The sequence below is a fragment of the Burkholderia sp. IDO3 genome (genome assembly GCF_003366075.1).
GTDB lineage: Bacteria > Pseudomonadota > Gammaproteobacteria > Burkholderiales > Burkholderiaceae > Burkholderia > Burkholderia anthina.
Map to the genome: position 1 here is coordinate 745,182 of NZ_CP028964.1, position 56,846 is coordinate 802,027.

Annotated in this window: 53 protein-coding genes and 3 pseudogenes (2 of these 56 cut by a window edge); 23 read left to right on the forward strand and 33 right to left on the reverse strand. The window is 65.6% G+C overall.

Features of this window, described 5'->3' with window-relative positions:
• The 11 genes from DCN14_RS35065 to DCN14_RS38220 form a co-directional block, all read right to left on the reverse strand.
• A protein-coding gene (locus tag DCN14_RS35065) for an FAD-binding oxidoreductase (RefSeq protein WP_096504610.1) crosses the window boundary here: on the reverse strand, window positions 1-798 show its 5' portion. It extends 528 nt beyond the left edge of the window; only the first 798 of its 1,326 coding nucleotides appear in the window; the start codon lies at window positions 796-798; its stop codon lies off the left edge, out of view.
• Between the two features lie 2 nt (window positions 799-800).
• On the reverse strand, window positions 801-1,535 hold the full coding sequence (locus DCN14_RS35070; RefSeq protein WP_096504612.1) for a cupin domain-containing protein: 735 nt from the start codon (window positions 1,533-1,535) through the stop codon (window positions 801-803).
• Between the two features lie 92 nt (window positions 1,536-1,627).
• A complete protein-coding gene (locus tag DCN14_RS35075) occupies window positions 1,628-2,047 on the reverse strand; it encodes an AraC family transcriptional regulator (protein ID WP_096504826.1) in 420 nt (139 codons plus the stop codon).
• A 143-nt stretch (window positions 2,048-2,190) separates the two neighbouring features.
• Window positions 2,191-3,525 carry an FAD-binding oxidoreductase gene (locus tag DCN14_RS35080; protein ID WP_172441899.1) on the reverse strand — a complete coding sequence of 445 codons (1,335 nt, stop codon included), beginning with the start codon at window positions 3,523-3,525 and terminating at the stop codon, window positions 2,191-2,193.
• Window positions 3,526-3,665: 140 nt separating this feature from the next.
• Entirely contained in the window at window positions 3,666-5,531 is a 1,866-nt protein-coding gene (locus DCN14_RS35085; protein ID WP_096504614.1) for an ABC transporter ATP-binding protein, read from the reverse strand.
• A complete protein-coding gene (locus tag DCN14_RS35090) occupies window positions 5,531-6,490 on the reverse strand; it encodes an ABC transporter permease (RefSeq protein WP_096504616.1) in 960 nt (319 codons plus the stop codon). The genes DCN14_RS35085 and DCN14_RS35090 overlap by 1 nt, the downstream gene beginning before the upstream one ends.
• Before the next feature lie 30 nt (window positions 6,491-6,520).
• Window positions 6,521-7,474, reverse strand: a complete 954-nt coding sequence (locus DCN14_RS35095) for an ABC transporter permease (RefSeq protein WP_096504618.1) — start codon at window positions 7,472-7,474, stop codon at window positions 6,521-6,523.
• 79 nt (window positions 7,475-7,553) lie between these two features.
• Window positions 7,554-9,137, reverse strand: coding sequence for an ABC transporter substrate-binding protein (locus DCN14_RS35100; RefSeq protein WP_096504620.1), 1,584 nt, complete (start codon window positions 9,135-9,137; stop codon window positions 7,554-7,556).
• A gap of 110 nt (window positions 9,138-9,247) precedes the next feature.
• The gene (locus DCN14_RS35105) at window positions 9,248-9,754 is read right to left on the reverse strand and encodes a hypothetical protein (RefSeq protein ID WP_096504622.1); all 507 of its coding nucleotides are present in this window, start codon (window positions 9,752-9,754) and stop codon (window positions 9,248-9,250) included.
• Between the two features lie 124 nt (window positions 9,755-9,878).
• Complete coding sequence (locus DCN14_RS35110) at window positions 9,879-10,547, reverse strand: haloacid dehalogenase type II (RefSeq protein WP_096504624.1); 669 nt, start codon at window positions 10,545-10,547, stop codon at window positions 9,879-9,881.
• Complete coding sequence (locus tag DCN14_RS38220; RefSeq protein ID WP_162826283.1) at window positions 10,544-10,990, reverse strand: hypothetical protein; 447 nt, start codon at window positions 10,988-10,990, stop codon at window positions 10,544-10,546. Before DCN14_RS38220 ends, DCN14_RS35110 begins: the two co-directional genes overlap by 4 nt.
• Before the next feature lie 22 nt (window positions 10,991-11,012).
• On the opposite strand from DCN14_RS38220, the gene DCN14_RS35120 reads away from it, so the two are divergent.
• The 6 genes from DCN14_RS35120 (at window position 11,013) to DCN14_RS35150 (ending at window position 17,659) form a co-directional block, all read left to right on the forward strand.
• Entirely contained in the window at window positions 11,013-11,873 is an 861-nt protein-coding gene (locus DCN14_RS35120) for a GNAT family N-acetyltransferase (protein ID WP_096504628.1), read from the forward strand.
• A gap of 12 nt (window positions 11,874-11,885) precedes the next feature.
• A complete protein-coding gene (locus tag DCN14_RS35125) occupies window positions 11,886-12,812 on the forward strand; it encodes a glyoxylate/hydroxypyruvate reductase A (RefSeq protein ID WP_096504630.1) in 927 nt (308 codons plus the stop codon).
• Window positions 12,813-12,980: 168 nt separating this feature from the next.
• The gene (locus DCN14_RS35135) at window positions 12,981-14,381 is read left to right on the forward strand and encodes an aspartate aminotransferase family protein (protein ID WP_096504634.1); all 1,401 of its coding nucleotides are present in this window, start codon (window positions 12,981-12,983) and stop codon (window positions 14,379-14,381) included.
• An 87-nt stretch (window positions 14,382-14,468) separates the two neighbouring features.
• Window positions 14,469-14,960, forward strand: a complete 492-nt coding sequence (locus DCN14_RS35140) for a winged helix-turn-helix transcriptional regulator (protein WP_006749694.1) — start codon at window positions 14,469-14,471, stop codon at window positions 14,958-14,960.
• Window positions 14,961-15,017: 57 nt separating this feature from the next.
• Window positions 15,018-16,490: an NAD-dependent succinate-semialdehyde dehydrogenase gene (locus tag DCN14_RS35145; RefSeq protein WP_096504636.1), complete on the forward strand. Its 1,473-nt coding sequence runs from the start codon at window positions 15,018-15,020 to the stop codon at window positions 16,488-16,490.
• Window positions 16,491-16,570: 80 nt separating this feature from the next.
• Window positions 16,571-17,659 carry an aldose epimerase family protein gene (locus tag DCN14_RS35150; RefSeq protein ID WP_096504638.1) on the forward strand — a complete coding sequence of 363 codons (1,089 nt, stop codon included), beginning with the start codon at window positions 16,571-16,573 and terminating at the stop codon, window positions 17,657-17,659.
• A gap of 196 nt (window positions 17,660-17,855) precedes the next feature.
• Here DCN14_RS35150 and DCN14_RS35155 read toward each other — a convergent pair whose 3' ends face one another.
• Genes DCN14_RS35155 through DCN14_RS35165 form a run of 3 tightly spaced genes read right to left on the reverse strand, consistent with a single transcriptional unit; the run spans window position 17,856 to window position 21,112 of the window.
• Window positions 17,856-19,040, reverse strand: coding sequence for a porin (locus DCN14_RS35155; protein ID WP_096504640.1), 1,185 nt, complete (start codon window positions 19,038-19,040; stop codon window positions 17,856-17,858).
• Between the two features lie 54 nt (window positions 19,041-19,094).
• Window positions 19,095-19,889: an ABC transporter substrate-binding protein gene (locus DCN14_RS35160; RefSeq protein ID WP_096504642.1), complete on the reverse strand. Its 795-nt coding sequence runs from the start codon at window positions 19,887-19,889 to the stop codon at window positions 19,095-19,097.
• 53 nt (window positions 19,890-19,942) lie between these two features.
• Window positions 19,943-21,112, reverse strand: coding sequence for a M20 aminoacylase family protein (locus DCN14_RS35165; RefSeq protein WP_096504644.1), 1,170 nt, complete (start codon window positions 21,110-21,112; stop codon window positions 19,943-19,945).
• Window positions 21,113-21,258: 146 nt separating this feature from the next.
• Between DCN14_RS35165 and DCN14_RS35170 the strand changes: the two genes are divergently transcribed.
• The 3 genes from DCN14_RS35170 (at window position 21,259) to DCN14_RS35180 (ending at window position 23,880) form a co-directional block, all read left to right on the forward strand.
• Window positions 21,259-22,221, forward strand: coding sequence for a LysR substrate-binding domain-containing protein (locus DCN14_RS35170; RefSeq protein ID WP_096504830.1), 963 nt, complete (start codon window positions 21,259-21,261; stop codon window positions 22,219-22,221).
• A gap of 217 nt (window positions 22,222-22,438) precedes the next feature.
• Window positions 22,439-22,714: a formaldehyde-responsive transcriptional repressor FrmR gene (gene frmR, locus DCN14_RS35175; protein WP_096504646.1), complete on the forward strand. Its 276-nt coding sequence runs from the start codon at window positions 22,439-22,441 to the stop codon at window positions 22,712-22,714.
• 56 nt (window positions 22,715-22,770) lie between these two features.
• Complete coding sequence (locus DCN14_RS35180) at window positions 22,771-23,880, forward strand: S-(hydroxymethyl)glutathione dehydrogenase/class III alcohol dehydrogenase (protein WP_096504648.1); 1,110 nt, start codon at window positions 22,771-22,773, stop codon at window positions 23,878-23,880.
• Between the two features lie 213 nt (window positions 23,881-24,093).
• Here the strand turns inward: DCN14_RS35180 and DCN14_RS35185 are convergent, their stop codons facing one another.
• The 4 genes from DCN14_RS35185 to fepB all read right to left on the reverse strand — a co-directional run bounded on the left by DCN14_RS35185 (window position 24,094) and on the right by fepB (window position 28,438).
• Entirely contained in the window at window positions 24,094-25,287 is a 1,194-nt protein-coding gene (locus tag DCN14_RS35185) for an NnrS family protein (protein WP_096504650.1), read from the reverse strand.
• 276 nt (window positions 25,288-25,563) lie between these two features.
• Entirely contained in the window at window positions 25,564-26,604 is a 1,041-nt protein-coding gene (locus DCN14_RS35190) for an iron chelate uptake ABC transporter family permease subunit (RefSeq protein WP_096504652.1), read from the reverse strand.
• Window positions 26,601-27,647 (reverse strand): iron ABC transporter permease, encoded by a 1,047-nt coding sequence (locus tag DCN14_RS35195; protein ID WP_096504678.1) that lies wholly within the window; start codon window positions 27,645-27,647, stop codon window positions 26,601-26,603. Before DCN14_RS35195 ends, DCN14_RS35190 begins: the two co-directional genes overlap by 4 nt.
• A complete protein-coding gene (gene fepB, locus DCN14_RS35200; RefSeq protein WP_240327462.1) occupies window positions 27,644-28,438 on the reverse strand; it encodes a Fe2+-enterobactin ABC transporter substrate-binding protein in 795 nt (264 codons plus the stop codon). The genes DCN14_RS35195 and fepB overlap by 4 nt, the downstream gene beginning before the upstream one ends.
• Here fepB and DCN14_RS38910 point away from each other — a divergent pair.
• Window positions 28,401-28,712 carry a hypothetical protein gene (locus DCN14_RS38910; protein WP_240327465.1) on the forward strand — a complete coding sequence of 104 codons (312 nt, stop codon included), beginning with the start codon at window positions 28,401-28,403 and terminating at the stop codon, window positions 28,710-28,712. The two genes, fepB and DCN14_RS38910, sit on opposite strands and share 38 nt — an antisense overlap.
• Before the next feature lie 37 nt (window positions 28,713-28,749).
• The gene (locus DCN14_RS35205) at window positions 28,750-29,595 is read left to right on the forward strand and encodes an ABC transporter ATP-binding protein (RefSeq protein ID WP_096504682.1); all 846 of its coding nucleotides are present in this window, start codon (window positions 28,750-28,752) and stop codon (window positions 29,593-29,595) included.
• Here the strand turns inward: DCN14_RS35205 and DCN14_RS35210 are convergent.
• Window positions 29,574-30,587, reverse strand: a complete 1,014-nt coding sequence (locus DCN14_RS35210) for an IclR family transcriptional regulator (protein WP_240327466.1) — start codon at window positions 30,585-30,587, stop codon at window positions 29,574-29,576. The genes DCN14_RS35205 and DCN14_RS35210 overlap by 22 nt on opposite strands.
• Window positions 30,588-30,641: 54 nt before the next feature.
• On the opposite strand from DCN14_RS35210, the gene DCN14_RS35215 reads away from it, so the two are divergent.
• The 4 genes from DCN14_RS35215 (at window position 30,642) to DCN14_RS35230 (ending at window position 36,570) form a co-directional block, all read left to right on the forward strand.
• A complete protein-coding gene (locus DCN14_RS35215) occupies window positions 30,642-32,726 on the forward strand; it encodes a TonB-dependent receptor (RefSeq protein ID WP_096504686.1) in 2,085 nt (694 codons plus the stop codon).
• A gap of 91 nt (window positions 32,727-32,817) precedes the next feature.
• Window positions 32,818-34,128 carry an NtaA/DmoA family FMN-dependent monooxygenase gene (locus DCN14_RS35220; RefSeq protein WP_096504688.1) on the forward strand — a complete coding sequence of 437 codons (1,311 nt, stop codon included), beginning with the start codon at window positions 32,818-32,820 and terminating at the stop codon, window positions 34,126-34,128.
• Window positions 34,129-34,345: 217 nt separating this feature from the next.
• Entirely contained in the window at window positions 34,346-35,242 is an 897-nt protein-coding gene (locus DCN14_RS35225; protein WP_096504832.1) for an alpha/beta fold hydrolase, read from the forward strand.
• Between the two features lie 242 nt (window positions 35,243-35,484).
• On the forward strand, window positions 35,485-36,570 hold the full coding sequence (locus tag DCN14_RS35230; protein WP_096504690.1) for a PHB depolymerase family esterase: 1,086 nt from the start codon (window positions 35,485-35,487) through the stop codon (window positions 36,568-36,570).
• A gap of 39 nt (window positions 36,571-36,609) precedes the next feature.
• Here the strand turns inward: DCN14_RS35230 and DCN14_RS38915 are convergent.
• Window positions 36,610-36,792 (reverse strand): annotated as a pseudogene (locus tag DCN14_RS38915) (alpha/beta hydrolase); the annotation flags it as partial.
• A gap of 208 nt (window positions 36,793-37,000) precedes the next feature.
• Here DCN14_RS38915 and DCN14_RS35235 point away from each other — a divergent pair.
• The 4 genes from DCN14_RS35235 to DCN14_RS35255 all read left to right on the forward strand — a co-directional run bounded on the left by DCN14_RS35235 (window position 37,001) and on the right by DCN14_RS35255 (window position 39,103).
• Entirely contained in the window at window positions 37,001-37,348 is a 348-nt protein-coding gene (locus DCN14_RS35235) for a hypothetical protein (protein WP_239007699.1), read from the forward strand.
• The gene (locus tag DCN14_RS35240; RefSeq protein ID WP_096504692.1) at window positions 37,345-37,548 is read left to right on the forward strand and encodes a hypothetical protein; all 204 of its coding nucleotides are present in this window, start codon (window positions 37,345-37,347) and stop codon (window positions 37,546-37,548) included. Before DCN14_RS35235 ends, DCN14_RS35240 begins: the two co-directional genes overlap by 4 nt.
• Before the next feature lie 503 nt (window positions 37,549-38,051).
• Window positions 38,052-38,345, forward strand: coding sequence for an antibiotic biosynthesis monooxygenase family protein (locus tag DCN14_RS35250; RefSeq protein WP_096504694.1), 294 nt, complete (start codon window positions 38,052-38,054; stop codon window positions 38,343-38,345).
• Between the two features lie 23 nt (window positions 38,346-38,368).
• Window positions 38,369-39,103: an ABC transporter substrate-binding protein gene (locus DCN14_RS35255; protein ID WP_096504696.1), complete on the forward strand. Its 735-nt coding sequence runs from the start codon at window positions 38,369-38,371 to the stop codon at window positions 39,101-39,103.
• 93 nt (window positions 39,104-39,196) lie between these two features.
• On the opposite strand, the gene DCN14_RS35260 is transcribed toward DCN14_RS35255, so the two are convergent.
• Window positions 39,197-40,147, reverse strand: coding sequence for a LysR substrate-binding domain-containing protein (locus DCN14_RS35260; RefSeq protein ID WP_096504698.1), 951 nt, complete (start codon window positions 40,145-40,147; stop codon window positions 39,197-39,199).
• Window positions 40,148-40,287: 140 nt separating this feature from the next.
• Here DCN14_RS35260 and DCN14_RS35265 point away from each other — a divergent pair, with 140 nt between their 5' ends.
• From DCN14_RS35265 to DCN14_RS35280, 4 genes are all read left to right on the forward strand, one after another.
• Window positions 40,288-41,133, forward strand: coding sequence for a MaoC family dehydratase N-terminal domain-containing protein (locus DCN14_RS35265; RefSeq protein WP_096504700.1), 846 nt, complete (start codon window positions 40,288-40,290; stop codon window positions 41,131-41,133).
• A 30-nt stretch (window positions 41,134-41,163) separates the two neighbouring features.
• Entirely contained in the window at window positions 41,164-42,321 is a 1,158-nt protein-coding gene (locus tag DCN14_RS35270; protein ID WP_096504702.1) for an acyl-CoA dehydrogenase family protein, read from the forward strand.
• Between the two features lie 13 nt (window positions 42,322-42,334).
• Window positions 42,335-43,513: a CaiB/BaiF CoA-transferase family protein gene (locus DCN14_RS35275; RefSeq protein ID WP_096504704.1), complete on the forward strand. Its 1,179-nt coding sequence runs from the start codon at window positions 42,335-42,337 to the stop codon at window positions 43,511-43,513.
• A gap of 102 nt (window positions 43,514-43,615) precedes the next feature.
• Window positions 43,616-45,004: an MFS transporter gene (locus tag DCN14_RS35280; RefSeq protein ID WP_096504706.1), complete on the forward strand. Its 1,389-nt coding sequence runs from the start codon at window positions 43,616-43,618 to the stop codon at window positions 45,002-45,004.
• Window positions 45,005-45,119: 115 nt separating this feature from the next.
• Here DCN14_RS35280 and DCN14_RS35285 read toward each other — a convergent pair whose 3' ends face one another.
• The 12 genes and pseudogenes from DCN14_RS35285 to tssI form a co-directional block, all read right to left on the reverse strand.
• Window positions 45,120-45,992, reverse strand: coding sequence for a hypothetical protein (locus tag DCN14_RS35285; protein ID WP_096504708.1), 873 nt, complete (start codon window positions 45,990-45,992; stop codon window positions 45,120-45,122).
• Between the two features lie 407 nt (window positions 45,993-46,399).
• Complete coding sequence (locus tag DCN14_RS35290; protein ID WP_162826284.1) at window positions 46,400-46,924, reverse strand: SMI1/KNR4 family protein; 525 nt, start codon at window positions 46,922-46,924, stop codon at window positions 46,400-46,402.
• A 164-nt stretch (window positions 46,925-47,088) separates the two neighbouring features.
• Window positions 47,089-47,517 (reverse strand): NTF2 fold immunity protein, encoded by a 429-nt coding sequence (locus tag DCN14_RS35295; protein WP_096504712.1) that lies wholly within the window; start codon window positions 47,515-47,517, stop codon window positions 47,089-47,091.
• Between the two features lie 405 nt (window positions 47,518-47,922).
• Window positions 47,923-48,333: pseudogene (locus DCN14_RS38510) on the reverse strand (RHS repeat-associated core domain-containing protein); the annotation flags it as partial.
• Between the two features lie 302 nt (window positions 48,334-48,635).
• Window positions 48,636-49,262 carry a hypothetical protein gene (locus DCN14_RS38225; RefSeq protein ID WP_143331674.1) on the reverse strand — a complete coding sequence of 209 codons (627 nt, stop codon included), beginning with the start codon at window positions 49,260-49,262 and terminating at the stop codon, window positions 48,636-48,638.
• Window positions 49,262-50,074: pseudogene (locus tag DCN14_RS35305) on the reverse strand (RHS repeat-associated core domain-containing protein); the annotation flags it as partial. The gene DCN14_RS38225 and the pseudogene DCN14_RS35305, both read right to left, overlap by 1 nt.
• Window positions 50,075-50,114: 40 nt before the next feature.
• Window positions 50,115-50,675, reverse strand: a complete 561-nt coding sequence (locus DCN14_RS35310; RefSeq protein WP_096504718.1) for a DUF1629 domain-containing protein — start codon at window positions 50,673-50,675, stop codon at window positions 50,115-50,117.
• A gap of 6 nt (window positions 50,676-50,681) precedes the next feature.
• A complete protein-coding gene (locus tag DCN14_RS35315; RefSeq protein WP_096504720.1) occupies window positions 50,682-54,920 on the reverse strand; it encodes an RHS repeat-associated core domain-containing protein in 4,239 nt (1,412 codons plus the stop codon).
• A 21-nt stretch (window positions 54,921-54,941) separates the two neighbouring features.
• A complete protein-coding gene (locus tag DCN14_RS35320; protein ID WP_096504722.1) occupies window positions 54,942-55,400 on the reverse strand; it encodes a DUF1795 domain-containing protein in 459 nt (152 codons plus the stop codon).
• Window positions 55,401-55,464: 64 nt separating this feature from the next.
• Entirely contained in the window at window positions 55,465-55,908 is a 444-nt protein-coding gene (locus DCN14_RS35325) for a hypothetical protein (RefSeq protein ID WP_096504724.1), read from the reverse strand.
• Window positions 55,909-55,923: 15 nt separating this feature from the next.
• Window positions 55,924-56,793: an ankyrin repeat domain-containing protein gene (locus DCN14_RS35330; protein WP_096504726.1), complete on the reverse strand. Its 870-nt coding sequence runs from the start codon at window positions 56,791-56,793 to the stop codon at window positions 55,924-55,926.
• Window positions 56,793-56,846, reverse strand: the 3' end of a protein-coding gene (tssI, locus tag DCN14_RS35335; RefSeq protein WP_096504728.1) for a type VI secretion system tip protein TssI/VgrG. It continues 2,946 nt past the right edge of the window; the window shows 54 of its 3,000 coding nt (coding positions 2,947-3,000); its start codon lies beyond the right edge, outside the window — the gene reads right to left on this strand; the stop codon is at window positions 56,793-56,795. Before tssI ends, DCN14_RS35330 begins: the two co-directional genes overlap by 1 nt.

A 56,846-nucleotide genomic window follows, 5' to 3' on the forward strand; every position in this document is an offset into this window, starting at 1 on the left:
GCGGCCGTCGCTGCGCCGGGTCACGGACACGCCGGAGGTATACAGCGCGTCCGGCAACAGCTGGGCGACGGGCGACACGCTCAGGATCGACTGGCGGACCGACGCCTGCGGGAAGCGGATGTCGAGCTGGCGGCAGAACGACGACGCCCACGCGCCGCCGGCCAGCACGACCGTTTTGGTCTTGATGACGCCGGCTTCCGTGACGACGCCGCTCACGCGCCCGCCCGCGAGTTCGATCCCGCGCGCCGCGCAGTGCTGGTGGACGCTGCCGCCCAGCTTCATCAATGCGGCGGCCACGGCCGGCGCGGCCTTGCCCGGGTCCGCCGTGCCGTCGGTCGGCGAAAACACGCCGCCTTTCCACGACCGGCCCGTGACGTGCCCGCGCTCGCCGGCCTGCTTGCTGTCGAGCATGTAGGTCGTCACGCCGGCCGTCTTCGCGAACTCGCCCCAACTGGCCCAGCGCGACAGCTCGTCCTCGTCATTGCTCAGATACAGCAGCCCGCAACGGTGAAAGCCCGTGTCTTCGCCGGATTCGACGGCGAATCGCTCCCACAGATCGATGCTCTTGCTTGCCATCGGCAACTCGCGCGCGTCGCGGTTCTGCTGCCGGCACCAGCCCCAGTTGCGGCTCGACTGCTCGGCGCCGATGCGGCCCTTCTCGACCAGCGCGACCGATACCCCGCGCCGGGCGAGGTAGTAAGCGGTGAAAACGCCGATGATGCCGCCGCCGATCACGACGACGTCGGCCGATGCCGGCGGCGTGGGCGAGGTTTCGATATGGCGCAGCGGAGGGGACATGGTCAGTCTCGTTCGGTTGATACGGTGACGTTTTGCACGACGTAGAACTTCGCCACGCGTTCGCTGCTTTCCCATCCGATCGATGCGCCGCGCGGCACGAACAGCGCGTCGCCGGCGCCGAGCGACAGCACGCTGCCGTCGGGTGCCGCGAAGCGCACGCCGCCGTCCAGCAGGAACATGAATTCGTTCACGCGATGCGGGCGGACGATCCGGTGATAAGGCGTCGAATCCCACGTGCCCGCGCTGTACCCGGCGCCGTCGTCGATGAACACGTTGTCGCTGCGGCATTGCGGCGCGGGGCCGAGCAGCACGTCCGCGGGCAGCGACGACGACGGCTTGAAGTCGGCATCGGCGCGCAGCGGAAAGAGGCCGTGCTTCGTCGGTTGCGCGCACACGGCCGCGCAGAACGTCAACAGCACGGGCGACCCGGCGTTCACGCGCAGCGCCGTGCCGCGGCCGATCACGACGCCCTCGCCGGGCCGCAGCACCCACGGGGCGGCGCCGGCTGCCTCGAGCGTCAACTCGCCTTCGACGACGACCAGGGTTTCGATGTGCGGATAATCCGGGATGTCGAGCGCGCCGGCGAAACGGATGCGCCCCGCGGCCATCGCGTCGGGCCCTTCCCACGCGATCTCCCGATGTTGTGCAAAAGGATCGTTCCCGCCGAACGCCTGTGTGCGGAACGCGGTGGAAGACGGTGAGCCGTCTGCATGGTGCAACACGAATACTGCGGTCATTTCTGCTCCTGTGCAGTGCGCGGCGGCAAGATTGAAAGCCGTCGCGCGATATCGGAAATCCCTCGGGCGTGCACGCCGTTCACGCTTGGCGCCTACGCGGCGTGACACGACGCTTCGCGGTGTTCGGTGCGCGTGCGCGTCGACGGCGTGCGCGCCGGCGTGCCACCCGGTCGCGCGATCACGTAATCGCGCGGCGTGATCCCGAGCACGCGCCGGAAATGCCGGCACAGATGGCTCTGGTCGAAGAACCCGACGTCGGTGGCAACGACCGACGGCGCGAGCCCGGCGCGCAACAGGTCCTGCGCGCGCCGCACGCGCACGAGGCACAGATACCGGTGCGGCGACAACCCGGTTTCGCTGCGAAAGCGCGCGGTGAAACGCGACACGCTCAGCCCGGCCACTGCCGCGAGCGTGTCGAGGTTCAGCGGCTGCGCGAACGACGCGTCGATCGTGCGCAGCACCTCGCCGATCGCCGGCGAGACGGGGCGCGCGACACGCGCCGTGCGTGGCATCGCGTCTTCGGCCGAATCGTGAAACAGGTCGAGCATGCCCGCAGTCCTCATGCCGCCGCCTGCAGGATCATGGCCCGCGCGGCAACGCCGGCGAACGGGCAAACGAAACGCGCTTTCATGTTGAATCCTCCCCGGCGCTCGCTTCAGTGCAGGAAATCCTGCACCCGGTAGTACGCGCCGACGAACGGCAGGAACCACGCGTGCCCGAAATGGCCGGGTATCGCCGGCCAGTCGAGCTCGCGCCACGGATTCGAGGCCACCGCGCCATACAGCACGTCGGCCATCACGCGGCCCATGTGCACCGACATCTGCACGCCGTGGCCGCTGTAGCCCATCGAGTAATAAAGCCCGTCGTGCTGGCCCGCGCGCGGCAGCCGGTCGGCGGTGATGTCCACCAGCCCGCCCCAGCAGTAATCGAGCCGCACGTTGGCCAGTTCGGGGAAATAGCCGGCCATGCCGGCGCGCAGGACGTCGCCGCTTTTCGCGTCGGAGCGCGGGCTCGACATCGCGAAGCGCGCGCGTCCGCCGAACAGCAGCCGGTTGTCGGGCGTCACGCGGAAGTAGTTGCCGATCTGGCGCGACGTCACGTACGCGCGACGATGCGGGAACAGCCTGTTCAACTGCGCGTCGGGCAGCGGCTCGGTGACGACGATGAAGCTGCCGACCGGCGCGATGCGCCGCCGGAACCACGCGAACGGGCCGTGCTGCGACGCGCCGGTCGCGACCAGCACGCGGTCGGCGACGATCGTGCCGCGCGTGCAGGTGATCGCGTGGCGCTCGCCTTCCAGCCGGTCCAGCCGCGTGACGGCCGCCTGCTCGTAGACGCGCGCGCCGGCGCGCACGGCCGCCTGCGCCAGCCCGACGCCGAACTTGCCCATGTGCATCTGCGCGCCGTTGCGCTGCAGGAGGCCGCCGTAGAAACCGTCGGACGCGATTTCATCGCGGATCCGCGACGGCTCGATCAGTTCGATGTCCGGATCGACGTCGCGCCGCAACGCGTCGAACGTCTTCGCGAGCCCCGCGAAATGCTGCGGCTTCGCGGCGAGCTTCAACTTGCCCGTACGCCGGAAATCGCAGTCGATCGCGTGCTCGGCGACGATCGTCTCGACGCTCTTCACCGCGCTTTCGTACGCGCGATAGAACTGCTTCGCCTGTTCGGGGCCGATCCGCGCGGCAAGCGATGCGTAGTCCTGCGCGACGCCCGTATTGCACTGGCCGCCGTTGCGTCCGGACGCTTCGCCCGCGATCTGCGCGGCTTCGAGCACGACCACCGATACGCCGCGCTGCGCGAGCGCGAGCGCCGCCGACAGGCCGGTGAAGCCGCCGCCGATCACGACCACGTCGGCGCGCCCTTCGACGGGGCCTTCGCAGCCGGCGCGAAACGCGGGGCGGGTATCCAGCCAGTACGATTCGAATTTCATCGGATTCTTCTCTTGCCTTCCGGCGACGACGATCGGCGACCGTTCAATGAGATTCATTTAATCACCGTCAAAAACCGCAGTTGCCGCGTATTCGCGCACGGCACGCGCACAAATCGCCGTTTTGCACGCGCGCCGCAGCAGACTCTGCGGCGCGCCGGCCGCCGCGACACGCGCGAGACCGGCCGGCGCGGCGCGCGCTACAGCCGCACCGGCGCGACGCCGGCCTGCACCGGCTCCGCCTGGAAGCGCACGAGGTCTTCCTCGCTGCGATGGCACAGCACCTGCGCGCCGTTTTCGAGCGTACGCAACGCAGGGGCCGTCCGGTTGCATACGCCGTCCACCCGCATCGCGCAGCGCGAGAGGAACGGGCACAGCTCGGCGTCGTCCGCGCTCCCGCCGATCGGCACCAGCGGCCGGTGGCAGCGCTCGGCGGCAACGTCGAGCCAGCCCGCATGCAGTTCGGGCGCGGACGACACGAGCAGGTGCGAATACGGGTGGTACGGCGGCGCGCACAGCGCGTCGCGGCTGCCGGTTTCGACGCGGCGGCCCGCATACAGCACGACGATGTCGTCGCTGATCGCGCGCACCTTCGCGATGTCGTGCGTGATGAATATGTACGACACGCCGAGCTTCGCCTGCAGGTCGCGCAACAGATCCATGATCGCGGCGCCAACCACGGTATCGAGCGCCGACGTGACTTCGTCGCACAGGATCAGGTCGGGTTCGGCCGCGAGCGCGCGCGCGAGGTTCACGCGCTGCTTCTGCCCGCCGGACAGCTCGCCGGTACGCCGCCCGGCCACCGCCTGCGGCAGCCGCACGAGCTCGAGCAGCGCCGCGACGCGCTGCCGCGCCCGCGCGCCCTTGATCCCGTGATAGAACGCCAGCGGCCGGGCCAGCGTGCGCTCGACGGTATGCACCGGATTGAGCGCGGTATCGGCGTTCTGGAACACGATCTGCACACGGCGGTGCTGCTCCTTGGTGCGCTTGACGATATCGCGCGCGAGCGGCTCGCCGTCGAGCAGGATCTCGCCGCCCGTCGCCGGCACGAGGCCCGCGATCACCTTCGCGAGCGTCGTCTTGCCGGAGCCCGATTCGCCGATCACGCCGACCGTCTGCCCGCGCCCGATGCGCAGGTCCACTTCGTGCAGGATCACTTTCGCGGGCCAGCCCTTCGCGGTGCGGCCGCCGTACCCGGCGATCGCGCCGCGCACGTCGAGCAGCGGCGCCGGCGCGGCAGGCGCCGGCTTCGCGTCGCGCTCGGCGTCGCCCGGCGTCACCGCCGCGATCAGGCTCTGCGTGTACGGATGCGCCGGCGCATGCAGGATCTGTTCGGTATCGCCCGCCTCGCGGATCACACCGTCGCTCAGCACGACGATCCGGTCGGCCATCTGCGCGACCACCGCCAGGTCGTGCGACACGTACACCGCGCTCATCCCGTAACGCCGGATCACGCTCTTGAACGCCTGCAGCACGTCGATCTGCGTGGTCACGTCGAGCGCGGTGGTCGGCTCGTCGAGAATCACGAGCTCCGGATCGGTGATCAGCGCCATCGCGGCCATCAGGCGCTGCAACTGCCCGCCCGACACCTGGTGCGGATAGCGCTTGCCGATCGTCTCCGGCTCCGGCAGCGCGAGCGCGCGGAACAGCTCGACCGCCTTCGCCTGCGCGTCGCGCTTCGTCAGCGTCTTGTGGATCAGCGCGCTCTCGATCACCTGGTCGAGAATCGTCCGCGACGGATTGAACGAGGCCGCGGCGCTCTGCGCGATGTACGCGACCTTGCGGCCGCGCAGCGCGGTCAACGCGGACGCGGACAGCGTGCAGACGTCCGTGCCGCCGAGCTTCACCGAGCCGCCGGCGATCCGGCAGCCGGCGCGCGCATGGCCCATCAGCGACAGCGCGATCGTCGTCTTGCCGGAGCCGGACTCGCCGATCAGCGCGAGCACTTCGCCGCGCCGGATGTCGAAGTCGACGCCGTGGACGATCGTCGTTTCCTCGCCGCCCGGCCGGCCGCCGACCACGCGCAGCCCGCGCACCTCGACGAGCGGGTTCGATTCGTGTTGCATCAGTGTCCTCCGGCGGCGCCGGCCGCGCCCTTGCGGCGGCCGCGATGCGGCAGGCCGTCGATCATCAGGTTGACGCCCACCGTCAGGATCGCGATGGCGACCGCGGGCATGATCGCGACGGCCGAGCCGTCGCCGAGGCTCGCGATGTTCTCGCGCACGAGCGAGCCGAGATCCGCGTAAGGCGGCTGCACGCCCAGCCCGAGAAAGCTGAGGCCGCTCAGCAGCAGCACGACGAACGTGAACCGCAGGCCGGTATCCGCGAGCATCGGATGGATCATGTTCGGCAGCATCTCGACGCAGGCGATGTACAGCGCGCCTTCGCCGCGCGCCTTCGCCACCTGCACGAATTCGAGCGTGCTGATGTTGACCGCCAGCGCGCGCGCGATCCGGTACGAGCCCGGCATGTAGCTGACCGCGGCGGTCAGGACCAGCAGCGGCAGCGACGAGCCGAACGCGGCGACGAACATCAGCGCGAACATCTTCGACGGAATCGACGTGAGCGCATCGAGCAGCCGGCTCATCGTCTCGTCGACCGCGCGGCCCGACACCGTGGCGAGCAGCCCGAGCGTCGTGCCGGTCACCGCGGCGAGCAGCACCGCCGCGAGCGCGAGCAGCACGGTCAGCCGCGTGCCGTACAGAATGCGGCTCAGCATGTCGCGGCCGAGGAAGTCGGAGCCGAACGGCAGCTTGCCGCCGAACGGCGCGAACACGTCCTGCGTGACGATCGCGCCGACGTCGTGCGGCGCGAGCAGCGGCGCGAACACGGCGATGAACAGCATCAGGCCGACCATCGCCAGGCCGACGCGGCCGCCGGTCGTCAGTTTCATGCGTGCGGCGCGGCGCTTGCGCGGCTGGTCGGGGGAAGGCGTGGCGGGCGGCGTCGCGCCACCCCACGGCGAGCGCGGCTCGCCGGACGGCGGCAGCGCGCTGCTGCGATGAACGGGTTCGGTCGGGTGCATGGGCGGCATCTCGGAAGGTGGACGGACCATTCAGGTCCGTAGTCTCGGGTTCGACACGATCGAGCAGAGGTCGGCGAACAGCACGAGCATCAGATAGGCGACGCAGAAGATCAGCGTGCACGCCTGGACCAGCGGGAAGTCGCGGTTGCCGACGGCATCGACCATCAGGCTGGCGAGGCCCGGATAGTTGAAGATCGTCTCGACGACGATCACGCCGCCGAGCAGGTACGACAGACTCAACGCGACCGCATTGACGATCGGCCCGATCGCGTTCGGCAGCGCATGACGCAGCACGACGCGCGCGGGGCTCGCGCCCTTGAGCACGGCCATCTCGACGTACGACGCGCTCAGTTGCTCGATCACCGCGGCCCGCGTCATCCGCGCCATCTGCGCGATCACGACCGCGCACAGCGTCAGCACCGGCATCGCGTACGCGCGCAGAAAGTCGTGGAAGCTCTCGATCGGGCCGCTGTACGACAGCGCGGACAGCCAGTGCAGCTTCACGGCGAGCACGAGCACGGCGACCGTCGCGATCAGGAATTCCGGCGTCGCGACGAGCGACAGCGTGCCGAGGCTGATCACGCGATCGACCACCGACTCGCGCTTGACGGCCGCGAGTATGCCGAGCAGCAGCGCGATCGGCACCGATACGGCGGTCGTGATCGCGGCGAGCGCCAGCGACTTCGGCAGCCGGCCGCCGATCATCTCGGACACCGGCATGTCGCCGGACAGCGACCGGCCGAAATCGCCGTGCAGCAAGCCGGCGAGCCAGTGTACGTAGCGCACGTGCGCCGGCATGTCGAGACCGAACTGCTGGCGCAGCGCGGCGACCGTTTCCGGTGTCGCGGACTGGCCGAGCGCGGCCTGCGCGGCATCGCCCGGCAGCAGGTTCGTGATCGTGAAGACGATCGCGGACACGATCAGCAGCGTCAGCGCGGTGACCGCGATGCGCCGGCCGATCAGCCCGATGAGGATTCGGTTCATGAAACGGCACTCCCGGAAAAGTCGCGCGCGGCCGGAGCGGTTGTCCGTACCGGCCGCGCGGCAGCGATACGTCGCTGCGTCAAGCGTTCCACCACACGTACTCGGCGAACATGAAACCCATCATCCCGCCGGTCGGGATCGAGCCGAGGCCCGCGAGCCGCTTGTCGTACGCGTCGAGGAAGCTGATGAACGCCGGAATGCCGATCCTGCCCTGCTGCGACACGATCACCTGCATGTCGCCGTACATCTGCTTGCGCTTCGCATCGTCGGTCTCGGAGCGCGCGGCGAGCAGCAACTGGTCGAACTTCGCGTTCTTCCAGCCCGACTCGTTCCACGGCGCGTCCGACTTGAAGAACTGCGTGAACAGCACGTCGGCGCTCGAGCGCGGGTTGATGTTGCCGAAGCCGAGCGGATGCTTCATCCAGTGATTCGACCAGTAGCCGTCGGCCGACACGCGGTTCACCTGCAGGTTCAGCCCGATCTTCTGGCCGGCCTGCTGCATCAGCACGGCCATCTCGACCGAGCCGTTCGCGTCGGACGTCGCGTAGATCGGCGGCAGCGAAACGCCCAGCGCGCCGGCCTTCTGGAACAGGAATTTCGCCTTGTCCGGATCGTGCGGCCGCTGCGGCAGCGACGCGTTGAAGTAGCGATGGCCCGGCGGAATCGGCTGGTCGTTGCCGATCACCGCATAGCCCCGGAACACTGCCGTGCGGATCTGTTCGCGATCGAACAGGTACTTCATCCCTTCGACGAAATCGGGGTTCGCGGTGATCGGGTTTTCGCTGCGCATGATCAGGTCGGTATAGAGCCCCGACTTGGTTTCCCTGAGCGCATAGCCGGACGTCGACGCGACACGCTGCGTCGAACGCGGATCGACTGCGTTCACGAGGTGCACGTCGCCCGACAGCAGCGCGTTCAGACGCGCGGCGCTATCGGTGATGCCGATCAGCTCGATCTGGTCCAGGTACGGCATGCCCGGCTTGAAGTAGCTGTCGTTGCGCACGCCGACGGTCGACACGCCCGGCTTGAACGACTTCAGCTTGTACGGGCCGCAACCGATGCCGGTAGCGAAGTCGGTCGTGCCGTCCTTGGTGATCACGAGCTGCGGCGTCGCGAGAATCACCGGCAGGTCCGCGTTCGCGCTGGCGAGCACGAGCGTGACTTCGTCGGGGCCGCTCGCCTTCGCATCGGCGAACTGGTCGGCGAGCGTCTTGACCTTCGACGCGGTGGCCGGGTTCTTGTGGCGCATCAGCGAATACACCACGTCGGCCGGGCCGACCGACTTCCCGTCGTGGAACGTGACGCCCTTGCGCAGCTTGATGATCCAGGTCTTCGCGTCGGTCGTGTGCAGCGACTCGGCGAGGTTCATCTGCGGCGTGAGGCTTTGATCCAGCTGCGTGAGGCCGCTGTAGAACATGAAAAAGCGGATGTAGTCGGCGCCCGTCGAGCCCTTGGCCGGGTCGAGCGTATCGGCCGTCGAACTCGATTCGTTCGCGACCCGGATCTTGCCACCGCGCTTGGGGGCCGGCGCGGCGAAGGCCGACTGCGCGTCCATCAGCAGTCCGCCGCCACCGACGGCCATCATGCCGCTCGCCGCCATGACCCGCATCATGTCGCGGCGCGTGAAACCGCCCGTGCCGCCGTTGTCGATATCGTCGTTCATCCGAACTGCTCCTGACTGTGGAAAGTGGGTCCTGGGGTCCAGCGTGGTTCGATAAATCCGCCGCTTTCGCCTGCTGGTAGCGAATGCAACGTCATGCGTATGGCGTTCATTTAAGCATCGCCAAAATGCGGGTTGTCGCGATTCGGGGCGGCTGCACGATACGATTCGACCGTTTTGAGCCGCCTGCGCAGCATGATTTGCTGCGTGCCCCGGCGCAGCGCCGTTTGCCCGGCGAAGGGGCGCGGGCGCGCGGTCGAAACGTTCGTCGGAAGATTGCCTGTTCCATCGAAGCCGGCCGATGCGACAGCCCACGCACGGCCGGCGCCGAACCTGCGCGCGTGCTGCACGCGTACAAACCCGCGCGCATGCGCGACGCGTTCGCGACCGGCAGGTTCGAATGCCTGGCGCGCACTGGCGGGCGCAACATGAAGGAGCGGGACGTGACGTGCTTTGCGCGTGACGCCGGCGCGTTCGCACCGGAGGCCGGAGAGACGATCGAATTCGGCGCGGACGATCTGCGGACGATCCGGGACGATTCGCGATCGGTCCACGATCGATCCACGGAAGCGCGCCGCAAGTGCCGAAGAACCGCGACCGCCGCGCGGCACGACGCGCAAGGTGCGCGTGACGTTCCAGCGCCCGCGCCCGGCCGCGTGCGCGGGTTTTCCCGGGCAGCGCGGCAAGCCGGCAGCGGAGTCGCAACAAACCGCGCGACGCGGCGTCGCGCGGCCGACGGGTCGCTTACAGCCCGAGCCGCGTCGCGAGATGGCCGATGTCGGACACTTCGTAATAGTTGTAGAACGGCGTGCCCGGCTCGTGGCCGCGGTTCACGAACGCCTTGTGCTTGATCCCGAGATCCTCGGCCGTCATCAGGTCGTAGCGCAGGCTCGACGACACGTGCAACACGTCCTCCGGCTTGCAGCCGAGCTTGCCGAACATGTATTCGAAACCCTGCATGCGCGGCTTGTACGACTGCGCCTGCTGCGCGGTAAACACCGCATGGAACGGCGCGCCGAGCTTGTCGACGTTGCTCATGATCTGCTCGTCCATGGCGTTCGACAGGATCACCAGCTTGTATTTCTTCGCGAGTCGCGACAGCCCGGCCGGCACGTCCGGATGCGGGCCCCACGTCGGCACCGCGTGATAGAAGCGCTCGGCCTCGGCTTCGTCGAACGTCACGCCGACGCGCGCGCAGGTGCGGCGGATCGCGTTGACGACGACGTCGCGGTACGGCTTCCATGCGCCGAGCACTTCGTCGAGCCGATAGGCGGCGAACGCGCGCACGAAGTCCTCCATCGCGACCGGCGACAGCCGCTCCGCATAGATCTCGCGCGCCAGGTCCGCCATCTGGAAGCGGGTCAGCGTGCCGTAGCAGTCGAAAGTGATGAACTTCGGTTCAAACTGAATCATGATGCGTCCTGTCGGTGTGAAGCCCCGGCAGGGCCGGGGACGGGCTGGGTTGTACGAAATTGAATCAAGGCAAAAAACCCGGTGCGCGTCGTTCGGCGCCGCCCAAAACGCAGAATCGCCGCGTGTTGGGCGCGCTGCACGGCACGATCTGCGGTGCGATCCGGCGTAGTGCGGCCGCGCCGGCCGGCGGGCTTCGGGAAGCGGGTGCCGCGGCCGGCCGGTGCGGCTCGCCGGCAAGCGGCGGCGATACCGGCGCTTTCATCGTAGTCCCGCTCCCACAGCAGGCGCTGCCGGATCGACGGGCCGCGCCGGCACGATGCGCGCGTTCGTGCGCGCGAATCGAGCCGGTTTGCGTCGATCTCGCGCGCGCGGCCGTCGCCGCCGGAAAACAGGCGAATCGTCCTATCCGAGCCGCGGCGGCGCTGGCAGAGTGAATGCGTCATTCCTACCCATCCGGAGTCCGGCGTGTCCGATCTCAACCCTTCCCGCACGCTTATCTATCGTCCGTTCGCCGAAGCCGACCTGCCCGCCGCGCATCGCCTGTCGGAAGCCGTCAAGTGGCCGCACCGGCTCGACGACTGGCGCTTCGCGCTCCAGCTCGGCAGCGGCTTCGTCGCCGAAGACGAAGCCGGCATCGTCGGCACCGCGCTCGGCTGGCGCTTCGGCGACGCGCACGCATCGCTCGGCATGGTGATCGTGTCGCCCGAGCGCCAGGGCCGCGGCATCGGCCGCGAACTGCTCGCGCGCGTCGTCGACAGTCTCGGCGCGCGCACCATCTTCCTGCACGCGACGCCGTCCGGCGAACCGCTCTACGTGAAATTCGGCTTCGAAGCGATCGGCACGATCGACCAGCACCAGGGCGCCGCGTTCCAGCCGCCGCTGATCTCGCTGCCGCCGGGCGAGCGCCTGCGCCCGCTCGGCACGAACGACGGCCCGCGCCTCGCGGCGCTCGCATCGCGCGCGGCAGGCTATCCGCGCGACGCGGTGATCGATGCGCTGCTCGGCGTCGCGAACGGCATCGCGCTCGACCGCGACGGCGAACTGCTCGGCTTCGCGCTGTTCCGCCGCTTCGGCCGCGGCCACGTGATCGGCCCGGTGGTCGCGCCGGACGCGCTGCGCGCGCAGGCGCTGATCAGTCACTGGCTCGCGCTGCACGAAGGGATGTTCGTGCGGCTCGACGTGCCGGGCGACAGCGGGTTGTCGGACTGGCTGCAGGGGCTCGGGCTGCCGCGCGTCGATACCGTCGTCGCGATGGTGCGCGGCGCGGCGCCCGCGCGCGACCCGGCGCTGCGCACGTTCGCGATCGTGAATCAGGCCCTCGGTTGAGCGAGGCGCCCGATGAGCTTCCTCTACAAGGCCGATCCGGTGCGCGGCGCGCAATGGGCGCGGCGTTTCGCGCAGCTCGCCCCCGACCTTCCGTTCCGGATCTGGCCGGACATCGGTGACGCGCAAGCCGTCCGGTATCTCGCCGCGTGGCAGCCGCCCGACGATCCGGTCGCGCTGCTGCCGAATCTCGAAGTCGTGTTCTCGGTGGGTGCCGGCATCGACCAGTTCGACCTGTCGTGCGTGCCGGCCCGCATTCCGGTCGTGCGGATGATCGAGCCGGGCATCGTCGAAGGGATGGTCGAGTACGTGACGCAGGCGGTGCTGACGATCCACCGCGACCTGTTCGACTACGCGGCGCAGCAGCGCGAACAGGTGTGGCGCGAGAAGCCCGTGCGCGCGGCCGCGTCGCGGCGCGTCGGCGTGCTCGGGCTCGGCACCCTCGGCCAGGCCGTGCTCGACACGCTGCGGCGCTTCGGTTTCCCGTGCGCGGGCTGGAGCCGCACGCCACGCACGCTCGACGGCATCGACTGCTACGCGGGCGACGCGGCGCTGGATGCGTTCCTCGCCCGCAGCGACATCCTGATCTGCCTGCTGCCGCTCACGGCCGATACGCGCGGGCTGCTCGGCGCGCGCGTGTTCGATGCGCTGCCGGCCGGCGCGTCGCTCGTGCAGGTCGGGCGCGGCCCGCAACTCGACGAGGCCGCGCTGCTCGCGGCGCTCGCGAGCGGCCGGCTCGACAGCGCGATCCTCGACGTGACGGACCCCGAACCTTTGCCGGCGGGCCACCCGTTCTGGGCGCATCCGCGCATCCGGATCACGCCGCACATCGCCAGCGCGACGCGGCCCGACACGGCCGTCGACGCCGTCCTCGCGAATCTCGCGCGCCATCGCGCGGGCCAGCCGATGATCGGCGTCGTCGATCGCGTGCGCGGTTACTGACGCGCCGACGCGCGCACACGGCCCCGCGGGGCGCGCAGCAGAAAATGCCGAAGCGCCCCGCACAAACACCGCGTTCGTACGTTTCAGACTGCAAATTGAAGGCGCGTGCGGCATGCTCGCCCGGTAGCATGAACTCACCGCTGACCCCCGACGAGAATCCTGCCCGCCATGAACCAAGCCGCACTGATCGAAGCCGATCGTCAACACCTGATCCATCCCGTCGTCAACTATCGCGCGCATGAAGCGCGCGGCGTCACCGTGCTCGAATCCGCCGACGGCGTGTTCCTGCGCGACGGCGACGGCAACACGCTGCTCGATGCGTTCTCGGGCCTGTGGTGCGTGAACGTCGGCTACGGCCGCGACAGCATCGTGAAAGCCGCCGCCGAGCAGATGGCGAAGCTGCCGTACGCGACCGGCTATTTCCATTTCGGCTCGCAGCCGGCGATCGAGCTGGCCGAACGGCTCGCCGCGCTCGCCCCGCCGTCGCTGAACCGCGTGTACTTCACGCTCGGCGGCTCGGACGCGGTCGATTCCGCCGTGCGCTTCATCACGCACTATTTCAATGCGACCGGCCGCCCGTCGAAGAAGCAGATGATCGCGCTCGAACGCGGCTATCACGGCTCGTCGTCGATCGGTGCGGGCCTCACCGCGCTGCCCGCGTTCCACCGTCATTTCGACCTGCCGCGCGCCGACCAGCATCACATTCCGTCGCCCTACCCGTACCGCCATCCGCTCGGCGACGATCCGCAGGCGCTGATCGCCGCGTCGGTCGCGGCGCTCGAAGCGAAGGTCGCGGAACTCGGCGCGGACAACGTCGCGGCCTTCTTCTGCGAACCGGTGCAAGGCTCCGGCGGCGTGATCGTGCCCCCGGCCGGCTGGCTGAAGGCGATGCGCGACGCATGCCGGCGCCTCGGCATCCTGTTCGTCGCCGACGAGGTCATCACCGGCTTCGGCCGCACGGGCCCGCTGTTCGCGTGCGAGACCGAACAGGTCGACCCGGATCTGATGACCGTCGCGAAGGGGCTGACCGCCGGCTATGCGCCGATGGGCGCGGTGCTGATGTCCGACGAAATCTACGAAGGCATCGCCGGCAGCCGCGCCGATTCGGCCGTGGTCGGGCACGGCTACACGTATTCCGCGCATCCGGTCAGCGCCGCGATCGGCCTCGAAGTGCTGAAGCTGTATCACGAAGGCGGGCTGCTCGCGAACGGCCAGGCGATGGCGCCGCGCTTCGCCGCGGGCCTCGACGCGCTGCGCGCGCATCCGCTCGTCGGCGACGCACGGTCGGCCGGCCTGCTCGGCGCGCTCGAACTCGTGGCCGACAAGGCCCGCAAGACGCGCTTCGACGCCGCGCTGAACGTGCCCGACAAGATCGCCGCGGCGGCCTACGCGAACGGCGTGGTGTTTCGTGCGTTCGGCGACGGCACGCTCGGTTTCGCGCCGGCGTTGAGCTTCACGGCGGGCGAGTTCGACCTGATGTTCGAGCGCGTGCGCAAGACGCTCGACGACGTGCTGGCCGACCCGGGCGTGCAGCGCACGCTCGACGCCGCGCACGCGCAGCCGGCCTGAGCCCTGCAAGGGAAAGCCGGGCTTGTGGCCGCCATCGTTCGACTCTAAAGTAACCGGACATTCCATTTTTTTCCCTCTCACGTAAACATGACGGACAGCAAGCTGGATCGCATCGACCTGCGCATCCTTTCCCAGTTGCAGAAGCGCGGCCGCATGACCAACGTCGAACTGGCCGATGCGGTCGGGCTGTCGCCCAGTCCGTGCCTGATCCGCGTGAAGCGGCTGGAAAAAGCCGGCTACATCGGCGGTTACGGCGCGCACATCCAGCTCGAAAAGCTGGGCGACGTGCAGGTCGTGTTCACCGAGGTCACGCTGGCCGACCACCGGCGCGAGGACTTCGACCGCTTCGTCGCGGCGATCCGCAACGTCGACGAGATCGTCGAGTGCCATCTTGCGAGCGGCGGCTACGACTACCTGCTCAAGTTCATCACGCGCAGCGTGAGCCACTACCAGACGATCGTCGAAGGGCTGCTCGAACAGAACATCGGCATCGAGAAGTATTTCAGCTACGTGATCATCAAGTCGCCGTTCGTCAAACGGCACTACCCGCTCGAATCGCTGTTCGGCGAACGCCACTGACGAACGGCGCGTGGGGTTGCCGCGCGCCCGCCGAACCACCTCATACAAGGATCAGTCATGCCGCTTACGCCATCCCGAACCGAACTCGTTCGTACCGCCAACCTGATCGACGGCGCGTGGCGCGATGCGCTCGACGGCCGTCGCTTCGCGGTCACCGATCCGGCGACGCTCGATGCCGTCGCCGACGTGCCCGACAGCGGCTCCGCCGACGCCCGCGCCGCCACCGACGCAGCCGCACGCGCGCTGCCCGCCTGGCGCGCGACGCCCGCGCGCGAACGCGCGGCGATCCTGCGCGCGTGGCATGCGGCGATCGTCGCGCATACCGACGATCTCGCGAAACTGATGTCGCGCGAACAGGGCAAGCCGCTCGCCGAAGCACGCGGCGAAGTCGCATACGGCGCGTCGTATGTGCTGTGGTTCGCCGAGGAAGCAACCCGCACGTACGGCGACCTGATTCCGCAGCAGCAGCGCGGCAAACGGCTGAGCGCGGTCAAGGAGCCGATCGGCGTCGTCGCCGCGATCACGCCGTGGAATTTCCCGCTCGCGATGATCGCGCGCAAGATCGCGCCCGCGCTCGCGGCCGGCTGCACGGTCGTCGCGAAGCCGGCGGAGGATACGCCGCTGACCGCGCTCGCGCTGGCCTTCCTCGCCCACGAAGCCGGCGTGCCGCCCGGCGTGCTGAACATGATCGCCGCATCGCGCGAGCGCGGCGTCGAGGCGGTGGCCGACTGGCTCGCCGACGGCCGCGTGCGCAAGATCACGTTCACCGGATCGACGCCGGTCGGCAAGCTGCTCGCGCGCGAATCGGCCGCGACGCTGAAGAAGCTGTCGCTGGAGCTCGGCGGCAATGCGCCGTTCATCGTGTTCGACGATGCGGAGCTCGACGCCGCAGTCGACGGGCTGATGGCCGCGAAGTTCCGCAACGGCGGCCAGACCTGCGTGTCGCCGAATCGCGTGTACGTGCAGGCCGGCGTGTACGACGCATTCGCCGCGAAGCTCGCCGCACGCGTCGCCGCGCTGAAGGTCGCACCGGCAACCGACCCGGCCGCGCAGATCGGCCCGATGATCAACGCGCGCGCGGTCGACAAGATCGCGCGCCACGTCGGCGACGCGATCGAGCGCGGCGCGCGCGTGCTGACGGGCGGCCGGCGCCTGCCCGAACTCGGCCCGAACTACTACGCGCCGACGGTGCTCGCCGACGCCACCGCCGACATGCAGCTCACCTGCGAGGAAACCTTCGGCCCGGTCGCCGCGCTGTTTCCGTTCGATACCGAGGACGACGCCATCGACGCCGCCAACGACACGCCGTTCGGACTCGCCGCGTATTTCTACACGCAGGACGTGCGGCGGATCGCGCGCGTGTCCGCACGGCTCGAAACGGGCATCGTCGGCATCAACGAGGGCGCGCTCGCGAGCGAGGCGGCCCCGTTCGGCGGCGTGAAGGAATCGGGCTACGGCCGCGAAGGCTCGCGCTACGGGCTCGACGACTACCTGTCGATCAAGTACCTGTGCCAGGGCGGGCTCGACTGACCCGGCGCCGCCGTCCGCGCGGCTGCCGGCAACGCGCCGCGCCCGCCCACCGCATTCACCGCCCGCGATCGGACCTGCTCATGCCCATCGATACCGATTCCTCCCGCCCGGCATCTGGCGTCGCCCGCACGCCCTCCGAACCGTGGGGCACGCTGCCCGGCGGCGACCCGGCACGGCGCTACACGCTGCGCAACGCGCACGGGATGCGCGTCGTCGTCAGCGATCTCGGCGCGACCGTCGTGTCGTGGCTCGCACCTGACCGCGCCGGGCGCTTCGCCGATATCGTCCTCGCGCACGACACGCCGGCCGACTATGTCGGGTCGGGCACCTACTTCGGCGCGACGGTCGGCCGCTGGGCGAACCGGATCGCGGGCGCACGCTTCACGCTCGACGGAATCGACCACGCGCTCGATCGCAACGAGCACGGCAATCTGCTGCACGGCGGCGCAAGCGGCTTTCACCGTGCGCGCTGGGACGTGATCGACGATCGCGGCGGGCTGACGCTGCGGCTCGATTCGCCCGAGGGCGATGCGGGGTTCCCCGGCAACGTGAGCGTAGAGGTGCGTTACACGCTCGACGACGACGGCACGCTGACGATCGACTATGCGGGACGAACCGATGCGCGGACGCCGCTGAACCTGACGAATCACAGCTACTTCAACCTGAGCGGACGCGCGGGCAGCGACGTGCGCGGCCACCTGCTGCGGATCGACGCCGATGCGTTCGTCGAAGTGGACGATGCACTGATCCCGACCGGCACGGCCGACGTGACGGGCACCGCGTTCGATTTCCGGCAGAGCGCGCCGCTCGGCGCCCGCCTCGACCGGCCGCATCCGCAGCTCGCGCGCGGACGCGGCTTCGATCACTGCTATGTGCTGCGCGATTACGGACGCGGCGTGCGGCCCGTCGCATCGATCTACGATCCGGAAAGCGGCCGGGCGCTTGCCGTGTCGACGGATCAGCGCGGGCTGCAGCTCTATACCGGCAACTATCTGGACGGCGTGCGCGCAAGCGGCGGCGTGTCGTGCGTGCAGCATGCGGCGCTGTGTGTCGAAGCCGGGTTCTTTCCGAACCAGGTCAACATGGATGCGTTGCGCGACGAAACGATCCTCGGCCCGGGCGAGACCTATCGCCAGACGACGCGGTATCGGGTCGGCATTCGCGGGTAGCGGATGCGTCGGGCGGCCGCCGGTTGCGCGCGGCGCGCCCGTTGCGGAATGGCAGGCAACGCACGCGTTCGTTGCGCATGCGCCGCCTGATGCGCCATGTGCCGAAGTTCGACCTCTCGAATCACCTCAGCCTGCGATCCCGAGATCGACCGGGCCCGCGCCGGAACATGACGGCGTCCGTCCCCGCCCGACTCCGTCAGAACCTGTGACGGATCCCCGCATGCACCATCAGTTGCTTCGATGTCGACGACAGGTCGGCCGCCCCCGGGATATACGCCTGGTCGAGCGACGAGCCGGTCGCATCGCCGGCGATGCGCTGGTACGCGCCCATCAGATAGACGTCGGTCCGCTTCGACAGGTTGTAGTCGGCCATCAGCCCGAGCGAATGGATCTTCGGTGTCGCGCTGCCCGTGGTGGCGTCGTAACGCACGGTCGTATACACGTACTGCGCACCGACGAAGAACGCCGGCGTGAACTGATACTTGCCGTTCACTTCGAAGTTCTGATACTTGATCGCCGTGACCGTGCCGCCGGCGAGCGGCCCCGTGACGGGCTCGATCGTCTCGTCGCCGAACAGATAGCCGACGTTCGCAGTGGGCCGCGTGACGTTGCTGTTCGTATACGCGAACCCGAGCGTCGCCGGCCCGGCCGTATAGTTGATGCCCGCGCCGAAGATCCGCAGCCGCGCCGACGCGAAGTTCGCATCCGCCCCCACCGACCCCGAACCCGCGATCGCGCCGCCGGCCGTCGCGCCCGGGTTGTCCGCGTTCAGGAACGCCGCGCCGACCAGCAGGCCGCCCTGCTCGTACTGCGCGCCGACGCTCCACTGCCGGTTGTTCGCGAAGCCGGTGTCGTTGCTGAAGCTGTACGTGCCGCCGAACGAGAAGCCGGCAAAATCCGGGCTCGCATACTTGACCGTGTTGTTCACGCGGAACGTGTTGCCGGTGTTGTCGTTGTCGAGCGGATGCGAGAACGGATAGACGCCCCAGCTGCCGTTCGCGGTGGTCGGCGCGAGATAGTCGACCACCGAATCGTATTGGCGGCCGAGCGTCAGCGTGCCGAAGCGCGTGCTGCCGAGCCCGACGTAAGCCTGCCGCCCGAACATGCGGCCGCCCTGCGCGAGCGTGCCGCTGTTCACGTTGAAGCCGTTCTCGATCTGGAACAGCGCGCTGTAGCCGCCGCCGAGATCCTCGGTGCCCTTCAGCCCCCAGCGGCTGCCTTGCGCGAAGCCGCTCGCCATCTGCCACGCGCCGTGGCCGCCGACGTTGTTCGTGTAATCGATACCGGCATCGATCACCCCGTAAAGCGCGACGCTGCTTTGCGCAAAGGCCGGCGCCGCACACAGCGCCGGCATCGCGACGAGAAACAATCTCCAGTTCATTCGTTTTCCTTATTGATATATTGAGCGCTACCACCCGATGCGCCGTCGTGCCGCTTATTTCGCGCCGTAGATGTCGAAGTCGAAGTACTTGCGGTTGATCCGCTGATACGTGCCGTTCGCGAGGATCGTCGCCAGCGCGCGATTGAACGCGTCGCGCAGGTCGGTGTCCTGCTTGCGCAAGCCGAGGCCGTCGCCCTGCCCGAAGTACTTCGCGTCGTCGATCGCCGCGCCGACGAACGTGAAGTCCTTGCCCTGCGGCTTTTTCAGGAAGCCGTCGCTGGCCGCGATCGACGCCTGGAACGCCGCGTCGAGCCGCCCGGTCACGAGGTCGGCATACACCTGATCCTGGTTCTGGTACGACTCGATCTGCACGCCGGCCGGCTGCCAGTTCGCGATCGCATAGTCGGCCTGCGCGGAGCCCTGCTCGACGCCGACGCGCTTGCCCTTCAGCGCCGCCGCCGTCGGCAGCAGCGGCGAACCCTTGCGCGCGATCAGCCGGGCCGGCGCATTCGAGATCCGGTTCGTGAACGCGATCTGCTGCATCCGCTTCGGCGTGATCGTCATCGACGACGCGATCACGTCGAACTTGCGCGCGAGCAGCCCCGGAATCATCCCGTCGAAGCTCGATTCGACCCACACGCAACGCGCATGCAGTTCCGCGCACAACGCGTTCGTGATGTCGATTCCGAAGCCCGTCAGCGTGCCGTCGGGCTGCTTGTATTCGAGCGGCGGATACGTCGGATCGACCGCGAGGCGGATCTCCTTGCCCGTCCAGTCGCCCGCGTGCGCGGCCCCCGCCATCGTCGTTGCCGTCAGCGCCACCGCGAGCGCCGCCATCCACTGTTTCATTGCCCGTCTCCTTGTTTCCGTCGTTGAAAATGATTCGAATGCGTTTGCCCGGCTCACGCGAGGTAGCGCTCCGCGAGCGCGATCCAGTAGCTCGCGCCGGTCGCGAGGCACGCGTCGTTGAAGTCGTATCCCGGGTTGTGCAGCCCGCAGCCGGCGGCACCGTCGCCGTTGCCGATCGACAGGTAGCTGCCCGGGCACGCGTTCAGCATGAACGCGAAATCCTCGCTCGCCGCGATCGGCCGCAGATGCGCAATCAGCGCGTCGTCGCCGCCCCATTCCCGCGCCACGTCTCGCGCGAACGCGGTTTCCGCCGCATGATTGACGAGCACCGGATAGCCGTGGCGATAGTCGATCTCGGCCGTCGCGCCATAGCTGTCGGCCTGGCCGTGCACGATCGCGCGGATGCGTCGTTCGAGCAGCGCGCGCACGTCCGGCGACAGCGCCCGCACGCTCAGTTCGAGATCCGCATGCGGCGCGATCACATTCGACGCGGTGCCCGCGTGGATCGAGCCGGTCGTGACGATCGCCAGGTCCTGCGGATTCACGTTGCGCGATACCACGGTCTGCAACGCCATCACGATCGACGCGCACACCACCACCGGATCGATCGTCGTGTGCGGGGCCGCGCCGTGACCGCCGCGCCCCGTGACGCGCACCCGCACCTCGTCGGCCGACGCCATCGCCGGGCCGTCGCAGAAGCCGAGCACGCCGGCCGGCAGCCCCGGCACGTTGTGCATCGCGAACACGGCATCGCACGGGAACTGCTCGAACAGCCCGTCGTCGATCATCCGCTTCGCGCCGCCGAGCCCTTCCTCCGCCGGCTGGAAAATCAGGTTCAGCGTGCCGCTGAAGCGCCCGCGTTCGGCGAGGCACCGGGCGGCGGCGAGCAGCATCGCGGTATGGCCGTCGTGGCCGCACGCGTGCATCACGCCGTCGTGCCGGCTCGCATGCGGCAGCCCGGTCGTCTCGCGGATCGGCAGCGCGTCCATGTCCGCGCGCAACCCGAGCCGTTTGCCGGCGCCGCGCGCGAGCGTGCCGACCACACCGGTGCCGCCGAGACCGCGCGTCACCCGATAACCCCACGTTGTCAGGCAGCCGGCGACGAGTTCGCTCGTCGCGTGTTCGTCGAAACCGAGCTCCGGATGCGCGTGCAGCCGCCGGCGCAGCGCGATCATCTCCGTCTCGATGGCCGCCATTTCTGGCGTAATGCGTTCTCGATCCAACCCCGATACTCCTCGATGCGTTCCGGTTTGCCGATTGCCGAATGGCAGATCGTGGCGGGATCGTATGCAGCGAAAATGCCGTCGAACAGCCGCAGTTTCGTTATGATGACAACCTTTCGTTGTCGGGTTTCGTCCCGTTTCGCACCATGAGCACGATCAAGCTGCATCAGTTGCAGGCACTCGTCGCGAGCGCGGAGGCCGGCAGCATCCGCGGCGCCGCTCGCACGCTGGGGTTGTCGCAGGCGGCCGTCACGCGCGCGCTGCGCGAGCTGGAGGCGAGCGAGCGCCTGCCGCTGCTGGTGCGCGCGCCGGAAGGCATCGGCTTCACCGAATACGGCAAGACGCTGCTCACGCACGCGAAGCTCGTGCTCAAGCAGCTCGAGCACGCGCAGAGCGATCTGGAACGGATGCGCGGCCGCGTCGAGGGGCGGCTGAGCGTCGGCGTCACGCCGTGGCTCACGATGACGTTTCTCGCGGAAACCGTGCTGCGGTTTCGCGAGCGGATGCCCGACGTGCGCCTCGAACTCTACGAGGCGCTGATGGCCGTCGCCCAACCGCTGCTGCGCGACGGCAGCATGGATTTCGCGCTCGGCCACGTGCAGCCGGGCAGCAGCGCGCAGGAATTCGCGTTCGAGCCGCTGCTGCGCTACGGCACGTCGGTGATGGTGCGCGCCGGGCATCCGCACGAGCGCGCGAAGTCGGTGCACGCGTTGCTCGATTGCGACTGGGTGCTGAATTCGTCCGCCGACGGGCAGGCCGCGCTCGTCGACTATCTGTTCACGCGGCACGGCGCGCAGATCGACGAACGGCGCATCGTGCGCGCGCAGTCGGTCGCGATCCTGCAGACGATGCTCGAACAGGCCGGCATGTGCACGTGGTGCCCGACGATCCTCGCGGCGGTGCGGCCGTTCGGCGAGCGCATGCGCGTGCTGCCGCTGAAGGAGACGTTCGAGCCGAGCGAGCTCGGGATCGTCACGCGCCGCAGCAGCACGCTCGGCGATGCGGCGCGCTGCTTCATCGACTGTCTGCTGCAGGTGATCCGGCGGCACGCACGCTCGGCGCGCGGCGAGGATCTGGCGCTGTTCCGCACGCTCGAGCTGTTGATCTGACGATGAACGACACCGGCCACGGCGGCGCCGCCGCAAAAACCGCGCATCGGTTGCGCCGGCGGCTACCCGCCCGTTACCTGCCGGTGCCTGCCGGTTACCCGCCGGCCGGCCACCGCCTTTCCGGCCGGCGCCCGCCACGCTGCCCCGGGAACGCCCCCGTATACCTCCGCGCCGCCTTGTTCTATACTACCCCCCAGTATCAGGAAGCCACGACACCATGCCGCATTCCCCCGAAGAAAAGAAACGCGTTTTGACCCGCGTGCGCCGCGTTCGCGGGCAGCTGAACGCGCTCGAGCAAGCGCTCGAGGAGGGCGCGGACTGTGGCCCGGTCCTGCAGCAACTGGCTGCCATCCGCGGCGCGATCAACGGGGTCATGGCCAACGTGCTGGAAAGTCATTTGCGCGAGGAATTCACCCAGCTCGCGGACGCCCCGCGGCCCGCTTCCGGATCGATCGACGAAATCGTCACCCTCGTTCGGTCCTACTTGCGTTGACCGAGGCGAAATCGTCGACGTAACGCTCCATTCGGTGTTTTTTTAACAGGATTGCCATGAAATCACGTGCTGCTGTTGCGTTTGAGGCGGGTAAGCCGCTGCAGATCGTCGAGATCGATGTCGAGCCGCCCCGCAAGGGCGAAGTGCTGATCAAGATCACCCATACGGGCGTCTGTCACACCGACGCCTTCACGCTGTCGGGCGACGATCCGGAAGGGCTCTTTCCTGCCGTGCTGGGCCATGAAGGCGCCGGCATCGTCGTGGAAGTCGGGGAAGGCGTGACCAGCGTGAAACCCGGCGACCACGTCATTCCGCTGTATACCGCCGAATGCGGCGAATGCCTGTTCTGCAAGAGCGGCAAGACCAACCTGTGCGTGTCGGTGCGCGCCACCCAGGGCAAGGGCGTGATGCCCGACGGCACCACGCGTTTCAGCTACAACGGCCAGCCGATTTATCACTACATGGGCTGCTCGACGTTCAGCGAATACACCGTCGTCGCCGAAGTCTCGCTCGCGAAGATCAACCCGGACGCGAACCCCGAGCAGGTCTGCCTGCTGGGCTGCGGCGTCACGACCGGCCTCGGCGCGGTGAAGAACACCGCCAAGGTGCAGCCGGGCGACTCGGTGGCCGTGTTCGGCCTCGGCGGCATCGGCCTCGCCGTGATCCAGGGTGCGAAGCTCGCGAAGGCCGGCCGCATCATCGCGGTCGATACCAACCCGGGCAAGTTCGACCTCGCACGCGTGTTCGGCGCCACCGACTGCGTGAACCCGAAGGACCATCAGGAGCCGATCCAGCAAGTCATCGTCGGGATGACCGGCTGGGGCGTCGACCACAGCTTCGAGTGCATCGGCAACGTGAACGTGATGCGCGCCGCGCTCGAATGCGCGCACCGCGGCTGGGGTCAATCGGTCGTCATCGGCGTCGCGGGCGCCGGCCAGGAAATCTCGACGCGCCCGTTCCAGCTCGTCACCGGCCGCCGCTGGCTCGGTACCGCGTTCGGCGGCGTCAAGGGCCGCTCCGAATTGCCGGGCATGGTCGAGGACGCAATGGCCGGCACGATCCAGCTCGCGCCGTTCGTCACGCATACGAAGCCGCTCACCGGCATCAACGAAGCGTTCGACCTGATGCACGAAGGCAAGTCCATCCGGACCGTCGTGCATTTCTGACACACGCGCAACGAGGCCGGCCCGGTCGCGGCAACCGGTCTCCTGGCGTGACGCCGCCGGCAAGCCCTCGCGCTGGCCGGCGGCGCTGCATGTCCGCACCCGCCTCGCTCGGGCCGATCACGGTCATCGTCGTGCCGTCCGGCGCGCGACGTCCTCCGCACCCGCTCTCCCCGCCTCTGCCTGACCGGCGACGCTTCGTCGTCAATCCCGTCATCAATCCCGGCGACCATCGGCGCGCGGCGCCAGCAGGAACGGCGCGTAGTGCACCGTGTACGCGAGAAACGCGACGATCCAGCATGCCCCCGACGCATCGAGCCAGACGCCATACGGCACCCCCGGGACGAGCGGCCCGAACACGCGGATGACGCCCGCGCCGATCACCAGCCAGTAGCACAGCTGCTCCCACGGGCCCGCGACGAGCATGCGCCCGGTGTGGCCGAGCGCCGTGCGGGTGATCATCGCGACGATCGCGCCGCCGATCGCACCGACGGTCAGCGCGTGCACGGCCAGCGAATGCGCGAGCACGCCCGCGAACGACAGTGCGAGCAGCACGAACCCGACCGGCATCCACAGGCAGGACACGTGCAGGATCCACACGATCGGCCGGTTGCCGACGCGCCACGAATGCCATCCGGCAAGGCGCCATGCATGCAGCAGCGCGGTGACGAGCGCGGCGGCGATCAACAGCGTGCCCGGCGCGCCGAGCGCGTCCGCGAACAGCGTGAATGCGACCGCGGGCGCGGCGAGCGCATCCACGATCCTGAAGCGGCGAATTTTGAAACCGGGGATCGCATTCATCGTGAACATCGGCACGATGCGGCCGGTGATCACCGCGACGAAGAACACGACCAGCCCCGTCGCCGCATAGGCCGCGCGCAGCGCGAGATCCGGGCGCCCCGTCATCACGCACGCATGGAACAGCGCGTTGAGCGCGCCGAACGCCAGCAGTGCGATCGGCAGGAACACGTTGCGCCGGTTCTGCGCGGCAATCAGCACGCGCAGCAGCACGAGCGCCGTCACCGGCAGGAACAGCGAATCGACGACGGCCGCGAGCATCGGCGGCCCGGACCAGACGAGCACGCGCCCGGCCAGCCACCCCAGCCACAGCGCCGCGAGCGCGGGGCCGCGCAGCGTCTCGCGCGAGGTCCAGGCGCGCACGGCGGTCAGCAGGAAGCCGACGACGATCGCCGCGACGAAGCCGAAGATCATCTCGTGCACGTGCCACATCAGGCCCGTCATCGCACCCGTGCGGCCGGCGACGGGCATCCCGTGCCAGGCCGCGAGCCATAGGGCCATCGCGATGCTCGCGAACAAGGCTCCGGTCAGGTAGAACGGCCGCAGGCCGAGCTGCAGCAACGGCAGCGTATCGGGCGTCGAGGGTGCCCGCATCGGTTCGCTGATTTTCATGTGCGTCTCCGGCGACTGGGGATGACGTCATTCATCCTAGCGCCGTGACGCGTGCGATGGGGCGTGCCCCTACGCGCAGAGGTGGCATCGTCCGCGTTCGTGATCTGCGTCAAGCTCGCGCTTCACGCGTATGCCAGACTTCCGACGCACCGCGCGCGTCGCCGTTGCGGCGCTTCGGCAGCGCATGCGCCGCACAGGGGATCGCCCGCTCGGGTCGAACCTCCGATATCGGAATTGTCCACTGTCGACCATCGGCTAGTGTCCTGCACGCCTGGTCTATGAAACCGCCCGGATTCTCTTGTCTCGACACAACAGCCAGAGGAGGTAGAAGCCGCCCAGCAGCCCGGTCACCAACCCGATCGGCAAGTTGAGATCGACCGGCAAACGCCGGCTGAGCAAATCCGCTGCGAGCAGCAGGACGCTTCCCATTGCCGCGGCCGAAAGCAACGGTACGTCGGGCGACAGCGTCAAGCGCCTGGCGAGTTGCGGACCCGCCAGCGCAACGAAGGCGATCGGCCCGGCAGCCGCCGTTGCAATCGCCGTCAGCGTCACGGCGCACAGCACCATGGTGGCGCGCGTGCCTTGCACGGCCACGCCGAGCTGCTTTGCCGCATCGTCTCCCAGCTCGAGCAGGTCGATCCGGCTGGCGTGGCGGACGGCAACCGGCGCGATCAGCAGGAAGCCGAGCGCTGCCGGCACGACATGGGCCCAGGTGCGCGTATTGAGAGAACCCGCGAGCCAGATCTGGGCAGAGGCCGCCCGATCGAGATTGCCCATGACCATCATGATGGCGTTGACGCCAGCCAGGGTCGCGCCGACGCCGATGCCGACCAGCACCAGCCGGTAGCCGCCGCCCATGGGCCGCCAGTGCGACAGCAGCAAGACGAGGCCTGCCGTGGCGATGCCCGACAGCACCGCCGCCAGCGAAGTCCACAGCGGGCCGGCATCCACCAGGACGATCTGCGCGATCGCCCCGCTGGCGGCGCCCGTGGTGAAGCCAATCACGTCCGGCGAGCCGAGTACGTTGCGGGAGATCGACTGGAAGATCGAGCCGGCCATGCCCAACGCCGCGCCCACGAAGCCCGCCGTCAGCACGCGCGGCAGCCGGACGCGCAGGACTACCCGTTGCGCGGCAACATCGGTTCCCGTGCCCAGCAGGCTGTCGAGCACCTCGGCGGGCGTCAGGGCCAGCGTCCCGATGCCGAGCAGCAGCGTGGCCAGGATCAGGCCGAGCAGCGTCAACGCGACACACACGCCGGCTTCCCGCGGGCGCCAACGGTACGAGTAACGGCCCAGCCGCACGACGAAGATTTTCATAGCCTGTTCAACCGGTACTTGCACGCCACCATGACAAAAAACGGCCCGCCGACCAGCGACGCAACGATCCCCGCGGCCACTTCGGCAGGCGCGGCGACCACTCGGCCGAGCACGTCGGCGCCGAGCAGCAGGATCGCCGCATAAAGCGCGGAAAGCGGCAGGATCCACCGATAGTCGGGGCCCGACAGCCAGCGTGCGACATGCGGGGCAACCAGACCGACGAAGCCGATCGGCCCGACGGCGGCGGTCGCCGCGCCGGCCAGCAGCATGACCGACAGGCAGGCCAGCCGCAACGTCGCTCGAACATTGACGCCGAGCGCCTGGCCGACGTCCCTGCCCATCGCAAGCGCATTGAGATTGCCGACGATCGCGCACGCCGCTGCGCAGCCTGCCGCGACGGCCACCGCGAGCACCCCGACCCGGTCACCCGTGCTTGTCTCGACCGAACCGGCCGCCCAGTGGCGAAACCCGTCGAAGACGTCCGTAGACGCGTTGAGCAGGATGATCCCTGCGGCCGACATCAGCGTGACGGACAGGCCGGCACCGGCCAGGACCAGTCGAACCGGATGCGTGCCCGCCCCCCGGGACTGTCCGAGCGCAAACACGGCGATGCCGGCCAGCCCCGCACCGACGAAGGCGCACCACACGTACTGCATCATGCTCGCCAGGCCGAAGGCCGTCATGCCGACGAGCACGGCCAATGCGGCGCCGGCATTGACGCCGAGCAAACCCGGCTCGGCCAGCGGGTTGCGGGTCACCGCCTGCATGACGGCGCCGGCCACCCCCAGCGCCAGCCCGGCAAGAATCGCGATCACGGTACGCGGGATGCGCAATACCCTGACGATCAGATGCTGGTCGTTCTGCAGCTCCGGGGCCCAAAGCGCGTGAAGGGTTTCGGTCAGCGGAATGTGGCGGGAGCCTACCGTCACGCTCAGCACGATCACGATGCCCAGCGCCAATGCCCCGCTGCCCAGGCCCCAGCGGCGCCTCCGGGTCGCACGGGCAGGCGGAACCGTGGCGGCGCCCTTGCCGATCCGGCTCATGACCGGCGGTAGTGGCGCGTGACGGCATCGACCATCTCGCGCCCGGAGTAGTAATCGATGCGGAACGAACTCGGGCCCAACGGATAAACCCGCCGGTTGACGACGGCAGGCAGGTTGGCCAGCAACGGATCGGCCAGAAACGCGTGGACATCACGCTCGGTGGCGCCGAGCAGGAAAACCGTATCGCCCGTGATGGCGGCCGAGAGGTTCTCGCGGGAAATGAACTCGAAATCCGACGCGCGCGTCACCTGCGCGGCCAGCGCAGGCGGCAACCCGTCCACCTTGAAGCCAAGCGCGCTCAGCAGCCGCGCATGCGGACTCGCGGCGCGTCCGACCGAATAGCTGCCGCCCAGGTTGTAGCCGACGATGCTGACCGGCTTCGCCGGCGGCACGATCGACGCGGCGGCGTTCGCCACGTATGCATCGAAGCGCTCGATGGCCGCCTGCGCCTCCCGCGCGCGCCCCGTCGCCCGCCCCAGTTCGGTCGCCATGTCCTGCCAGGATTGATTCGAATAATCGACCACGAGCGTCGGCACGCCTTGCGCCTCCAGTTCGGCGCGATGCTGGGCGACGCTGTCGGCGCCCGTGGCGGACGCGACCAGCAGATCCGGAGCGGCGCCGATCACGGCCTCGATGTCGAATTGCAGATTGCGGTACAGCACCTTGACGCCGCGCTCGTCGGCGACGCTTGCCCATTGCGAGAAAAAGCCCTTGCCGTCGGTCAATCCGCTGGGCGTGGTGGCGGCCGACGCGATGACCGGCGCCCCCACCGCCAACAGGATCCCGGTCACGCTGGGCGAGGTCGATACGATGCGCTTCGGCGCGGAAGCTTCGGGCGCTTCGGCGGCCGCGGGCACGCCCGCGCGCGGCACGAACGTGAAGCAGACCAGGGCCAATACCGCCGCCCCGGCGGCCAGCCCGGCAAGTTTGAGTCTGTTCATCTGGATTCAACGTGGACAGGAAGGAACGCCGGGCGAGAGCCCGGCGGCGACACCACACGCCCCTTCGATCGACGTCGCGACGCCGGAGCAGTTCCGTATTGTAGAATGCATTCCACATTTATAGAACCCGCGAACGCATCGTTCGCGCGAAAAGACCAACCATGACGCATCGACTCAGCGCGGATGCCGTGACACTCCGCTACGGAGAACGAACCATCTCGGCGAGCCTCTCCGTTGCCATTCCCGATGGATCCTTCACCGTGATCGTCGGCCCCAATGCCTGCGGCAAATCGACGCTGCTACGGGCGTTGTCGCGCCTCATCGCGCCGGCTGCCGGAAGGGTCGTCCTCGACGGCAAGCACATCATGGCGCTCGCGCCGAAGGAGGTCGCCCGCCGTCTGGGCCTGCTGCCGCAAAGCGCGCTCGCGCCGGAGGGCATCACGGTGGCCGACCTGGTGGCGCGCGGGCGCTATCCGCATCAGTCGTTCCTGAAGCAATGGTCGGATGCCGACGAGAAGGCGGTGGCCGAAGCGATGCAGGCCACCGATGTCGCGGCCCTGTCCGATCGCCTGCTTGAAGAACTGTCGGGCGGCCAGCGCCAGCGGGTGTGGATTGCGATGGTGCTCGCGCAGCAAACGCCGATTCTGCTGCTCGACGAGCCCACGACGTTCCTGGATATCGCCCATCAGATCGAATTGCTCGAACTGCTGGCGGATCTCAACGATGCGGGCCGCACCGTCGTCGCGGTGCTGCACGATCTCAACCACGCGTGCCGCTACGCATCGCACCTCGTCGCGATGCGCGACGGTCGTATCGTCGCCCAGGGCGAGCCCGCCGCGATCTTCACGGAACGGCTGGTGGAAGACGTGTTCGGCCTGCCGTCGGTGATCATTCCGGACCCGGTGACCGGCACGCCGCTGGTCGTCCCGCGAGGGAGGCAGAGACCGCGCGGTCCTTCGCACGCCCGCCCAGGGCCGCTTCGCGCTCAGGAAACGAGCGGCGCCTGAGGGCTCGCGAAGGCTTTTCCTCCGGTGTCCTGATTGATGAGGCCTGCCTCGCGAAACAGCGCGTCGCGATCCTCCGGCGACTTCAGTTGCCCCAGATCCGTGACGGTGGTCACCGCGCACACGATTTCGTGCTGCGCGTCGAACACGGGCGCCGCCTGCCCCGTTACGTTCGACAGCAGATGGCTCGTCAACTCGGCCCAGCAGCGCTCGCGAACCGCATCGAGCACGGCTTTGGTCGGCGGCTTGCCGCGAAAGCGGGCCGGCTGCTGCCGGCGCGCGGCATCGATCGTGGCCTTCGGCAGAAACGCCTGGAACACCAGGCCGCAGGCCGTATTGTCGATCGGCAGGATATCGCCGAGCGCCAGCGGATTGATCGAGAAATACGCGCTTCTGTACCACCGCACCAGGGTCGGCCCGCGGTCGGTCCAGATCGCCACGCCGCCGCTGAGCGCATGCCGATGCGTCAGCGACTTCATGTGTTGCGCGGCAATCTCCACCGCATCGACACGCTTGAGCGCGCCGATGCCGATGCTCAGCGCCGCGCTGCCGAGGTCGTAGAGGCCGCTGGCCGGATCCTGTCTCGCCAAACCCTCCTTGACCAGGCTCTGCAGGTAGCGGTGCGCGGTCGATCCGCCCGTTCCGGTGCGCCGCGCCACCTCGCCCAGCGCAAGTTCGCTTTCCGCGTTGGCCAGAACCATCAGAAAGCGCGCGGCGATCGAGACCGACTGAATGGTGCCGGACCGCTTCTCGTGCTCCGTATCGTGATCCGTCTTCGGGGATGTCGTTTTTTTCAAAGGCTCGGTTTCCTTGGCGGGACATGGCGCATTGCATCGCGCAGCGGCCATCTGTGTCCGGTGCAGGGTCGTCGCACCGTCGCTCGCCATGATACCGACTCCGTTGCCGCGCGGCACGGCACGGGCCCCGATCACGGCGTCACCCTCCACGCCCCACTTTCCACATTTCAGAATAAATTCCTGATTGTGGAATGACATTACATTATGCTAACCTTCGATTAATACGAATCATTCTCGTTTAAGGAAGGTGCCGTGAAGCCGTATTCCCATCGCAAGCTCACGTCGCGCGCCAGCGCCGTCGCGCTCTCGACCCTGATGGCGCCCGCCGGCGCGTATGCGCAAGACCCCGCGAATGTCGGCACGGAACCCGTCGCGCTCGACGCGATCGTCGTCAGCGGCGAAAAGATCAGGCGCGACCTGAAGAACACCGCGTCCTCCGTCACGGTCAAGACCGGCAAGGAAATCCGGCGCGACGAGACGGGCAATGCATCGGTCCGGGACGTGCTCGACGACGTGCCGAACGTGATCTACACCGACACGGTCGGCGCGCCGGTCATCCGCGGGCTGGACGCCCAGGGGCCCAACAACGGCCAGAACGTGTTCTGGGGCGGCACGGTGCCGCGCGCGACCATCAACCTCGACGGCCACTACCTGAACTACAACGAGATGTACTTCGGCGCCACGTCGGTCTGGGACGTCGAACGCATCGAAGTCTTCCGCGGCCCGCAAACGACTTCGCAAGGCGCGAATGCGATCGCGGGCGCGATCGTCGTCAACACCAAGGACCCGACCTTCAAGCCCGAAGCGGCCTACCAGGCCGAAATCGGCAACTATCGCGAGCGACGCGCGTCGCTCGCCGTATCCGGCCCGCTGACGGAGGATCTCGCCGCGCGGTTCGCGGTGGACTACGCGGGGCGCGACACGTTCATCGACTACGACAACCCGCGGTTCCAGCGGGGCGAGGCCGACCAGAATTTCCGCGCGCTGAATGCCCGCCTCAAGTTTCTGTGGCTGCCCACCCGTATTCCGGGCCTGGAGGCCAAGCTCACCTATTCGCACAACGACTCCAACCGCCCGTCGCAGGAGGCCGCCTCCGCCCCCTTCCGCGACCTCGAGCACTGGACGACCACGATGCCCAGCTGGAAGCAGAAGACCGACACCGGCATCCTCGATCTCAGCTACGACTTCGAAAATGGCGTACGGCTGGTCAATCAGGCGCAGTATTCGCACTCGGCCGTCAATCGCTATACCGGCATACGTGGCGAAGGGGATGCGGATGTCCGCCAGAACAACCTCTCCAACGAATTCCGGGTCGTGCTCGGCAACGAGAAGGATCGCCTGAGCGGATTCGGCGGCGTCTACTACGCGCACACCGACACCGACGAAAGCCTGTTGCTGCGCGGGTTGTCCGCGTTCGATGACACGAAGCGGAATCTCGGCCTGTTCGGCGAGGTGAACTACCGGCTGACCGATCGCTGGACCCTGAACACCGGCCTGCGCTACCAGCAGGACGAGGTGCAGCGAAACGGCACATCGGTACTGGCTCCCCACCCGCTGAACTACGCGGAAACCTTCTCCGCGCTGCTGCCCAAGGTATCGCTTGCCTATGCGGCGACGCCGCGCTGGACGGTCGGCGCCCTGGTCAGCCGCGGCTACAACCCGGGCGGCGTGTCGCTGAATCTCACCAGCATGCAGTGGGCCTATTTCAAGAAGGAATCGATCTGGAATTACGAGCTTTTCAGCCGGGCGAGCCTGCTGGGCAACAGGCTCGTGTTGAACACCAACCTGTTCTACATGGATCTTCGGGACGCGCAGTACAACATTCCCGTCGTGATTTCTCCGGGTGTCGCCCAGTCCTACACGATCAACGCCGAGAAGGCCCATGCGTACGGCCTTGAACTCGGCGCCGACTATCGGGTGCTCGACAACGTCACGCTCAAGGCAGGCGCCGGCGTGCTGCGCACCCGGATCGACGAGATGAGCAGCAACCCCGGCTACGAGCACAACCGGTTCGCGAGGTCGCCCGGTTACACCTTCAGCATCGGCATGAGCTGGGACGTCAACCCGAAGCTCAATGTCTCCGCCCAGGTTCGCCATCTGGACGGCTACTACTCCGACACCGCCAACACGCCCGCGTATTCGGTCGGCTCCCACACGATCACCGATGCCCGGATGAGCTACGCGTTCAACGAGCGCGTGCAGTTGTACGGCTACGTCAAGAACGTCTTCGACGTCCGCTCGCCGACCTACCTGCAGCAAAACCGGGGAATCGGCGGTATCGAAGCCAGCATGACCTCGCCGCGCATGATCGGCGTGGGCGTGCGCGGCATGTTCTGAGTCGGCCGCACGATCGCGAAGCCCGGCGGTGCGCACCGCGAGGCGTCCGCCCCCAAGACCCAAGCCTTATGACCCAAGCAATCGGATCCGTATGACTACCAGCAAACCCCTCCACATCGGCCTGTCTCTCGCCCCCACCTGGCTCAGCGGCGATGCATGGCGCCGGCCGGACAGCAATATCGAGGGGCTGTTCACCAGCGACTTCGCCGTCGATCTGGCCCGGCGCGCGGAAGCAGCCCATCTCGACTTCGTCTTTCGCCCGGATGTGAGCTTCCTCCCCATGGACATCCTGGAGACGGGCTCCGGGTTCGCCAGTCTCGACCCCACGGTACTGATGGCCTCGCTTGCGCGCGAGACCTCGCACATCGGGCTGGTCTCGACGATATCGACCACCTTTTTTCCGCCCTACGCGGTTGCGCGGCAGCTCCAGTCGCTGCACTGGATCAGCAACGGCCGGGCCGGATGGAACATCGTCACCGCGCTGCAGGGGCACGAGAACTTCGGACTGGAAACCATGCCCGGCGCCGACGAGCGCTATGCGCGCGCCGCCGAGTTCACCCAGGTGGTGCGCCGGCTGTGGGACAGCTTTCCGAACGAAGCGTTGAAGATCGATCGCGCGAACGGCCGCTATGCCGATGCGTCGCTGGTTCGTCCCATCGACCATGCCGGGCCTCATCTGAAAGTGCGCGGGCCGCTGAACCTGCCGGCCTTCGCCGGCCCCCGGATTCCGCTGGTGCAAGCCGGCGCATCGGACACCGGACGCGATTTCGCGGCTTGCGTGGCGGATATCGTATTCGCCCCCACTCCTGATCTGGACGCGGCGCTCGACCTGCGCCGGGATTTGTCGCAACGGGCCGAACGTCATGGCCGCCGCGCCCGGGACGTGCGCCTGCTGCCCGGCCTGAGCCTCTATCTGGCCGACACCCGCGAACAGGCCCGCGAGATGTTCAGGGAAACGCATGACCGAGTCGATCGATACAAGAAACTGGCGTCGATCAAGGCCATGCTCGGCCTGGATCTCCGTGACTGGCCCGCGGACCGTCCCATCACCGGCGCAGACTTACCGCCGCCGGTGCAGCATCCCGCGAGTCGTACGCATACGAACCTGCTGCGGCGCCTGATCGAGCGCGAGTCGCTCTTGATCGACGACCTGCTGCAACGGCCGGAAATTCTCTCCGCGGCTCACTGGCAGGTTGTCGGCACCGTCGACGACGCCGTCGAGCAGATCGCGCAATGGAGCGCCGCCGGCGCAATCGACGGCTTTCTTGCCGCCCCGGGGGGCTCCGTCGAATCCGTTCATCGGGTCCTCGAGCAACTGATACCGCGACTGGTGGAAGCCGGCTTGTTCCGCTCCCGGTACGCCGGCACCACGTTCATGGCGCACCTGGACGAGTCACGGTAAGGTTGCCGGGACGCATGCGCTCCGCCCGATGCAGCCCCCGGCGGGTCCGGCCGGCGAGAAGAGCGACGCGTGCCTTCCCCGGAGAGCCTCGACGCCGCCCGCCCCGGCCGGATCCACTCACCCGGAAGAAGTTTGGATATTTCGATCTCGGATCTTTCAATTGCGTCTTTCTGCCCTGTTGTCGCTGTGTTTCCTCCTTCTCCCGCCGGCTTCGGCGATGGCCGAGCCCATCCGGATCGACGGACCGGACGGTCCCCTCGGCGGCGAGCTGATCACGGCCGCCGATGCACGGGATATCGTCGTGATCGTTCCGGGGTCCGGGCCGACGGATCGGGACGGCAACTCGGCCGGGATGGGTTGGCGGCCGGACACCTACAAGCTTCTTGCCGAAGGGTTGAAGGCGGCAGGCATCTCGTCGTTGCGTATCGACAAGCGGGGGTTCTACGGCAGCGCGGCGGCAATCTCCGATCCCGCCGACATCACCATCGGCGGCTACGCCGAAGACACCCGAAAATGGGTCGAGCGGGCGTCGAAGCTGGCGCCGCGCGTGTGGATCGCGGGTCATTCCGAGGGCGGCCTGGTCGCGCTGGTTGCCGCCCAGGCTCCGCCGCAAAACCTGCGCGGATTGATCCTGATGGCGACTTCCGGGCGACCGACCGGTCAGCTCCTGGTCGAGCAATTTCGCTCCGATCCGGCCAATGCCATGCTGATGCCGGAAGTCGAAGCCATCGTTGCGGACCTGGAAGCGGGACGCAAGCGTGATCCGGCATCCTTGACGCCGGCCCTGCAACCGTTCTTTTCGAACGGACTCCAGCGCTACATGATCGACCTGTTCTCGTACGACCCGGTCGCCGTCGCGAAACGCTGGCGCGGGCAGGCGCTCATTCTTCAGGGCGATGCCGATGTTCAGGTCAGGCCCCGCGACGCCGATCTCCTGGCCGGCGCCATGCCGCAGGCGATGCGTATCGATCTTCTCGGCGCGACCCACGTGCTGAAGACGGAGGTCCCCGGCAGCCCCCTGGCGACCTATCGCCATCCTGCTCTCCCACTGCATCCCGAGCTGATTCCGGGCATCGTGCGGTTACTGGGAACAGACCGGGCTCCGACTGACTAGGTCGTCGAGACCCGCGGTCGGATCGGGCATGGGCGCTCGACGCAGGTCGCCGCAGGGTCGAATCGTTCATCGATCCGTCACGGAACCGTTGCACGCGACACGGGCGACGCCTGCTAGCATGCTCGTGACCGCCTCGAGTCGCGCCGTTGCCGTAATGATGTCCCGTTGCATGTCGTCGGCCGACCGCCCGCCGCCGGCTGTGCCGCATCCCGTGGCGCGAGCCGGCGGCACGAGATTCGTCCATGCCCAGGAAAAAATCCAGTCTCTGGCTACGGCCTTTCGATCTGCTTTCCGCCGCAACGAGCACGCGGCCCGGGAAGAAGCCTGCCAAACCGGCCGCGTCGGCCAAGCGAACGACCAGGCGCCCCGCGAGCACACCGGCGACGCGCCGCACGAGCCCGGCTCCCGCCGCACGGACAACGCCGAACCAGGCGCCCGGCACGTGGCTGCGCTCGTTCCATTCCGCCCGCCCGGCTGCCGGCCGCTTCGTCAACCATCTCGCGTACGGGCTGTATCTTCCCGTCGCGCCGGCGACGACCGTCGGCATGCCCGTCGTCGTGATGCTGCACGGCTGCAAGCAGACCGCCGAGTCGTTCGCCGCCGGCACGCGCATTTGCCGCATCGCGGAGCGCGCCGGGTTTGCCGTACTGTTTCCCGAACAGGCGAAGACCGCCCATTCGCATCGCTGCTGGAACTGGCATGGCGATGCAGCGCATTCGGAAGCGCCGGCGATCGCATCGCTGATCGATGCGATCGTGCGGGAGCGCGGGTTCGATCGCGACCGTGTGTATCTGGCCGGGATGTCAGCCGGCGCGGGGCTGGCCGCGCGGCTGGCGATCGAGTGTCCCGCCCTGTTCGCGGCCGTCGGCCTGCACTCCGGCCCGGCCATCGCGCCGCCGTTGTCGACCATGGCCGCGATGAGCCTGATGCGGCGCGGGCTGCGCGACGATCCGGTACGGGTGGTCGACACATGCGTCGACGTTCGTGCGTATCCGGGCATGCCCGCGCTCGTCATGCACGGCGGACTCGATACGGTGGTCGCCGAACAGAACGCGATGCAGCTCGGCGCGGCATTCGCGCGACTCAATCGGCTCGTCGACGAACACGGCGAGTTGCGCGTCGGCGAGCAACACACGTACGCGGATGACGGCGCCGAATACACCGACTATCTGCGTGGCGGCCGGGTGGTCGTGCGGGTCTGCATCGTTCGCCGGCTGGCGCACGCATGGAGCGGCGGCGATCCGCGCGAAGCGTTCCATTCGGCCACCGGGCCGGACGCGACCGCGATGTTCTGGAATTTCTTTCGGCGGCGGCGGCGCAAGCGGTGACAGGCTCAACTGCCGGAGGTACGTCGAGGCGTTCGACGTCAGCCCTTCGACGCCCGGAAGCATGTGCCCGACGATCGCCTCCCCTGCCTCCCTCCGGCATCCCAACGCTGCAAGCTGAGTGCGGGCCGGACGACGTAGGTCGTGGGGCACCCAGTGCGTAACCGGCACGCGCGCCTCGGTCGGCCGCCGGCCCGAGTACGGTTGGCGCTCGTACACTGCTTGCTGAGGCACGCCGACCTAACAGGGTTGTCAGGTCCAGTGGCGCGGCGGGTGTGCGAAAATTGCGCGTTTAATCGCGAGAACGCTCCATGTCGTCGCCGACCTGCCCAACCTTTTCGCAAGCGTTTCAGGCCAATATGGCCGCGCTTCATATGCCTGTTCCAACTACCTTTTTGCGACATTGCAAACGTCGGTAGCCAGTGTCAGTACGATGACGGGCACCCTAAAGGCCCTCGGCCCCGACGCGACGGTTGGCGAAATGCTTGGCGCAACCACGATCCTGGAAAAGGCAGGCGTCGTCGGGTCGACTCTCGCGAGTGCCTACCTGGGCGCAATAGTCGGTAGCCTGATGGTCGCAACCGACTCGACATTGGCATGCGGCATCGGCAAACGCAACGCGAACATGTCGCTCGCCGTTGCGCAATGGGGTGCGCGCTACGGTCTGTACATTCACCCGTTCGTCATGGCGCAAATCCTGCGTCATCCCGAAGTGCTGGCACCCGGTCCGCATAGCTATTTGGGGCTGAAGGCAAATACGGCGATCCGGGGTGCGCGATGAAATGGATTGCTGATCGCCTGCTTCTCATCGGTACGGCGGTAATCTGTTTCGCCGTCGCTTGGGCCATCATCGCCGGAACCGGAGAATGGTTCCCCACCCTGATGATGGTGATCGCGTTCGCTACGCTGTGGGGCGATAACGCCCGCCTGCGCAAGCTACTCAAACAGAACGGCATCGATCCGCGCCAGCGCAAACGATAACCTCGCGCGCGCCCTCCGTGTCGGTCGGGCAGCCGATGCAGAACGGCACGGTAGCCGCTTGCTCGTCCGGCGCGGCATCTACGAGCACGTGCGGGATCATCTGGACCAGTGATTTGCCTTGCTGCGGTCGGGGCCACCGTCGATGAATCGGGAGATGGGGCCGCTCGTCAACGCGAAGCAGCATGCGCGGGTTCGGCCCTCGTCGAGCGCGCGGAAGCCGGCGGCATAGAGGGTTTGAAGCATTGCCGCGCTTTACCGCGCTTAAAACCATCGCAATCAGGCACGACTGACAGCAGCGACACGCGCCGACCGGGATCCAGGCGATTCTCGCGGTGCCCGCCGCGCTGTCCTTGTCGCCGACTCATCGGGAAGGCGTGGCGTCGCGTTTGGCCTCGCGGAAACGCCCCCGCGCCGCCGACTTCCGGTATCGTTGCCGTATGCGCCGCCACGGCGCGCGTCGCATCACGATCCGTTCGCAGCATTCAACCCGCATTGGAGCATTCATGATTCTGGAAATGGCATCGCTCGAAATCGATCCGTCGCAGGCCGAGCCGTTCGAGGCCGCGGTTCGCCAGGCACTTCCGTTGTTCGCCCGCGCGCGCGGCTGCGGCGGCGCCGAGCTGCATCGCGTGATCGAGCGCAGCGGCGGGTATCTGCTCGTCGTCAAGTGGAACACCGTCGACGATCACATGGTGCATTTCCGGGAGTCGGAAGACTTCCAGACGTGGCGGCAACTGGCCGGGCCGTTCTTCAAGAGCCCGCCGCAAGTCGTGCATACGGAAGTCGCGGTGCAATAACCGGCAATCGCCACGGAATCCTCATGACCGTCGACCCTTCCGTCCTCGCCGCATTCACCCCGACCGGCAAGCTGCGCGCGTCGATCAATCTCGGCAACCCGATCCTCGCGAACCGCGACCCGGCGACGGGCGAACCGTTCGGCGTATCGATCGATCTCGCGCGTGCGTTCGCCGAGCGCCTGTCGGCCGACCTCGCACTCGTGGTGTTCGACGCCGCCGGCAAATCGGTGCAGGCGCTGACCGAAGAGCGCGCCGACTTCGGCTTCTTCGCGGTCGATCCGTTGCGCGGCGAAACGGTGGCGTTCACCGAGCCGTACGTGCTGATCGAAGGCTTCTATCTCGTGCGCGACGATTCGCCGATCCGCGGCAACGCCGACGTCGACCAGCCGCACAACCGCGTGGCGGTCGGCAAAGGCAGCGCGTACGACCTGTTCCTCACGCGCGAACTGAAAGCCGCGCAGATCGTGCGCGCGCCGACGTCGCCGGCCGTCGTGCAGACCTTCGTCGACCAGCAGCTGGAAGTGGCGGCGGGGGTGAAGCAGCAGCTCGAAGCCGACGCCGCGACAACCCCGGGCCTGCGCCTGCTCGACGAGCGCTTCATGGTGATCCGCCAGGCGATGGGCGTACCGAAGAGCCGTGGCGAAGCGGCCGCCGCTTTCCTCGGCGCGTTCGTCGAGGAGATGAAGGCGTCGGGCTTCGTGGCCGACTCGCTGCGCCAGCATGGCATTACGGGTGCGTCGGTCGCGCCGCTGCGCTGATCGGTGCATTGCCGTCGGGGCCGGCCGTGGCGCGCGCCCCGGCGCCGCCCGACGCGGGCCCGCCGTCGCCTGGCCACCCCCTCATCCCCCGCATCACGACGGCGCGGCATCGTTCGCGCGCAGCGTGATGCCCGTCCACGTGCCGTTTGCGGACAGTTCGCCGATCAGCTCGACGATCGTCTGCCGCACGGCGAGCGTCGCGGAATTGACGGGTGACGTATTCGACCAGCACAGGCTGGCGGGCCGGCGAATCTCGGGATCGACGATCCGGCGCATTTTCGGCCGGTTCGACGGTTCGCGCAGCGCCAGCGCGGACGCGGGCAGGATCGTGCACGCATGGCCCGACTGCGCGAGCGAGATCAGCGTCGGCAGCGAATCGACATCCGCGATGATGTTCAGCGGCACCTCCTCGCGCGCGAACGTGCGCTCGAGCAGCAGGCGCAGCCCGTTCTGCACGCCCGGCGCGACGAGCGGCACGCCGGCGAGCGACGCGAGGCTGCAGGTCCGGCCGCGCGACGACACCGCGCCGCCCGGCTCGCCAAGCAGATGCAGCACTTCGTCGAACAGCGGCATCGCGGTCACGCCCGTCGTGTTCGATTCGCGGAACAGGATCGCGAGGTCGAGCCGCCCGTTCGCCAGCAGCTCGCTGATGAAACCGCTCATGCTTTCGATGTACTGCAGGCGGATGCCCGGATAGCGTGCCCGCACGCGTTCGAACAGCGGCACGGCAAGGATCGACGTCATCGTCGTCGGAAAGCCCACCGCGACCGTGCCCGACTCGCTGCCCGCGCCTTCGCGCACTTCCTGACGCAGCTGCTCCATCTGACGGAGCACGAGCCGCGCATGCCGGTAGAGCGCCTGCCCGGCGGCCGTCGGCTTCACGCCCTGCGGGCTGCGCACCAGCAGCGTGACGCCGATGTCGCCTTCGAGCTTCGCGATCTGCTGGCTCAGCGACGGCTGCGCGACGAACAGTTTTTCGGCCGCTTTCCCGAGGCTCCCGTATTCAACGATGCTGACGAAATAACGGAGCTGGCGGATGTCCATGGCGGGCCGGTCGACGCGAAAGTCATAGGATACCCCTATGACCGGTACATTCAAACGGTATTTCCGCTGCGTCCGCGCTTCACCTAAAGTCACTTCAATCGAAATCGAATCAGCCGTCCCGACCGGAGATGGAGGTGACAATGAATGCAACCGGGTCGCATGCCAGCGACGATGCCAAACAGGTCCAGACCGACCTGATCGGTGCCGAACGTGCGGTGGCGTTCGCCGCCGCGCTCGATCATCCGATCGTTCCCGCCACCGGCGACGCGCTGCTGCCCGCGTGGCACTGGCTGTATTTCTGGTCGATTGCGCAGCAGTCCGAACTCGGCCCCGACGGCCATCCGCGCAAGGGCGGCTTCCTGCCCGATCTCGGGCTGCCGCGGCGCATGTGGGCCGGCGGACGGCTCACGTTCGAGCGCCCGCTGCTCATCGGCGAGCACGCGACGCGCACGTCGAGCGTGCTGTCGATCGAACGCAAGGAAGGACGCACCGGTACGCTCGGCTTCGTCACCGTCGAGCACGTGATCGAATCCGCCGGTGAAGTCGCGATCCGCGAGGAACACGACATCGTCTATCGCGGCGCCCCCGCGCCCGGCGCCGCCGAGCCCGCGCCGAAGGCCGCGCCCGGCGACGCGCAATGGCAGCGCGACATCGCGCCGGACGAAGTGCTGCTGTTCCGCTATTCCGCGCTGACCTTCAACGGCCATCGCATCCACTACGACCGCACCTACGTGCGCGACGTCGAAGGCTATCCGGACCTCGTCGTGCACGGCCCGCTGATCTCGACGCTGCTGCTCGATCTCGTGACGCGCTCGCTGCCGGGCGCGACGGTCGCCGAATACGCGTATCGTGCCGTGCGGCCGACCTTCCTCGGCAACGCGTTCAGCGTGTGCGGCCGCCTCGCCGACGACGGCAAGACCATTGATCTCTGGGCGAAGGACCACGACGGCTGGCTGACCATGACCGCCCGCGCCACCCTCGCCTGACCCATTCCGACGATTTCCCCGACACGAAAGATGAATCCTACCGACGCGTATCAAGACATTCGCGAAGCCGTTCGCGACCTGTGCGGCCAGTTTTCCGCGGAGTATTTCCGCAAGATCGACGAAGCGCGCGGCTATCCCGAAGCGTTCGTCGATGCGCTGACCCAAGCCGGCTGGCTCGCCGCGCTGATTCCGCAGGAATACGGCGGCTCCGGCCTCGGCCTCACCGAAGCGTCGGTGATCATGGAGGAAATCAACCGCGCGGGCGGCAACTCCGGCGCATGTCACGGCCAGATGTACAACATGGGCACGCTGCTGCGTCACGGTTCGGCCGAACAGAAGCAGCGCTATCTGCCGAAGATCGCGAGCGGCGAGCTGCGCCTGCAGTCGATGGGCGTGACCGAGCCGACCACCGGCACCGATACGACGAAGATCAAGACCACCGCCGTCCGCAAGGGCGACCGCTACGTGATCAACGGCCAGAAGGTGTGGATCTCGCGCGTGCAGCACTCCGACCTGATGATCCTGCTCGCGCGCACGACGCCGCTGTCGGACGTGAAGAAGAAGTCCGAAGGGATGTCGATCTTCATCGTCGATCTGCATCACGCGATCGGCAACGGGATGACGGTTCGCCCGATCCCGAACATGGTCAACCACGAGACCAACGAGCTGTTCTTCGACAACCTCGAGATCCCCGCCGAAAACCTGATCGGCGAAGAGGGCCAGGGCTTCAAGTACATCCTCGACGGGCTGAACGCCGAGCGCACGCTGATCGCCGCCGAATGCATCGGCGACGGCTACTGGTTCGTCGACAAGGTGTCGCAGTACGTGAAGGATCGCGTCGTGTTCGGCCGCCCGATCGGCCAGAACCAGGGCGTGCAGTTTCCGATCGCGCGCGCGTTCATCAACGTCGAGGCCGCGAGCCTGATGCGCTTCGAGGCCGCGCGCCGGTTCGACGCGCACGAGCCGTGCGGCGCGCAGGCGAACATGGCGAAGCTGCTCGCTGCCGATGCGTCGTGGGAAGCCGCGAATGCGTGCCTGCAGTTCCATGGCGGCTTCGGTTTCGCGTGCGAATACGACGTCGAGCGCAAGTTCCGCGAAACGCGCCTGTATCAGGTCGCGCCGATCTCGACGAACCTGATCCTGTCGTATGTCGCCGAGCACATCCTCGGCCTGCCGCGTTCGTTCTGACAGGGTGACGAGCATGCGCCCACTGGAAGGAATCAAGGTCGTCACCTTCGAGCATGCGATCGCCGCGCCGTTCTGCACGCGCCAGCTCGCGGATCTCGGCGCGCGCGTGATCAAGATCGAGCGGCCGGGCGTCGGCGATTTCGCGCGCGGCTACGACGAACGCGTGTCGGGGCTCGCGTCGCACTTCGTGTGGACCAACCGCTCGAAGGAAAGCATCACGCTCGACGTCAAGCAGGCCGCCGCGCTCGAGATCGTGCACAAGCTGCTCGCCGATGCCGACGTGTTCGTGCAGAACCTCGCACCCGGCGCGACGCAGCGCCTCGGCCTCGACTACGACACGCTGCGCGAGCGCTACCCGCGGCTGATCGTCTGCGACATTTCCGGCTATGGGCTCGACGGGCCGTTTCGCAACAAGAAGGCGTACGACCTGCTGATCCAGAGTGAATCCGGATTCCTCAGCATTACCGGTTCGGAAGGACAACCGGCCAAGGCCGGTTGCTCGATCGCCGATATCGCCGCCGGCATGTACGGGTACACCAACATCCTCGCCGCGCTGATCGAGCGCGGACGCACCGGGCGCGGGCGGCACATCGACGTGTCGATGCTCGAAAGCATGGTCGAGTGGATGAGCTATCCGCTTTACTACGCGATCGACGGCCAGACGCCGCCACGGCAGGCAGGCGCGTCGCACGCGACGATCTTTCCGTATGGCCCGTTCAAGGCCGGCGACGGCAACACCGTGATGCTCGGGCTGCAGAACGAGCGCGAATGGAAGCATTTCTGCGACACCGTGATCCGCATGCCGGAGCTGGCAGCGGACGAGCGTTTCGGCTCGAACAGCCGTCGTGTCGCGAATCGCGATGCGCTCACGGCCCTCATCTTGCGCGCGTTCTCGACGCTGAGCGCTACCGACGTGATCGATCGGCTCGACCAGGCCGGCATCGCAAACGCACGGATGAACGACATGCACGGTGTCTGGACGCATGAACAACTCGCCGCGCGGCATCGCTGGACGCAGGTCGGCACGCCCGCCGGCGAGATCCCTGCCCTGCTGCCGCCCGGTGTCGGGCCGGCCGACGAGCCGCGCATGGATCCGGTGCCGGCGCTCGGCCAGCACACCGATGCCGTGCTGCGCGAGCTCGGCTATGCCGACGAACAGATTCGCACGTTGCATGCATCCGGCGCCGTCTGACCGGGCCCTTTCGCGCTGATCGCAGCGCGCTCCTCATCCAACTATCGAAGCGGCTCCGCGTCTGGTCGACAGACGCGAGGGCGCCACACAACTGGAGACATCATGGCGAATACCGTCAATGCTGCCGGCCGGCTCGACCGGCTGCCCATTTCAAGGTTTCACTGGAAGATACTCGGACTGATCGCCGGTGGCGCGTTCCTCGACGCGTTCGACATCTATCTCGCCAACGGCTCGGTCGCCGCGATGGTCAAGGACGGGTTCACCGATCTGCGGCATGGCGCGATGTTCGTGTCGTCGACGTTCGTCGGGATGATGATCGGGGCGTTCGTCGCCGGTTACGTCGGCGACCGGCTCGGGCGGCGGTATTCGTATCAGCTCAATCTCGCGGTGTTCGGGCTCGCGTCGATCGCCGCGTGCTTTGCGCCCGATATCGAGTGGTTGATCGTGTTGCGGTTCGTCATGGGCGTTGGTCTGGGCGCGGAGCTCGTGGTCGCGGCCGGCACGCTGGCCGAATTCGTGCCGCCCGAGACGCGTGGCAAGTGGGTGTCGTTGCTGGCGATCATCACCAATAGCGGACTCTTTGCTGCGCTGGCTGCCGGGTACTGGATCATTCCTTACCTCGGCTGGCGCTACATGTTTGCGCTGGCGGGTGTCGGCGCGCTGGTGGTCTGGTTCATGCGCAAGCGGATGCCGGAGTCGCCGCGCTGGCTCGAATCTGTCGGTCGGCTCGACGAGGCCGAGGCGACGCTTGCCGCGATCGAGCGGGAGGTCGGCAAGCAGGTCGGCACGCTGCCGCCGGTGCGGCGCATCGTCGATCTGCATGTCGGGAAGGTGCCGCTCGGGGTGCTGTTTTCGAAAGGGATGCGGGCGCGGACAGCGGTTGCCGCGTTGACCGCGATCGGCGTCAACGTGGGGCTTTACGGTTTTATCGCGTGGCTGCCGACGTTTTTCGTCACGCAGGGGCTGTCGGTCGTCAGGTCGCTCGGGTTCGTGTTCCTGATGTCGATCGGGTCGCCGGTCGGCGGGTTGATCGGGTATCTGATCGCAGACCGGGTCGGGCGTGCGCGGGGGATCGTCATTGCGTCGATTCTCAGTATCGCGCTCGGGTGGCTGTACGTGTCGTTGCGCGATACGACGGCGATCATTCTGGTCGGGTTCTGCCTCGTCAGCGCGATCTATACGATCACGACGCTCGGGTTGTTCGGCTATATTCCAGAGCTGTTTCCGACCGAGGTGCGGTTGCGTGGCACCGGTGTGGCGGGGATGGCCGGGCGGATGTCGTCGATCGGAACGCCTGCGCTGGCCTTGGCGCTTTATCAGGCGTTCGGGGTGTCCGGCGTGATCGCGATGGTCAGTGCAACACTCGGCGTGCTGTGTGTCGCGATCGGGTTGCTGCGGGTTGAAACGGGGCGGCAGGCGCTGGAGGAAGTTGCGCCGGGGGCGAGTGACGCGGAGGTGGCGGTGGGTAGCCCGGGGGTTACGCAAAGCTGATTGAGGACGATGTATCGGTATGCCGGCTTACCGCCCGCGATGAATTTTCAATGTTCGCGGTCGGATGCCGGTTGCCCGAGAACGTGCTGCGGGCGCTCATGACGTTGCACCGGTTTCAGTGCCAGTCGCCCGTGAATCGACGCGGCTGATAAGTTCCGTCGCGCCACGTAAAGCGCGCGGACTTGCCCAACGCAGCGTTGCCCTTGGGGCGCACGAGGAGGTCGTAGTGGCCGTTCGTCTTGCGCGGACTGAACGACACTGCGTAGTGAACCGCCGTCGTGTTGTCTGCATCGCACGCATCCTGCTGCGCATCGCTTGGGTCCTTGCCCTTCCCTGCCTTCTTCTCGGTGCAATCCCTGGCGCCGTCCTTGTCATAGGTCGACCAATCGGTCAGCGCGGTGAAGACAGGCGTCACGCGAGCGTCCGCATAGCGGTACAGGCTCAGCATCTCGGTCGTATCGCTATGTGCGGTTGACGTGTAGTTATTGTCGAAGCGCACGCCGAACGCGGTTTCCTGATCGCTGATTCGGTAAGGGACAAGATCCATAGTCAGCGAGGCATTCCATAGCATCGGCGACGTATCGACACGCTCGCTTCGGTCGCTGGCAAGCAGGTGAAAGCCGTGAGCGTCGCGGGTCAGGATGCCGGTCCATAGCGCCGCTTCGACGTCTTCATTCGGGCGTTGTACCAATGCGGCCGTGACCCATAACGGGCCCGAATTCGACGGCCCGTGCGTCCATTGCGCCAGCGCGGAGCCTTTGACGTTGTCAGCGGGGGCCGGGGTTTTGCCCATCAGGGCGAGTAATGCGGCTTGCTGGTCCTTGTCGCTCGTATCGCTCGCGGCAAACGTGCAGTTTGCAATGAGCGCCAGGGTGAGCGCCAGCGCTGTTTGTACGTAAAAGTCGCGTCCCCTGCCTTTGCTGTCGCGGGGGTATCGTCGCGTCGACGATGAATCTTCTCTGCGCTTTTCGTGCCTGTTGATCGCCATAACCGGTGTATTTCCGTTCAACATATCTTTCAGCCTGCGGCGAGCGGCCCGGCCGGCTTACGCGATACTAACCTTTGTTCGAGAACAAATGAAATCGAAATCGATATTGCGCGTGCCAACCTTTCCATTCTGTTTCCAGACGCTTCAATCCATGTGGGCGAAGCGCCTGGCGCATTCGTTTCAGCTGATCGACCGACAACGTTGCTGCTCCGCTTGATGCTCTCATACATCCTGTTCAAACCATGACCCAGCCAAATCAATCCGTGAAAGTTCGAATCGGACTGTACGACACGACGCAATCAACCTCGGTTCAAAACATAGCCTCGCATGACCACTTTGGAACCGGCCACCGCTCGACGCCTCGCGCCCATATCCGCAACCTCCCCGAAGCCGCGACATTCGGCTTTTTAGCCGGGCCAGTCTTCGAGAGGGATGAACTGCATGTGCTTTGTTCCAGCGACGATCTTATCCAGAAATACCGAGAATCCATCTGCTACAGAGTAGAGGTTGCCACATTCGGCCACTTCTGCAAAATCCGGCTTGGCAGTGTCGACCGCATGCAGATGGGCTCTATCCCAATAAAGAACCTTGTGAACGTCATCGAACTTCGCAAGAGCATAGTAATTGCCCCCCGGATCATCGCCGATCACGAAGAACTCGTTCAGGAATCCAACCTCACCCCTGAGTCGTTCATTTTGCTCGATTAGATCAAAATTATCGTTACTTGCATCGAACCCAAACAATGAGGCAAAAGAAATAATCCCATTATAGACACCCGAAAAATTGAGATCCAGATAATCTAATCCACCAATAAACAATCCATTCCACCTCCTCAAAAAATTCGCATATTCCGCCGGAATACCGAACCCAATCTCCGATTCAAATTTAGCGAAAAATGGCTCCGCAGGCCTTACTCCATACAGAACTGGCACATTACCATCCTCAACACGACGGTTGATTCTACGTTATTGCGACACCGTACGCGATTAAAGTGTCAGAAACCTGTACAAGCAGCTTCACATCCAATCCTCACGCTCATCAGAAGATGCGTTACTCTTAACAGGGTTCGACTAGATAAAAAGGTCTAGCGACGTTGCTACAGGACTGAACGCTGCCATTTATCTTTAAAATTAATGAACTCCTTTTTCTTCACCTTCCATTCACCCGCCTTGCTCTTCATGGTGAATCGGGATATCGTCAGCATCCCCACTGTCTGGCGAATGGTGAAAACCACCTCGCCACCACTGGATTCCACGCGCTCTTCGACGTCAGTTTCAGGGTCGTATGTTGGCGGGTCCGAACAGCCCAAATCAATCAAACGCCCTTGGTTTGTTTTTTCTTGGAACGTCCACTTCTCTAAAATAACGAGAAGATCTTTCCGTGCGTGGCCATCAATTTCAGAAACATCGCTGCCATTTTCCAACGCGCCGCGCTTTTTCTTATAAAAATTCTTTTCCCAATGATTCATTTCAAACATGAATGATTTCAATGCCGTTCGCGCTTGGTCAAAATTACCATCCATCATCTCCACCTTTAATTATTTAAAATATCACCCATAATTTTTCCCGTACTGGAATACGTCATAGATTATCTGTGTAGGGCGAGTGCCACCGTTACCGTAGACAAATTGGATGTCCACATCAGCCGAGCCAGCCCTATTCACATACGCTGCGACCCGTCCCTCGAAATCTCTGAACAACCCACTGTTGATGCCCGGCAACTGAGGGAAGACACCGTCTTTCCCACCACTCCCGCCGAGAAGTTTTCCTGGAATGTGTCCTGCATCGTCAGTCGGATACCCCAATAATCTCGCCCACGCTCGAGACGACGCATACGTTGTGGTCCCGGTGCCTAGGCCTGCAGCCGTGATTGTCGCTGTCGCACGCAGCGGCTGACCGGCGGCCCCGCGGGAAACTATAGGTGTAACACACCATCCCCACGGATCAATCCCCCCGGTCGGATTTGGCGCATACGCGTATAGATTGTCACCACCCAACAACCCGATCGGATCTTGGTTGATGAACCGCCCTACATCCGGATCATAGTATCGGAACGTGTTGTAGTGGAGGCCAGTGCTGTCGTCGGCATACTGCCCAGCGTAGCGCAGCGGCTGATCTGTCCTCGTGGCCGTCAGTTGCCGGCTGCTCGGTTCGACCTTACCCCACGCCGTGTATTGCCCCGCCCACGCCAGTTCGCCTGCCTCGTCGGTGACCTCTAGCGGCGCCCCCGCCAAATCCGTATGGAAGTGGTAGATCCGCGAAGCTCGCTTCGCCGTATCAATCGTGGCCGCCGCCAGAGCCTCCGCGATCACCGCATCGATGCGGGCCGCCGGCGAGTACGGACACCATACTCTGACCGTCCAGCGCTTTGAGCTAAATACGATAAATGGAGGCAGCATCGCTGGAATATCACTATCTTTTTTCCTACGCGGCGTATCCCACGAAAGGCTTGGAGGAGAATATTCACCCCCAAGCCTCTATCCGCATTGCGCGGCTGCTCGGATCGCAATGCTCGCGTCATCTGCGATTTCACCGTTATCGTCGACCTGAACCAGCGCCTGATACGCGTCATCCTGTCTCAAACCGTAAACGTTACTCACGCACCGCCCCACATCCAAATCATGGAGCTACGATAAACAGCGGCCTAAGGCGCCTCACCCCACGGGTCATAGGAATAATTTTCATCGATCGGCAAAAAATCAATGCCTTTCAATGCGCATCGCTCAACCTCAGCTTTAAAAGCCTGGCTACATACTAGCTCCATTGTCTCTTCGCATCTGAAAAGATTGCCAGAGCAATCGTCGCACGGGATGAATTTTTTGATCCAACTATACATCGGAATTCCTGGAAACAACTTATTCTCAGAAACTTCTTTTGTTTCCAGATCCCGGTCCTCGGAATAGTCTGACTTTTGGCGGTCGAGCAGAGATTCATGATCGGCAGGAAAAAATATAGAATATATTTTTTTACCAGCGGACCTTTTGTTTGCAACGATATTTATGGGGATTGCTCGACAACGAACTCCCGTCTTTTCACATACAGTCAAAAACTCTCGTGACACGTAATTCGTTTGCGCCCCATAAAAATCAAAATCAATCGAAATAGACGGATCAGATAACGTGAAAACATATTCATGCTTCACATCGACACCGAAAGGATCAGCCACATACATCGGCCATTCCCATTCATCACGGTTCAATTCCCCCGACAGATATGGAGGGCAGCCCGCATCCCCGGCGCGATATTTAACAACGTAAAAACGTGCATTCATCAGAGCAGTCTTCCCGCTATTGCGTCAACCACATATTTACCGGATTTCAAACCTTTTCTTGCCATATTTTGAATGCACCCGATACCGAACGCAAGTTGCGTATCGCTAAGACGGTCAGCCAGGAATTGCTGGTTAAGTTTCGTTAACTCAGTTTCAATTGCTGCAGTGTATTGCCCGTGATTCGACCAGTGCCCAGGAAGCTCTAGCGTTTGGGCAAGCTTGGAGCTACCGGGCAGGAATATGCCATTAGACGCACCATCACCGTCGAATCCCATCCCGCGCAGCCGATTGAACATAGCAGCGAAGTCGGGATGCTTCATGAACTCTTCAGGAGTCAAGTGGTGGTTCGCCATACCGTCATGCGGGCGAGCCCCCATATTTTCCCCGAGCTTCGTCGAACACCACCCCATCGGATCGATTCGGGTCAATGGGTTTGATGCGTAGGCATACAAATTGTTGCCGCCCAACAACCCAATTGGATCCTGATTGATAAACCGCCCCACGTCCGGATCATAGAACCGGAAAGTATTGTAGTGAAGACCCGTGCTGTCATCGGCATACTGTCCTGCATAGCGCAGTGGCTGATCCGTACGCGCCACAGTCAGTTGCCGCCTGCTCGGCTCGACCTTGCCCCACGCAGTGTATTGCCCCGCCCACGTCAGTTCGCCTGCCTCGTCGGTGACATCTAGCGACGCCCCCGCCAGATCCGCATGAAAGTGGTAGATCCGCGACGCTCGCTTCGCCGTATCGATCGCGGCCGCTGCCAACGCCTCCGCGATCACCGCATCGACGCGGGCCGCTGGCGAGTATGGCTCACCATATTCTGACCAGTTACCGAGCGTGATCTGAATACTACTTATGAGATTGAGAAATAACCTCTCCAAAATCGAACCCTTTTAACTTGTTTCGCTCCACCAATTCTCTAAAACGCTCGGAAACAAATACAGTTGCAGGGCTTTCATTTAGGCGAAATACATCAACCCCCTCGATACGACTCCCTAGAAGACATATCTTATTAAAAACCGTCGCCTGAGGATAAACTTTGAATTTTGATGCATCCATATCGACAGCATTCTCTATCACTCTGGTTACATGAAATCCGAGCATGCCTTTTATCGGAGCCTCGACCTGCAATATCTCCCCACTGTCATGAAGTAGCGGCGCCAATGCATCAAATGCCTTCTCACTAAACACGATAAACGGAGATAGCATCGTATGAACGTCGCTAGTCTTTTTTCTGCGTGAAGTACCCCACGTAAGCTTAACGGGGTCGTAATCCTGACCAAACCCTCGCCCGCACAGAGCGGTTGCTCGTATAGCTACGCTCTTGTCATATGCGATTTCACCATCATCATCGACTTGAACAAGCGGCTGAAATGCTTCATCCTGTCTCATGCCATAAATATTATCCATACAGCCTCACAATTCAGAAAGAACAGATTTCCAAGGCGTATCTCTGGATGCATTCTGCAGCGCCTCCCTTATCGCCTGCAATTGATCAAGAACAGCTTGCTTTCCACCCAAATCAGCCTTTTGCAGAAGTTGGTTGACCTTCTGAAAATAAACATCAGGATGCTTCCCATTATGCAATATACCGCCAAGATTGTCGGCATTATTCCTATTAGGCAAAAACACCCCATTCAATTCAGAGTCAACATCAATACCGTATTTGGTCAAAATGGCACGCGCAGGCGCAGCTTGCTTCGCTGTATCTCCAACGAGATGGTGCGCGGCAGAGTTGGCGGGACGACTTATACCCGATTTCTCCATGTTATTGCTCAACTTGACCGAGCACCAACCCCATGGATCGACCCACCGCTGTGAATTTGGACCATAGGCATACAGGTTTCCACCGCCATACAGTCCAATCGGATCCTGATTGATAAACCGCCCCACGTCCGGATCATAGAACCGGAAGGTATTGTAGTGAAGGCCCGTGCTGTCATCGGCATACTGTCCTGCATAGCGCAGTGGCTGATCCATACGCGCCGCAGTCAGTTGCCGCCTGCTCGGCTCGACCTTGCCCCACGCAGTGTATTGCCCCGCCCACGCCAGTTCGCCTGCCTCGTCGGTGACCTCTAGCGGCGCCCCCGCCAGATCCGTATGAAAGTGGTAGATTCGCGACGCTCGCTTCGCCGTGTCGATCGCGGCCGCCGCCAGCGCCTCCGCGATCACCGCATCGACGCGGGCCGCTGGAGAGTACGGATCATCCGGACTGTGCACATAACTGCTCACCCCCGTCTCGCGCACTTCCTGCGCGAGACGCAACCCTTCCCATACGAACCGTTTCGTCTCGCTGCGCAGTTTCACGCCGCGTACATCGAAGGTGGTATCGGTCTTCGCAATACGCCGACCCAGCGAATCGTACTCGAAGCGCGTTTCGACCACACCACGCGCGTCCTGCGTACGCACCACGATCAGCCGATCCTGCCCGTCGTAAGTGAAGCGCTGCTGCTGGTTGGCTCCGCGCAGCTTCGTCGCCAGATTGCCGAACGGATCGTACTCGAAGCGCAGGTTCTGCCACATCCGCAGGCGATTGCCTTCCACGTATCCGCGACTCTTGCGCTGTGCATCGTCGAGCATGTTGCCTGCTGCATCCCACGCAAATTCCTCGAGCTGCCGATCCATGGTGTTCACGCGACGTGTCAACTGTCCAGCCGGATCGTAGCTGTACTGCGTGTTGCCACGCAGACTGTCGCTGGTCTCGATCAGTTCGCCCGCCGCGTCGTAACCGTAATTACGCCACAACTCACCACGCCCTCGACCGAGTGCGTCCGGTTGGAAGCCAGCGGACTGCCAGACTCTTCGGCCAAGCGGGTCGTAGGCGAAACGCTGAGTCAGCCGCCCCTGTGTTCGTGCGATCTCGCGATGCAAATCGTCACGCTCGAAGTCGCTCACCACCTGATCACCGCAGCGGATCTGGTGAACGTGACCGGAGCCGTAACGCAGCATCTGTAGCGTCTGATCATTCGGCAGCGCGAGCGATATCACGTTGCCGAGTTCATCAAGCTCGTATTCAACGTCGCCATTCGCACCATGCTCGGCGACAAGACGCCCAACCTTGTCGTAGTCGAAACGCACCACGTTCGGCGTGATGCCGAGTGCGATGCCCGCCGACGTCGGCGTACGCTCGACCTTCACCAACTGGTCATTCTTGTTACGCTCGTAACGTGTAACATCGGTTGGCGTATGCTGGACCTTCAGGTTACCCATCCGGTCACGTTCGAATCGGATCGTACGGATCGGACGATCCGCCGTCGCATGGCGGTCCGGCGAGCCCACGATGTCCAGACCCAGCAATTCACCGCCTTCGCCATACTCGAATCGCCGCTGGACACCGTCCGGACGCTTCTCGGTCAACAGCCGCCCGCCCGCGCTATACGTGAACGTGTAGTCCGCGTGGCCCTGCCGAAGTTCGCGCAGGAGCCCCGCTGCGTCATAGTGATAGCGGGTCCGTCGTCCGGCAGGATCGATCGCTTCGACAAGTTGACCGCGTGCATTGCGCAGCGACTGCTGTATCCGTCCCCCGAGGCCGACGTGCCGCACGACGAGCCCGGCCGCGTCGTAATCGAAGGTCTCCGTGCTGCCGTCGGGGTACGTGATGCGACGTGGCTCGCCGGTCGGACGTACGTCATACACCACGCGCTGCCCCAGCGCGTTCTCGCGTGCAAGCGGCAGTCCAAATGCATCGAAACTGCTGCGCGTGGTTTTACCGGAACAGTCCGTATAGGCAACCAATTCTCCGAGACGATTCCACTCAAGCGTCTTGCGTCCGCCACGCGCGTCGATATGCGCAATCGGCAATGCGGTCAACCCCTTCGGATACTCGTAGCGATTCTCGCGGCCAAGCGGATCCTGGCTCGACAGCAACCGGCCTTGCGGATCGTATTCTGCGCGCCAAGCCCCACCGTCCGCCCCGACAACTTCCACGGGCCGCATGCTGTTGCCGTCATAGCGAGTGCGAGTCGTGCGGCCAAGCGGATCGGTCTCGGCGACGATCCTGCCTGCGTCGTCGTACTCGAATTCGGCCGTGCGCTCCCCCGGCAGCATCAGCATCACCGGCATGCCGGCATCGTTGTACTTGATCCGGTAGAGTCCGCCGTCGAAGTCGGTGTACTCGACAATCTGAAACTGTGCATCGAAGCGCCAGTGCGCGGTGCGACCATCGGCATGCCGTACGCGTGTCTGACGGCCCTCGATGTCGTATTCGAGCATCGTGTCCTCGCCCTCGCTCGTGCGCGTCGCGACAACCCGCGGCTGCCCTTCGATCGTCGACCACACGTAACTCGATGTGAAACCCAGTGCGTTTACGTGACTCGCCATCAGGCCGTTGGTATATGCGAACTGGCGCACGACCGCCCCATTTGCATCCGTCACCGATGCCAGCTGGCCGTTCTCATCGTATGCGTAAGCAACGGCCAGCCGGCGCTCATCGCCATGGACGAGCGTGACCGTGCCAAGGCGTCCGTGTTCCTGCTCGTAATCGAGGACGGCATTCAACCCGCCGCACGTCAGAATCTCTGTAACGCGGCCGCGGCTATCGCGCTCGAACTGGCACCACTGGCCTGCCTGATCCTCGATGCGACGAACCCAGGCGATGCGGCCCGAATCCGGATCGTACCGACCGAAGTCGTAATACGTCTCGCCAATGTCATGCAGGATATAGCGGCCGTCCGGCGTACAGGTCAGATACCGTTGATCGGCCTCGCTGAATGCGGCTTGCCCGGCACGCAGCAACGGAAATCCGCTCTCGCGCCCTTGCGCGTCGGTGTACCAGAGGCGCCCGTCGCGGGCATGCAGACGAAGCTCCCACGGCGCCACCCAGCCGCGGCCAAGTGTCCCCGCATAGTCGATACTGCTCGAATAGAACCGCTTGATCGCGACCGGCATCGGGCTCGGGATGACGAAGTCGGTTTCCGATTCGGCCAACAGGATCTTTCTTCCAGTCGTGATGTCGACCGGGTTGCCGAACATCCCGCCTATCGCCTTGTTGATGGCGGGCCCGGCAACGTAGCGCCCGAACGCCTCGCCGAGCACGTACCCGCCGATGAACTTCGCAGCGCACGGCAGGACCGCACGTGACAACCCGCCAGCCTGCTTCAACAACCCGCCCAGCCCGCCGACCAGACCCGCCAGCACGAACGCCCATTCCGTCGCGGTCCGTAGCCACGGTGGCACTTCGTCGTCGACGGGTAGATACGTCTGCGTACCGCCATGGAAGAACGTATCGTGCGAACCGTCGGCGATCGTCGCGCCGCACGTAATCTTGTCATCCTTGCGCGCCGCAGGCCGACCGTTGATGAAGATGTTCGTCGAGCCTTGCGCAACGAGCGGGACGGGATTGTGCTTGCTGCAAGCCACGCCACTCAGCGTCGCATAGGCCGCCGACAGGGAATTGACGTAGACGTCCGGCGAACCCGTAATGATGTTGCCGGATTGCGAACTGAACATCTTGCCGATCGACTCCCCTATTGATAGGAGAGCCTGCGCTCCGATACCGGCCATCATGCCTGCCAGCAACGCGACGCCGAATCCGCACGTGAACGTGGCAAACGCCACCGCGGCAATCAGGGCGATGCCCAGCACGGCGCCAACCAGGAAACCTGCAAGCGCGCTGGTGTGATCAATCGGATCAGTGACTCGTGCGGCTTCGAACACGATGATTGTCCTTTTCTGTTGTTACGCCGACTCTTGTTCGGCCGGGCGGTAGCCGTCGAGCCAGTTGCGCCACAGTGCATCGAGCGTTGCACCGAAGCTTTTCGCGCTCGATGCGGTAAAGATCAGCACGCGCCCCGGGGTGACGATGAACGCACCCTGCCGTTGAAACACCGTCTTCGGGCCGTTCCGATATGCGGCATCGATGCGCTCACCCGGCATACCATCGATTTCAGGTCCAAGACGCTCGGCCTGACGGGAAAGCACCCGATGGCCCTGCAACCGCGATTTGAGCAATGCGATCTGGCGATCGACATACGCCGCCAGGGTCTCGCCCTCCTTGAGCCAATCGCGCGCAACACTGAGGTTGGGCTGCGCGGTTGTATCAGCCGGCACGAAGAGGTTGGTCGTGCGATCCTCGAAACCGTCCGGCAGAACGATGCTGCCTTCGTGAATCCGGATACGGTTTTCGGAATCCGTCATGCTGGTTCTCTCGTCGTTCGTTGAAATTGGAAATTGTCGAAATCGGCGCCACGTTCGCCGATGATCATTTGTCCGGCAGCGCGGCGGTGGTTTCCCGGCGCAAACGCAAACTGCCCAGCAGCAACACGAGCTGCGCGATGAACCACGCGTAAAACGCAATCCCGAAGCTGGAAATCGGCGTCGCGTCCGCTTCGTTGAAGTACCACTTCGTCGTGAACAGCGAACACAGTGCGCATGCGAGCGCCGCAGCCGAGAACATGCTTGCGCGGGCGTATCGGTTTCGCACGAGCTGAACGGCCGCGACCATATAGAGCGGATTGGCGAGCCATGCAGGATTCAACATGAACAGCCCCCACCATCCCTGGACGAGCACCGACATCCCGCTCAGCGGCGCTTCCTTTTCGAAATACATCGCCGGCGTCATCAGCGAGAGGACGTACAGCACTCCGGACACGCCGAGAACCGTCTCTCGCCTGACACGCGGCGTCGAGTCAAAGGCGCGCATCATTGTCGGATCGCGCGATCAATCAGTCTGGCCGGCCGGCGTCACGACCTTTTCGCCACGCGCCCGCATCGCCGCGCGTTGCGCCTTCGGGTCCAGCGGCGGCCACGGCGCGCCGGCCGAAACGATCTTGCGGCGGATCTCCTCGATGCGCGTGCGTGCAGGCGAATCCGCGGTAGTGTGGTTCTTCAACTCGTTCTGCAACACCCACCCGTACGATATGCCGAGCTGGCTGGCGATCTTCGGATCCGCGCCGTGCGCGAGCAGATAGTCGACAACGTCCCATTGCTGGATCATCGTCGCCTCGAAGAGCGCCGTCTTGCCCAGCGAGTCGCGGGCATTCACGTTCGCCTTGTGCTCGATCAGCAACTTCAACTGCGGCAGCAGCCTGTTCTCGGACACCGCGAAAATCATCGGCGTGTCGCCGTTGTACAGCCAGTTGGGATCGAGCCCGCTGTTCAGCAGCACGCGCAGCAGGTTCGGCGTGTCGGCGCGCAGCGCAACATCGGCGACCGATCCGCCGTTGGCGCCGACCGGCGCCTTGGGATCGGCACCATTCTTCAGGAGTACGGAAATGATCTGGTAGCGCGGATTCGACGCATCGTTCTTGACCGGAACGATTTCCTGCACGGCATACGACAGCAGCGTCGTATTCTTCGCGCCCGGCGCATTCAGGTCCGTCTTCGGTGCGAGTTGTTGCACACGGGCAAGATCGCCGTCATGAATGGCCTGAGCCAACGTGAGTTGCTGCCCCGAAAAGAAATCTTCCGGTGCGTAACGTTTGAAGCCGGTCATGTTCGTCCCTTGGGCTTGAGTGGGCCACCAAAGCGGCGAGGTCACTCCAACGAGTGCGGCAAGCGCGCCGGCGGCAAATGCTTTTTTGTATCGCATCAGTGAGATGAATTCAGTTGGGAGACGAGGTCGAGTTGATCCTTCGCGACCTG

What these genes read in the sequence shown, in the direction of transcription:
- DCN14_RS35070 (WP_096504612.1), bottom strand. Translation starts at nt 1,535, where the DNA reads ATGACCGCAGTATTCGTGTTGCACCATGCAGACGGCTCACCGTCTTCC.
- DCN14_RS35075 (WP_096504826.1), bottom strand. Translation starts at nt 2,047, where the DNA reads ATGCCACGCACGGCGCGTGTCGCGCGCCCCGTCTCGCCGGCGATCGGC.
- DCN14_RS35080 (WP_172441899.1), bottom strand. Translation starts at nt 3,525, where the DNA reads ATGAATCTCATTGAACGGTCGCCGATCGTCGTCGCCGGAAGGCAAGAG.
- DCN14_RS35085 (WP_096504614.1), bottom strand. Translation starts at nt 5,531, where the DNA reads ATGCAACACGAATCGAACCCGCTCGTCGAGGTGCGCGGGCTGCGCGTG.
- DCN14_RS35090 (WP_096504616.1), bottom strand. Translation starts at nt 6,490, where the DNA reads ATGCACCCGACCGAACCCGTTCATCGCAGCAGCGCGCTGCCGCCGTCC.
- DCN14_RS35095 (WP_096504618.1), bottom strand. Translation starts at nt 7,474, where the DNA reads ATGAACCGAATCCTCATCGGGCTGATCGGCCGGCGCATCGCGGTCACC.
- DCN14_RS35100 (WP_096504620.1), bottom strand. Translation starts at nt 9,137, where the DNA reads ATGAACGACGATATCGACAACGGCGGCACGGGCGGTTTCACGCGCCGC.
- DCN14_RS35110 (WP_096504624.1), bottom strand. Translation starts at nt 10,547, where the DNA reads ATGATTCAGTTTGAACCGAAGTTCATCACTTTCGACTGCTACGGCACG.
- DCN14_RS38220 (WP_162826283.1), bottom strand. Translation starts at nt 10,990, where the DNA reads ATGACGCATTCACTCTGCCAGCGCCGCCGCGGCTCGGATAGGACGATT.
- DCN14_RS35125 (WP_096504630.1), top strand. Translation starts at nt 11,886, where the DNA reads ATGAGCTTCCTCTACAAGGCCGATCCGGTGCGCGGCGCGCAATGGGCG.
- DCN14_RS35135 (WP_096504634.1), top strand. Translation starts at nt 12,981, where the DNA reads ATGAACCAAGCCGCACTGATCGAAGCCGATCGTCAACACCTGATCCAT.
- DCN14_RS35140 (WP_006749694.1), top strand. Translation starts at nt 14,469, where the DNA reads ATGACGGACAGCAAGCTGGATCGCATCGACCTGCGCATCCTTTCCCAG.
- DCN14_RS35145 (WP_096504636.1), top strand. Translation starts at nt 15,018, where the DNA reads ATGCCGCTTACGCCATCCCGAACCGAACTCGTTCGTACCGCCAACCTG.
- DCN14_RS35150 (WP_096504638.1), top strand. Translation starts at nt 16,571, where the DNA reads ATGCCCATCGATACCGATTCCTCCCGCCCGGCATCTGGCGTCGCCCGC.
- DCN14_RS35155 (WP_096504640.1), bottom strand. Translation starts at nt 19,040, where the DNA reads ATGAACTGGAGATTGTTTCTCGTCGCGATGCCGGCGCTGTGTGCGGCG.
- DCN14_RS35160 (WP_096504642.1), bottom strand. Translation starts at nt 19,889, where the DNA reads ATGAAACAGTGGATGGCGGCGCTCGCGGTGGCGCTGACGGCAACGACG.
- DCN14_RS35170 (WP_096504830.1), top strand. Translation starts at nt 21,259, where the DNA reads ATGAGCACGATCAAGCTGCATCAGTTGCAGGCACTCGTCGCGAGCGCG.
- frmR (WP_096504646.1), top strand. Translation starts at nt 22,439, where the DNA reads ATGCCGCATTCCCCCGAAGAAAAGAAACGCGTTTTGACCCGCGTGCGC.
- DCN14_RS35180 (WP_096504648.1), top strand. Translation starts at nt 22,771, where the DNA reads ATGAAATCACGTGCTGCTGTTGCGTTTGAGGCGGGTAAGCCGCTGCAG.
- DCN14_RS35185 (WP_096504650.1), bottom strand. Translation starts at nt 25,287, where the DNA reads ATGAAAATCAGCGAACCGATGCGGGCACCCTCGACGCCCGATACGCTG.
- DCN14_RS35190 (WP_096504652.1), bottom strand. Translation starts at nt 26,604, where the DNA reads ATGAAAATCTTCGTCGTGCGGCTGGGCCGTTACTCGTACCGTTGGCGC.
- DCN14_RS35195 (WP_096504678.1), bottom strand. Translation starts at nt 27,647, where the DNA reads ATGAGCCGGATCGGCAAGGGCGCCGCCACGGTTCCGCCTGCCCGTGCG.
- DCN14_RS38910 (WP_240327465.1), top strand. Translation starts at nt 28,401, where the DNA reads ATGACCGGCGCCCCCACCGCCAACAGGATCCCGGTCACGCTGGGCGAG.
- DCN14_RS35205 (WP_096504682.1), top strand. Translation starts at nt 28,750, where the DNA reads ATGACGCATCGACTCAGCGCGGATGCCGTGACACTCCGCTACGGAGAA.
- DCN14_RS35210 (WP_240327466.1), bottom strand. Translation starts at nt 30,587, where the DNA reads ATGTCATTCCACAATCAGGAATTTATTCTGAAATGTGGAAAGTGGGGC.
- DCN14_RS35220 (WP_096504688.1), top strand. Translation starts at nt 32,818, where the DNA reads ATGACTACCAGCAAACCCCTCCACATCGGCCTGTCTCTCGCCCCCACC.
- DCN14_RS35225 (WP_096504832.1), top strand. Translation starts at nt 34,346, where the DNA reads ATGGCCGAGCCCATCCGGATCGACGGACCGGACGGTCCCCTCGGCGGC.
- DCN14_RS35230 (WP_096504690.1), top strand. Translation starts at nt 35,485, where the DNA reads ATGCCCAGGAAAAAATCCAGTCTCTGGCTACGGCCTTTCGATCTGCTT.
- DCN14_RS35235 (WP_239007699.1), top strand. Translation starts at nt 37,001, where the DNA reads ATGACGGGCACCCTAAAGGCCCTCGGCCCCGACGCGACGGTTGGCGAA.
- DCN14_RS35240 (WP_096504692.1), top strand. Translation starts at nt 37,345, where the DNA reads ATGAAATGGATTGCTGATCGCCTGCTTCTCATCGGTACGGCGGTAATC.
- DCN14_RS35250 (WP_096504694.1), top strand. Translation starts at nt 38,052, where the DNA reads ATGATTCTGGAAATGGCATCGCTCGAAATCGATCCGTCGCAGGCCGAG.
- DCN14_RS35255 (WP_096504696.1), top strand. Translation starts at nt 38,369, where the DNA reads ATGACCGTCGACCCTTCCGTCCTCGCCGCATTCACCCCGACCGGCAAG.
- DCN14_RS35260 (WP_096504698.1), bottom strand. Translation starts at nt 40,147, where the DNA reads ATGGACATCCGCCAGCTCCGTTATTTCGTCAGCATCGTTGAATACGGG.
- DCN14_RS35265 (WP_096504700.1), top strand. Translation starts at nt 40,288, where the DNA reads ATGAATGCAACCGGGTCGCATGCCAGCGACGATGCCAAACAGGTCCAG.
- DCN14_RS35270 (WP_096504702.1), top strand. Translation starts at nt 41,164, where the DNA reads ATGAATCCTACCGACGCGTATCAAGACATTCGCGAAGCCGTTCGCGAC.
- DCN14_RS35275 (WP_096504704.1), top strand. Translation starts at nt 42,335, where the DNA reads ATGCGCCCACTGGAAGGAATCAAGGTCGTCACCTTCGAGCATGCGATC.
- DCN14_RS35280 (WP_096504706.1), top strand. Translation starts at nt 43,616, where the DNA reads ATGGCGAATACCGTCAATGCTGCCGGCCGGCTCGACCGGCTGCCCATT.
- DCN14_RS35285 (WP_096504708.1), bottom strand. Translation starts at nt 45,992, where the DNA reads ATGGCGATCAACAGGCACGAAAAGCGCAGAGAAGATTCATCGTCGACG.
- DCN14_RS35295 (WP_096504712.1), bottom strand. Translation starts at nt 47,517, where the DNA reads ATGATGGATGGTAATTTTGACCAAGCGCGAACGGCATTGAAATCATTC.
- DCN14_RS38225 (WP_143331674.1), bottom strand. Translation starts at nt 49,262, where the DNA reads ATGAATGCACGTTTTTACGTTGTTAAATATCGCGCCGGGGATGCGGGC.
- DCN14_RS35310 (WP_096504718.1), bottom strand. Translation starts at nt 50,675, where the DNA reads ATGGATAATATTTATGGCATGAGACAGGATGAAGCATTTCAGCCGCTT.
- DCN14_RS35320 (WP_096504722.1), bottom strand. Translation starts at nt 55,400, where the DNA reads ATGACGGATTCCGAAAACCGTATCCGGATTCACGAAGGCAGCATCGTT.
- DCN14_RS35325 (WP_096504724.1), bottom strand. Translation starts at nt 55,908, where the DNA reads ATGATGCGCGCCTTTGACTCGACGCCGCGTGTCAGGCGAGAGACGGTT.
- DCN14_RS35330 (WP_096504726.1), bottom strand. Translation starts at nt 56,793, where the DNA reads ATGCGATACAAAAAAGCATTTGCCGCCGGCGCGCTTGCCGCACTCGTT.